The organism is Streptomyces sp. NPDC085946 (assembly GCF_044540485.1).
GTDB lineage: Bacteria > Actinomycetota > Actinomycetes > Streptomycetales > Streptomycetaceae > Streptomyces.
Genome location: NZ_JBITSF010000004.1, coordinates 168,012 through 223,454 on the forward strand (window position 1 = coordinate 168,012; position 55,443 = coordinate 223,454).

The 55,443-nt window shown below is 75.2% G+C and carries 52 protein-coding genes (2 of these 52 running past the window's edge); 19 read left to right on the forward strand and 33 right to left on the reverse strand.

The annotated features are described in order from the left end of the window. Positions 1-1,388 carry the 3' portion of a SpoIIE family protein phosphatase gene (locus tag ACIF8T_RS10820; RefSeq protein WP_400033399.1) on the forward strand. The gene continues 691 nt to the left of window position 1, outside the view, so only the last 1,388 of its 2,079 coding nucleotides appear in the window; its start codon lies beyond the left edge, outside the window; its stop codon occupies positions 1,386-1,388. Positions 1,389-1,400: 12 nt separating this feature from the next. Here ACIF8T_RS10820 and ACIF8T_RS10825 read toward each other — a convergent pair whose 3' ends face one another. Continuing rightward, positions 1,401-2,234 carry a putative protein N(5)-glutamine methyltransferase gene (locus ACIF8T_RS10825; protein ID WP_400033401.1) on the reverse strand — a complete coding sequence of 278 codons (834 nt, stop codon included), beginning with the start codon at positions 2,232-2,234 and terminating at the stop codon, positions 1,401-1,403. Positions 2,235-2,482: 248 nt separating this feature from the next. Between ACIF8T_RS10825 and ACIF8T_RS10830 the strand changes: the two genes are divergently transcribed. From ACIF8T_RS10830 to ACIF8T_RS10850, 5 genes are all read left to right on the forward strand, one after another. After that, a complete protein-coding gene (locus tag ACIF8T_RS10830) occupies positions 2,483-3,088 on the forward strand; it encodes a sulfite oxidase-like oxidoreductase (RefSeq protein WP_400033403.1) in 606 nt (201 codons plus the stop codon). 4 nt (positions 3,089-3,092) lie between these two features. Continuing rightward, entirely contained in the window at positions 3,093-3,866 is a 774-nt protein-coding gene (locus ACIF8T_RS10835; RefSeq protein WP_400033915.1) for a ferredoxin reductase, read from the forward strand. Positions 3,867-4,536: 670 nt separating this feature from the next. Continuing rightward, positions 4,537-5,505 (forward strand): acetylxylan esterase, encoded by a 969-nt coding sequence (locus ACIF8T_RS10840; protein WP_400033405.1) that lies wholly within the window; start codon positions 4,537-4,539, stop codon positions 5,503-5,505. Between the two features lie 112 nt (positions 5,506-5,617). Continuing rightward, positions 5,618-6,781, forward strand: coding sequence for a serine hydrolase domain-containing protein (locus ACIF8T_RS10845; protein WP_400033407.1), 1,164 nt, complete (start codon positions 5,618-5,620; stop codon positions 6,779-6,781). 129 nt (positions 6,782-6,910) lie between these two features. Continuing rightward, complete coding sequence (locus ACIF8T_RS10850; RefSeq protein ID WP_400033409.1) at positions 6,911-7,654, forward strand: GntR family transcriptional regulator; 744 nt, start codon at positions 6,911-6,913, stop codon at positions 7,652-7,654. Here the strand turns inward: ACIF8T_RS10850 and ACIF8T_RS10855 are convergent. The 3 genes from ACIF8T_RS10855 to ACIF8T_RS10865 are packed head-to-tail and all read right to left on the reverse strand — an operon-like array spanning position 7,624 to position 9,766. Continuing rightward, positions 7,624-8,415, reverse strand: a complete 792-nt coding sequence (locus ACIF8T_RS10855; RefSeq protein WP_400033411.1) for an acyl-CoA thioesterase — start codon at positions 8,413-8,415, stop codon at positions 7,624-7,626. The genes ACIF8T_RS10850 and ACIF8T_RS10855 overlap by 31 nt on opposite strands. 30 nt (positions 8,416-8,445) lie before the next feature. Then, positions 8,446-9,198 carry a class I SAM-dependent methyltransferase gene (locus ACIF8T_RS10860; protein WP_400033413.1) on the reverse strand — a complete coding sequence of 251 codons (753 nt, stop codon included), beginning with the start codon at positions 9,196-9,198 and terminating at the stop codon, positions 8,446-8,448. A gap of 4 nt (positions 9,199-9,202) precedes the next feature. Further along, positions 9,203-9,766 carry a PadR family transcriptional regulator gene (locus tag ACIF8T_RS10865; RefSeq protein WP_400033415.1) on the reverse strand — a complete coding sequence of 188 codons (564 nt, stop codon included), beginning with the start codon at positions 9,764-9,766 and terminating at the stop codon, positions 9,203-9,205. Between the two features lie 69 nt (positions 9,767-9,835). On the opposite strand from ACIF8T_RS10865, the gene ACIF8T_RS10870 reads away from it, so the two are divergent. The 3 genes from ACIF8T_RS10870 (at position 9,836) to ACIF8T_RS10880 (ending at position 13,201) form a co-directional block, all read left to right on the forward strand. Then, positions 9,836-10,234 (forward strand): nuclear transport factor 2 family protein, encoded by a 399-nt coding sequence (locus ACIF8T_RS10870; protein WP_400033417.1) that lies wholly within the window; start codon positions 9,836-9,838, stop codon positions 10,232-10,234. A 547-nt stretch (positions 10,235-10,781) separates the two neighbouring features. Then, entirely contained in the window at positions 10,782-11,924 is a 1,143-nt protein-coding gene (gene rho / locus ACIF8T_RS10875; protein WP_400033419.1) for a transcription termination factor Rho, read from the forward strand. Positions 11,925-12,025: 101 nt separating this feature from the next. Further along, on the forward strand, positions 12,026-13,201 hold the full coding sequence (locus ACIF8T_RS10880; RefSeq protein ID WP_400033421.1) for a D-alanyl-D-alanine carboxypeptidase family protein: 1,176 nt from the start codon (positions 12,026-12,028) through the stop codon (positions 13,199-13,201). Positions 13,202-13,408: 207 nt separating this feature from the next. Here ACIF8T_RS10880 and ACIF8T_RS10885 read toward each other — a convergent pair whose 3' ends face one another. From ACIF8T_RS10885 to ACIF8T_RS10930, 10 genes are all read right to left on the reverse strand, one after another. Continuing rightward, positions 13,409-14,728, reverse strand: a complete 1,320-nt coding sequence (locus ACIF8T_RS10885) for a hypothetical protein (protein WP_400033423.1) — start codon at positions 14,726-14,728, stop codon at positions 13,409-13,411. Positions 14,729-14,739: 11 nt separating this feature from the next. Beyond that, entirely contained in the window at positions 14,740-16,215 is a 1,476-nt protein-coding gene (gene aspA / locus ACIF8T_RS10890; protein WP_400033425.1) for an aspartate ammonia-lyase, read from the reverse strand. Next, a complete protein-coding gene (locus tag ACIF8T_RS10895; protein ID WP_400033917.1) occupies positions 16,212-17,255 on the reverse strand; it encodes an asparaginase in 1,044 nt (347 codons plus the stop codon). Before ACIF8T_RS10895 ends, aspA begins: the two co-directional genes overlap by 4 nt. A 50-nt stretch (positions 17,256-17,305) precedes the next feature. Next, positions 17,306-17,977 carry a FadR/GntR family transcriptional regulator gene (locus ACIF8T_RS10900; RefSeq protein WP_400033919.1) on the reverse strand — a complete coding sequence of 224 codons (672 nt, stop codon included), beginning with the start codon at positions 17,975-17,977 and terminating at the stop codon, positions 17,306-17,308. A 134-nt stretch (positions 17,978-18,111) separates the two neighbouring features. Beyond that, complete coding sequence (gene crcB, locus ACIF8T_RS10905) at positions 18,112-18,486, reverse strand: fluoride efflux transporter CrcB (RefSeq protein ID WP_400033427.1); 375 nt, start codon at positions 18,484-18,486, stop codon at positions 18,112-18,114. Continuing rightward, complete coding sequence (locus ACIF8T_RS10910; RefSeq protein ID WP_400033429.1) at positions 18,483-18,836, reverse strand: DUF190 domain-containing protein; 354 nt, start codon at positions 18,834-18,836, stop codon at positions 18,483-18,485. Before ACIF8T_RS10910 ends, crcB (ACIF8T_RS10905) begins: the two co-directional genes overlap by 4 nt. Next, positions 18,833-19,297, reverse strand: coding sequence for a fluoride efflux transporter CrcB (gene crcB, locus ACIF8T_RS10915; RefSeq protein WP_400033431.1), 465 nt, complete (start codon positions 19,295-19,297; stop codon positions 18,833-18,835). The genes ACIF8T_RS10910 and crcB (ACIF8T_RS10915) overlap by 4 nt, the downstream gene beginning before the upstream one ends. 386 nt (positions 19,298-19,683) lie before the next feature. Continuing rightward, a complete protein-coding gene (locus ACIF8T_RS10920) occupies positions 19,684-19,941 on the reverse strand; it encodes an ArsR/SmtB family transcription factor (protein WP_400033433.1) in 258 nt (85 codons plus the stop codon). Positions 19,942-20,133: 192 nt separating this feature from the next. Further along, complete coding sequence (locus tag ACIF8T_RS10925) at positions 20,134-21,693, reverse strand: arabinogalactan endo-beta-1,4-galactanase (protein WP_400033435.1); 1,560 nt, start codon at positions 21,691-21,693, stop codon at positions 20,134-20,136. A gap of 112 nt (positions 21,694-21,805) precedes the next feature. After that, positions 21,806-23,827, reverse strand: a complete 2,022-nt coding sequence (locus ACIF8T_RS10930; RefSeq protein ID WP_400033437.1) for a beta-galactosidase — start codon at positions 23,825-23,827, stop codon at positions 21,806-21,808. A gap of 253 nt (positions 23,828-24,080) precedes the next feature. Between ACIF8T_RS10930 and ACIF8T_RS10935 the strand changes: the two genes are divergently transcribed. From ACIF8T_RS10935 to ACIF8T_RS10955, 5 genes are all read left to right on the forward strand, one after another. Next, positions 24,081-25,400 carry an ABC transporter substrate-binding protein gene (locus tag ACIF8T_RS10935; protein WP_400033439.1) on the forward strand — a complete coding sequence of 440 codons (1,320 nt, stop codon included), beginning with the start codon at positions 24,081-24,083 and terminating at the stop codon, positions 25,398-25,400. Continuing rightward, on the forward strand, positions 25,397-26,374 hold the full coding sequence (locus tag ACIF8T_RS10940; protein WP_400033441.1) for a carbohydrate ABC transporter permease: 978 nt from the start codon (positions 25,397-25,399) through the stop codon (positions 26,372-26,374). The genes ACIF8T_RS10935 and ACIF8T_RS10940 overlap by 4 nt, the downstream gene beginning before the upstream one ends. After that, positions 26,371-27,276 (forward strand): carbohydrate ABC transporter permease, encoded by a 906-nt coding sequence (locus tag ACIF8T_RS10945; RefSeq protein WP_400033443.1) that lies wholly within the window; start codon positions 26,371-26,373, stop codon positions 27,274-27,276. The genes ACIF8T_RS10940 and ACIF8T_RS10945 overlap by 4 nt, the downstream gene beginning before the upstream one ends. After that, positions 27,273-28,304, forward strand: a complete 1,032-nt coding sequence (locus ACIF8T_RS10950; protein ID WP_400033445.1) for a LacI family DNA-binding transcriptional regulator — start codon at positions 27,273-27,275, stop codon at positions 28,302-28,304. Before ACIF8T_RS10945 ends, ACIF8T_RS10950 begins: the two co-directional genes overlap by 4 nt. Positions 28,305-28,404: 100 nt before the next feature. Further along, positions 28,405-28,842 carry a MarR family winged helix-turn-helix transcriptional regulator gene (locus tag ACIF8T_RS10955; protein WP_400033447.1) on the forward strand — a complete coding sequence of 146 codons (438 nt, stop codon included), beginning with the start codon at positions 28,405-28,407 and terminating at the stop codon, positions 28,840-28,842. Here the strand turns inward: ACIF8T_RS10955 and ACIF8T_RS10960 are convergent. Beyond that, positions 28,802-29,203: an SseB family protein gene (locus tag ACIF8T_RS10960; RefSeq protein ID WP_400033449.1), complete on the reverse strand. Its 402-nt coding sequence runs from the start codon at positions 29,201-29,203 to the stop codon at positions 28,802-28,804. The genes ACIF8T_RS10955 and ACIF8T_RS10960 overlap by 41 nt on opposite strands. 770 nt (positions 29,204-29,973) lie before the next feature. On the opposite strand from ACIF8T_RS10960, the gene ACIF8T_RS10965 reads away from it, so the two are divergent. Further along, positions 29,974-30,795 (forward strand): inositol monophosphatase family protein, encoded by an 822-nt coding sequence (locus tag ACIF8T_RS10965; RefSeq protein ID WP_400033451.1) that lies wholly within the window; start codon positions 29,974-29,976, stop codon positions 30,793-30,795. A gap of 326 nt (positions 30,796-31,121) precedes the next feature. Here ACIF8T_RS10965 and ACIF8T_RS10970 read toward each other — a convergent pair whose 3' ends face one another. The 7 genes from ACIF8T_RS10970 to ACIF8T_RS11000 form a co-directional block, all read right to left on the reverse strand. Then, a complete protein-coding gene (locus ACIF8T_RS10970) occupies positions 31,122-32,321 on the reverse strand; it encodes a CaiB/BaiF CoA transferase family protein (RefSeq protein WP_400033453.1) in 1,200 nt (399 codons plus the stop codon). Positions 32,322-32,665: 344 nt separating this feature from the next. Then, positions 32,666-33,913: a cytochrome P450 gene (locus ACIF8T_RS10975; RefSeq protein ID WP_400033455.1), complete on the reverse strand. Its 1,248-nt coding sequence runs from the start codon at positions 33,911-33,913 to the stop codon at positions 32,666-32,668. Between the two features lie 150 nt (positions 33,914-34,063). Further along, the gene (locus ACIF8T_RS10980; protein ID WP_400033457.1) at positions 34,064-34,384 is read right to left on the reverse strand and encodes a hypothetical protein; all 321 of its coding nucleotides are present in this window, start codon (positions 34,382-34,384) and stop codon (positions 34,064-34,066) included. Positions 34,385-34,437: 53 nt separating this feature from the next. Further along, positions 34,438-35,070, reverse strand: coding sequence for a hemerythrin domain-containing protein (locus ACIF8T_RS10985; protein WP_400033459.1), 633 nt, complete (start codon positions 35,068-35,070; stop codon positions 34,438-34,440). A gap of 108 nt (positions 35,071-35,178) precedes the next feature. Beyond that, positions 35,179-36,855: a RecQ family ATP-dependent DNA helicase gene (locus ACIF8T_RS10990; RefSeq protein ID WP_400033461.1), complete on the reverse strand. Its 1,677-nt coding sequence runs from the start codon at positions 36,853-36,855 to the stop codon at positions 35,179-35,181. Between the two features lie 364 nt (positions 36,856-37,219). Further along, complete coding sequence (locus ACIF8T_RS10995; protein ID WP_400033463.1) at positions 37,220-38,110, reverse strand: NAD(P)-dependent oxidoreductase; 891 nt, start codon at positions 38,108-38,110, stop codon at positions 37,220-37,222. 4 nt (positions 38,111-38,114) lie between these two features. Further along, positions 38,115-38,807: a hypothetical protein gene (locus ACIF8T_RS11000; RefSeq protein ID WP_400033465.1), complete on the reverse strand. Its 693-nt coding sequence runs from the start codon at positions 38,805-38,807 to the stop codon at positions 38,115-38,117. A gap of 96 nt (positions 38,808-38,903) precedes the next feature. Here ACIF8T_RS11000 and ACIF8T_RS11005 point away from each other — a divergent pair, with 96 nt between their 5' ends. Beyond that, complete coding sequence (locus ACIF8T_RS11005) at positions 38,904-39,854, forward strand: LysR family transcriptional regulator (RefSeq protein ID WP_400033467.1); 951 nt, start codon at positions 38,904-38,906, stop codon at positions 39,852-39,854. Positions 39,855-39,974: 120 nt separating this feature from the next. After that, a complete protein-coding gene (locus ACIF8T_RS11010) occupies positions 39,975-40,388 on the forward strand; it encodes an SRPBCC family protein (RefSeq protein ID WP_400033469.1) in 414 nt (137 codons plus the stop codon). A gap of 80 nt (positions 40,389-40,468) precedes the next feature. Here the strand turns inward: ACIF8T_RS11010 and ACIF8T_RS11015 are convergent, their stop codons facing one another. The 5 genes from ACIF8T_RS11015 to ACIF8T_RS11035 all read right to left on the reverse strand — a co-directional run bounded on the left by ACIF8T_RS11015 (position 40,469) and on the right by ACIF8T_RS11035 (position 46,731). Next, on the reverse strand, positions 40,469-42,586 hold the full coding sequence (locus tag ACIF8T_RS11015) for a SpoIIE family protein phosphatase (RefSeq protein WP_400033471.1): 2,118 nt from the start codon (positions 42,584-42,586) through the stop codon (positions 40,469-40,471). A gap of 343 nt (positions 42,587-42,929) precedes the next feature. After that, positions 42,930-43,385 (reverse strand): MaoC family dehydratase, encoded by a 456-nt coding sequence (locus ACIF8T_RS11020; RefSeq protein WP_400033473.1) that lies wholly within the window; start codon positions 43,383-43,385, stop codon positions 42,930-42,932. Further along, positions 43,382-44,899, reverse strand: a complete 1,518-nt coding sequence (locus tag ACIF8T_RS11025; RefSeq protein ID WP_400033475.1) for a long-chain fatty acid--CoA ligase — start codon at positions 44,897-44,899, stop codon at positions 43,382-43,384. The genes ACIF8T_RS11020 and ACIF8T_RS11025 overlap by 4 nt, the downstream gene beginning before the upstream one ends. A gap of 12 nt (positions 44,900-44,911) precedes the next feature. Then, positions 44,912-45,787: an amidohydrolase family protein gene (locus ACIF8T_RS11030; protein WP_400033921.1), complete on the reverse strand. Its 876-nt coding sequence runs from the start codon at positions 45,785-45,787 to the stop codon at positions 44,912-44,914. Positions 45,788-45,798: 11 nt separating this feature from the next. Next, positions 45,799-46,731: an SDR family NAD(P)-dependent oxidoreductase gene (locus ACIF8T_RS11035; RefSeq protein ID WP_400033477.1), complete on the reverse strand. Its 933-nt coding sequence runs from the start codon at positions 46,729-46,731 to the stop codon at positions 45,799-45,801. A gap of 224 nt (positions 46,732-46,955) precedes the next feature. On the opposite strand from ACIF8T_RS11035, the gene ACIF8T_RS11040 reads away from it, so the two are divergent. Further along, entirely contained in the window at positions 46,956-47,381 is a 426-nt protein-coding gene (locus ACIF8T_RS11040) for a MarR family winged helix-turn-helix transcriptional regulator (protein WP_400033479.1), read from the forward strand. Between the two features lie 851 nt (positions 47,382-48,232). Here ACIF8T_RS11040 and ACIF8T_RS11045 read toward each other — a convergent pair. Then, entirely contained in the window at positions 48,233-49,006 is a 774-nt protein-coding gene (locus ACIF8T_RS11045; protein ID WP_400033481.1) for an SDR family NAD(P)-dependent oxidoreductase, read from the reverse strand. Continuing rightward, on the reverse strand, positions 49,003-50,010 hold the full coding sequence (locus tag ACIF8T_RS11050) for an NADP-dependent oxidoreductase (RefSeq protein ID WP_400033483.1): 1,008 nt from the start codon (positions 50,008-50,010) through the stop codon (positions 49,003-49,005). Before ACIF8T_RS11050 ends, ACIF8T_RS11045 begins: the two co-directional genes overlap by 4 nt. 256 nt (positions 50,011-50,266) lie before the next feature. Between ACIF8T_RS11050 and ACIF8T_RS11055 the strand changes: the two genes are divergently transcribed. Further along, positions 50,267-51,646, forward strand: a complete 1,380-nt coding sequence (locus tag ACIF8T_RS11055; RefSeq protein ID WP_400033485.1) for an MFS transporter — start codon at positions 50,267-50,269, stop codon at positions 51,644-51,646. 43 nt (positions 51,647-51,689) lie between these two features. Here the strand turns inward: ACIF8T_RS11055 and ACIF8T_RS11060 are convergent, their stop codons facing one another. The 4 genes from ACIF8T_RS11060 to lnt form a co-directional block, all read right to left on the reverse strand. After that, entirely contained in the window at positions 51,690-53,642 is a 1,953-nt protein-coding gene (locus tag ACIF8T_RS11060) for a helix-turn-helix domain-containing protein (protein ID WP_400033487.1), read from the reverse strand. 76 nt (positions 53,643-53,718) lie between these two features. Beyond that, positions 53,719-54,519 (reverse strand): 3-hydroxybutyrate dehydrogenase, encoded by an 801-nt coding sequence (locus ACIF8T_RS11065; protein WP_400033489.1) that lies wholly within the window; start codon positions 54,517-54,519, stop codon positions 53,719-53,721. Positions 54,520-54,573: 54 nt separating this feature from the next. Beyond that, positions 54,574-55,053, reverse strand: coding sequence for an NUDIX hydrolase (locus ACIF8T_RS11070; RefSeq protein WP_400033491.1), 480 nt, complete (start codon positions 55,051-55,053; stop codon positions 54,574-54,576). Positions 55,054-55,120: 67 nt separating this feature from the next. Further along, positions 55,121-55,443 carry the end of an apolipoprotein N-acyltransferase gene (gene lnt, locus ACIF8T_RS11075; protein WP_400033493.1) on the reverse strand. 1,288 nt of this gene lie beyond the right edge of the window, so 323 of the gene's 1,611 nt are visible here — the last part of the coding sequence; the start codon falls outside the window, past its right edge; its stop codon occupies positions 55,121-55,123.

Below are 55,443 nucleotides of genomic sequence, written 5' to 3' on the forward strand. Positions count from 1 at the left end.
GGTCCGTCTCCCTGTACCGGCTGGAGGACCCCAACGGGGCCGTCCTGGGCCTGGCGGGCATGGCCCAGGACGTCACCGAGCAGTACCGGGCCGGCCTGGAGACCGAGGCCGCCCGGCGCCGCCTGGCCCTCATCGCCGACGCCTCCACCCGGATCGGCACCACCCTGGACCTGGACCACACCGCCTGGGAGCTCGCCGACGTGGCCGTGCCGGAACTGGCCGACGTGGCCGCCGTGGACCTGCTGGACGCGGTGGTCAAGGGCCACCGCAGCAGCCTCGGACCGGCCGAGTCCGCGGTGATCCGCGCCCTGGCCGTCCAGGGGCCGCACGCCCCCGACGCGGTGCTGGCGGCCGACCCGCCCGGCCACGTCGCGCTGTACGCCCCGGACCGCCTCGTCACCGAGTGCGTGCGCACCGCGCACCCCGTGATGCTGCCGCACGTCGCCGACGAGGACCTGCCCCGCATCGCCCGCTCCCCGGAGGCGGCGGAGCTGCTGCGCCGGGCGGGCGTCCACTCCTACCTGGCGGTGCCGCTGATCGCGCGCGGCGAGGTGCTCGGCGCCCTCGACCTGAAGCGCACCGGCAACCCGGTGCCGTTCGGCGAGGACGACCTGCTGCTGGCCCGGGAGCTGGCCGCCCGCGCGGCCGTGCAGATCGACAACGCGCGCTGGTACCAGAACGCCCGCGACACCGCGCTCACCCTCCAGCGCAGCCTGCTGCCCAGCCATCCGCCGATGACCGGCGGGCTGGAGGTGGCCTCCCGGTACCAGCCCGCCGGGGCCACCAGCGAGGTCGGCGGGGACTGGTTCGACGTGATCCCGCTGGACGGCGGCAAGACGGCGCTCGTGGTGGGCGACGTGATGGGCAGCGGCATCACCGCCGCCACCACCATGGGGCGGCTGCGCACCGCGACGAACACGCTGGCCTCCCTCGACCTGGACCCCGCCCTGCTCCTCGAACACCTCGACAAGATCACCATCGGGCTGGACGACGCCATCGCCACCTGCGTCTACGCCGTCCACGACCCCCGGCTGCGGCAGTGCCACATCGCCAACGCCGGGCACCTGCCGCCGGTCCGGATGCACGCGGGCCGCGCCCCGGAGCTGCTCGACCTGCCCACCGGGGTGCCGCTCGGCGTCGGCGGCGTCACCTTCTCGACGACCACCGTCGACCTGGAGCCCGGCGACCGGCTGGTGCTCTACACCGACGGTCTCGTCGAGACGCGGCGGCACCCGCTCGACGAACGGCTCGCCACCCTCCTGGACCTGCTCGGCGGCCCCGACCGTCCCCTGGAGGAGGTCTGCGACCTCCTGCTGCGCACCCTGCACGAGCCGGACAACTCCGACGACGTGGCCCTGCTGATCGCCCGGGTGACGGAGTCGGCCTGACGGCCCGCGCCCTCACGGCCGTACGCCGGTCACCACATGGGCGTACCCCTCCTCGGAGACGGCCAGACGCGTCGTCAGGCCGCCGCGCTCGAAGGCGTCGACGGCCGCCGGCGCCTGCTGCCGGCCGGTCTCCACCAGGACGCAGCCGCCCGGCGCCAGCCAGCGGGGCGCCTCCTCCGCGACCCGGCGCACGACGTCCAGGCCGTCCGCGCCGCCGTCGAGGGCGGTCAGCGGCTCGTGGTCCCGGGCCTCCGCCGGCAGCAGCCCGATCTCGCCGCTGGGTACGTAGGGCACGTTGGCGGCGAGGATGTCGACGCGGCCCCGCAGGGCGGCGGGCAGCGCCTCGAACAGGTCGCCCGTGTGCACCTGTCCGCCGGCCGCGGCGACGTTGCGGCGGGCGCAGCGCACGGCCACCGGGTCGATGTCCGCGGCGTGCAGCTCGACGGGGCCCAGTCCGGCGGCCAGCGCCGCCCCGACGGCACCCGAGCCGCAGCACAGGTCCACCACGACGGCCGCGCCGGGCGCCAGGGCGAGGGCCTGCTCGACGAGGAACTCGGTGCGGCGCCGGGGGACGAAGACCCCCGGCTCCACGGCGATGCGCAGGCCGCGGAACTCGGCCCAGCCGACGACGAGTTCGAGGGGCGCGCCCGCGGCCCGGCGCGCCACCAGGGCGGCGGCCTCGTCCGGGGTGCGCGCGGCGGTCAGGATCAGCTCGGCCTCGTCCTCCGCGAAGACGCAGCCGGCGGCGCGCAGCGCGGCCACCACGGAGTCGCGGGAGGACGGGGAAGGGGACGGCACCGGTGACGCCGACGAGGACGACGACGGGACGGAAGAGGAAGACGGCATGGAAGCCAGGAGCCTTTCGGAGGACGAAGGGCGCTCCCGCGGTCACCTACTGCCGGTGATCCGCGCTGCCTTGAGGTGAGAGCACCCGAGCCGGCACAGCGGTAATGGGTCTCACCTCCTCGGCTTCCGACGGCCGGGACCGTCCGCAGCCGGAGCGTCACACTACCCGATGGGCCGGGTCCGGGGGCCCGTTCGGCCGGACGACCCCGTACGGTTGGGGGGCACACACGTACGGAGGCACCACCCGCATGAACGTCACCCGAGGCTTCGCCGGGCGTCCGCGCGTCGACAACCCCGGGCTGCCGCCCGGCCAGTACGACGCGGGCGACGACTGGCCCGTCCTGTCCGCCGAGGTCACCCCCGACCTGTCGCCCGCCGACTGGACCTTCCGGATCGACGGGCTGGTGGCCGAGCCCCGCACCTGGACCTGGGACGAGGCGCACCGGCTGCCCTCCTCGGCGTACGAGGGCGCCATCCACTGCGTGACCGGCTGGTCGAAGTTCGGGGCCCGGTTCGCGGGCGTCTCCCTCGACGCCTTCCTGGACGCGGTGCGGCCCCACGGGTCCGCCACCCATGCCGTCGCCTACGCGCACACCGGCTACACCACGAACCTGCCGCTGGCGGACCTGACCGGCGGACGCGCCTGGATCGCCTGGGAGTACGACGGGCGCCCGCTCGCCGCCGAGCACGGCGGTCCCGCCCGGCTGATCGTGCCGCACCTGTACTTCTGGAAGAGCGCCAAGTGGATCGCGGGCCTGCGGCTCCTCGGCCACGACGAGCCGGGCTTCTGGGAGCAGAACGGCTACCACGCGCGGGGCAACCCGTGGGAGGAGCAGCGGTACTCCGGTGACTGAGAAGCTGTCCGACGAGCCGGCCGGAGGGTTCCCCTTCACTCCCCCGACGCGGTTCGCCGTGCCCGGGCGGATCGCCGTGAGCGAGCAGGCCGCCGCGGTGTGGCGGACCGCCACGCTCACGGCGATCCGCCGCGAGACGCCGCGTGCCGCGACCTTCCGGTTCGCCGTGCCCGACTGGCCGGGGCACCTGCCCGGCCAGCACCTGATGCTGCGGCTGACCGCCGCGGACGGCTACGTGGCCCAGCGCCACTACTCGATCGCGTCCGCGCCGGACGATTCCGGCCACGTCGAGCTCACCCTCGACCACGTCGAGGGCGGCGAGGTCTCGGGCTGGTTCCACACGGTGGCCCGGCCCGGTGACCGGGTGGAGCTGCGCGGTCCGCTGAGCGGCTTCTTCGCCTGGCCGGGCGACCGGCCCGCGCTGCTGGTCGGGGCCGGCTCCGGCGTCGTCCCGCTGATGTCGATGGTGCGGCACCACCGGGCGCGGGGCCTGTCCGTGCCGCTGCGGCTGCTGGTGTCGGCGCGCACCCCGGAGGACCTCCTCTACGCGCGGGAGTACGGCGCGGAGACCACCCCCGTGTTCACCCGGCGCGCGCCGGAGGGCGTGCCCGTGGGACGGATGACGGCCGCGCATGTGGCGCCGCTCCTGGCGGAGAGCGTGCCTGGTGGGTGGGAGGCCTATGTGTGCGGGTCCAACGCCTTCGCCGAGCACGCCTCCCGCCTGCTGGTGGCGGCCGGCCAGCCGGTGGACCGGATCCGTATCGAGCGCTTCGGCTGACGGCCGCGCCACCCGCCCGCGGGGTGGCGGCCGCGCCGTCTCCCCGCGGGCGGCCGGCGCTTCGCCGTGCCGCGGCCGGGCCCCTGCCCGCCGGCTCGGCACGGCGGCACGGGCCCGGCAAGCACGACGGGAGCACCGCCCGCCGCCCTCCACCCCCGGCCCACGGGCCCACGGGCCCACGGGCCCACCCTCACGAGGTACCGCCCCGCCTCCCGCGTCCCGCCGATCCGCGGGCGGGCACGCTCCGCCCGGCGCCCGCGCGGGCCGCGGCGGCGGGCGGTGTCCGCCGTGCGGGACACCTCTTCCGTGCGGGCGCGCGTAACCGTGGCGCGGCGCGGAGGACCCGGCGGCGGTCCACGGCGGCTTGCCCGGCCCTCCGGGCGGCGGCCCTTCCGACTCCGGCCCTTCCGGACGCCAGCCCTTCCGGACACCGGCCCTTCCGGACACCGACGGCCCGGTGACCCGACCACCTGCCCCCGTCAAGCCCTCCGGCAGCGCCTCCGCCCGTCGCCCCCGGCGCGCGGTGACACGTGTGTGACCAGCGGAGCAGCGCGCACCCGGGGCGTCGGGCCGGCGGACGGAGTGCGGCGGGACTCTGGCCAGTCCTCCGATCACCGACGTACGGTGTGATCGATCATCCGCACGGCTCTCCCCGCAAAGGCGGTCCCCGATGGCCCTGTTCGACCTGCCGCTCGACGAACTGCGCGAGTACCGCAGCGCCTCCACCGAACCGGAGGACTTCGACGCGTTCTGGTCCAAGACGCTCCAGGAGGCGCGCGAGCACGACCTGGACGCCCGTTTCGAGCCGGTCGACACGGGGCTGACCACGGTCGAGGTGTTCGACGTGACGTTCGCCGGTTTCGGGGGGCACCCGGTCAAGGGCTGGCTGACGCTGCCCGCCGGTGCGGACGCGCCGCTGCCGCTGGTCGTGGAGTTCGTCGGCTACGGAGGCGGGCGGGGCCTGCCGCACGAGCACCTGCTGTGGGCGTCCACCGGCCGGGCGCACTTCGTGATGGACACCCGCGGGCAGGGCAGCGCCTGGGGCGGCGGGGGCGGCACCCCCGACCCGGTGGGCGGCGGGCCCGCGTACCCGGGGTACATGACGCGCGGCCTGGAGGCACCCGAGCACTACTACTACCGGCGGGTGTTCACGGACGCGGTGCGCGCCGTCGAGGCGGCCCGGTCGCACCCGCTGACCGACCCGGCGCGCACGGTGGCCCTCGGCACCAGCCAGGGCGGCGGCATCACGATAGCGGTGGGCGGCCTGGTCCCGGACCTGGCGGCGGTGGCCCCGGACGTGCCGTTCCTGTGCGACTTCCCGCGCGCGACGACGACGACGGACCGCCACCCGTACCGGGAGATCGGCCTGTACCTGAGGACCCACCGGGGCCGTGCGCAGGAGGCGCGGCGCACGCTCTCCTACTTCGACGGCGTGCACTTCGCCGCCCGCGGCCGGGCGCCCGCGCTGTTCTCGGCGGCCCTGGAGGACCAGACCTGCCCGCCGTCGACGGTGTTCGCGGCGTTCAACGCCTGGGCGCACGACGACAAGGCGATCGAGGTGTACGAGTTCAACGACCACGAGGGCGGCGGCGCCCACCAGGAGGCGGCCAAGCTGCGCTGGATGCGGTCGTACGCCTGATCCGGCCGTGTTCCGCCGACAGGGTTCCCTCTTGGTCCGACCAGTCGGTACGTTCTGGGCGCCCGGGTGCGCGGCGACGCGGCCCGGGCTTCCGACGGTCGAGGGAGGGGCGATGCCCGAGCACGAGGTGGCGGTTCACGGCCACTGCGACCCGCGTTTCACGGCGGTGCGCACGGCGTTCGAGGAGAACTTCCGGGTGCGGGAGGAACTGGGGGCCGCCGTGACCGTCATGGTCGGCGGCGTGACGGTGGTGGACCTGTGGGGCGGCTGGGCCGACGCGGCCCGCACCCGCCCCTGGGAGCGGGACACCCTGGTCAACGTGTGGTCGACGTCCAAGGGGCCGGTGGCGCTGTGCGCACACCTCCTCGCCGACCGGGGCCTGCTCGACCTGGACGCGCCGGTGGCCGCGTACTGGCCGGAGTTCGCCGCGGCGGGCAAGGAGCGGGTGCTCGTACGGCACCTGCTGTCGCACCGCGCCGGGCTGGCCGGCCTGCGGGAGCCGCACTCGCTCGCGCAGCTGTACGACTGGGAGCTGACCACCCAGCGGCTCGCGGCGACACCGCCCTGGTGGGAGCCGGGGACGCGGTCGGGGTACCACGCGCTGACGTTCGGTCATCTCGTCGGCGAGGTGGTGCGGCGGGTCTCCGGGCTGCTGCCCGGGGCGTTCCTGGAGCGGGAGGTGACCGGGCCGCTCGGCGTCGACTTCACCGTCGGGCTGCCGGAGAAGGAGGCCGGACGGGTGGCCGAGCTGGTGCGGCCGCCCGTCGCCGCCGGTGAACAGGCGGCGGTGTTCGCCCAGTTGGAGCCCGCCGCGATCGCCGCGCTGGCCAACCCCTCGGTGGGCGCCGCCGAGGCGAACACACCCGGGTGGCGGGCCGCGGAGATACCGGCCGCCAACGGGCACGGCACCGCCCGGGCCGTCGCCGCGCTCTACGCGGTCTTCGCGGGCCGCGGCACGTACGACGGCCACCGGGTGCTCGGCGCGGAGGCGGCCGAGCGGGTGCGCGAGGGGCAGGGCAGGTGCCGGGACCTGGTGCTCGGGGCGGGGTTCGAGCACGAGACCGAGGTGGGGCTGGGTCTGTGGCTCAGCGGCGAGAACGGCTCGTACGGCCCCAACCCGCGCGCTTTCGGACACGACGGCTTCGGCGGCTCGTGCGGGCTCGCCGACCCGGAGGCGGGCGTGTCGCTGGGGTACGTCATGAACCGGATGGGCTCCCGCATCGCCGACGACCCGCGGAAGACGGCGCTGGTGGACGCCGTGTACGGCGCGCTGTGACACGGGCGGGGGCGGTGCTGTTTCGGCCGAACCCCCGGACCACCCTTCCCTAGTGGTTTAGACCAATGCTAGATCTGGTGGCGCACCGAGCCCGTACGGCTACCGCACGTGACCACCAGGAGGCGCGGCATGGCCCGCACCACCCCGCACGACCCCCCGCCGACCCAAGGAGGTCCGCTGTACCGGCGGATCGCGGCGCAGTTGCTCGGCGAGCTGCGCGACGGGGCGATACCGCCCGGTGAACGACTGCCGGGCGAGCGGCGGTTGGCCGGCCGCTTCGGGGTCAGCCGGGAGACCGTACGGCAGGCGCTGGAGCTGTTGCGCCGGGACGGGCTGGTCACCACCGACCGGCGCGGCAGCCACGCGACGCTGCCCGGGCTGCCGGTGGAGACCCCGGCCTGGCTCACCTTCCCGGTCGGCGCCCGGGCCGCGGACCCGGGTGCCGCGGCCCGGGCCACCGTGGCCTGGGAGGCTCCCCCGGCGGAGCACGCCAGGGCGCTGGGGCTGGCCCCGGACCGGCCCACGCTGGTGCACCGCTACCGGTGCGCGACCGCCGACGGGCGCGGACTGCGCACGGCGGTGACGTCGTTCTCCGCCGTGGCCCTCGCCGAGGTCGAGGAACTGGCCCGCTACCGCGACCGCGCCGACGGGCCGGCCCGCGCCCAGCTGCGGCGGGCCTACGACTGGATGCGCTCGGCGGGCCTGACCCTGCACCACCGCGACTGCATCACCCCGCTCCCCGGCACGCCGTCGGTCCGGGTCACCCGGCGGGTGCACGACCAGCACGGCCGGCCGCTGGAGATCACCGACCTGGTGGTGAGCGCCCAGCAGGAGGCGCTGGTCTACGAGTTCACCCTGCCGTCCGCCGGCTGACCGGGCGCGCCGCGGACGACCCTCGCCTGGCGCCCCAGGCCCAGCAGGGCACCTTCCGCCGACCACACCGCGCTGTCGTCGACCGCCCAGCCGCCACCGGCCTCCTCGGTGCGGATCCGGACCAGGGCCCAGCCTTCGGGGGCGTCGTCGAGGGCGCCGGTGAAGTGGACGGTGAGTTCCGCCGTGGGGACCGGGCGCGGGCTGCGCCAGCGGGCGAACAGGGCGGGCGGCAGCACGTCGGTGAGGGTGGTGACGGCCGCGGCGTCGAGCGCCCGCCCGTCCAGGAACCGCACCCAGGCGACGAGTTCGGCGCGGGGACCGCCCGCGAGCGGGAGGTCGGCCGTGGCGGGCCGGATCTCCAGCTGCCCGGCGAACGGGGCGAGCCACGGCGCGAGCCGCAGCGGCGCGCGGTCCTGCGGGCCGGGCACGTCCGGCGCGGGGCGCCCGGCGTGCGCGGGCCCCGGGCGGGCCGGGCCGAACAGCGCCGAGCCGAGCAGGACCGGCGCTCCGTTCTGGTGGCCGGTGAAGACGCAGGCCGCGGTGCGGCGCCCGGTCGACGGGGCGGTGCCGGAGACGTGCAGCGGGTCCGCGGTGACGGGGGCCAGGAAGTGGGTGGTGAGGGTGCGGACCGGGTGGGCGCCGCCGGCGAACCGGTCGCGGACGGCGGCCAGGGCCACGGCGGCGACGTGGCCGCCGTGCCCTCCCTCCCAGGACCGCCACGCGGGGTCGATCCGGGTCTCGGTGTCGGTGGTTACGGTCACGGGCCCACCCTAGCCGGGTGAGTTGGAAAATCAAACGGTACGGTCCGGGGAATCCGCCCGGTCCCGCCGCCGGGCCACGACCAGCCGCACCCGCGGGCTGCCGTCCGGGCGCCGCCCGAACTCGGGCAGCGCCCGGAGCTCCACCCGGAACCCGGCCCGCTCCAGCTCGCGGCGCACCTCCCCGAGCCGGAACGTGCGGTAGTACATGACGAACGGCGGCCGCCACAGCGCGTTGCGCACCCGCATCACCGCGTCGAAGCCCAGCAGCGCCCAGTACCCGGGGGAGCTCGGACGGGGCGGGGCGACCAGCGGGAAGGCGAACCGGCCGCCGGGCCTGAGGACGGCGTGGACCTGCGCGAACAGGCCCGGCAGCTCCCGGGGCAGGAAGTGCCCGAACGCCCCGAAGCTGACCACCAGGTCGAAGGCGGGCCCGAACGGCAGGGCGCGGGCGTCGGCACGGACCCAGGAGACCGGCGGGCCCGCCGGGCGGGTGCGCCGCCGCGCCTCGGCGAGCATGCCCGCGCTGAAGTCGACCCCCGTGACCCGCTCCCGGCACACCCGGGCGAGCACCTCGACGCCGGCGCCCGTGCCGCAGCACAGGTCGAGCCCGGCGTCGACGGGCCCCGTGCGCTCCAGGGCCGCCGCCACCGCGTCGAGCACGGCGGGCGGCGTCCGGAAGGGGGTGTGGTCGAACTTGGGGGCGAGGAGGTCGTAGCCGCGCTGGACGGACGACAGCGCCTGGACGGCGAGTTCGCGCAGACTCGGGCCTTCAGGGCTGAACATCGGCTCAGCCTAGGGGAGCCCGCCGCTTCAGGACCGCCAGTACGCGCTCGCACCAGCGCACGTTCTCCTCCTCGAAGGCGATGCCCGCCATCAGCGTGAGGTACGGCCCGATACGGTCGGCCTCCTCCAGGTACCGCTCCTCGCTGCGGCCCGCCAGGAGCCGTTCCCGGACGCGCGCGTAGCGGGCGAGCTTGGCGCGGGCCCATGCCCCGCGCTCCTCGACGAGCGCCCGGGTCGCCTCGGGGTCGGTGCCGTCCATGGCCTGGATCTTGATCAGGAGTTCGTCGCGGATGGCGGTGGGGCGCCGGGGCGGCTCGGCGGCGAAGGCGCGCAGGTCCGCGCGCCCGGCCTCGGTGAGCGTGAACATCCGCTTGTCCGGCCGGCGTTCCTGCCGCACCACCCGGGCCTCGATCAGCCCGTCCCCCGCGAGGCGCTCCAGCTCGCGGTAGAGCTGCTGCGGTGTCGCGGCCCAGAAGTTGGCCAGCGAGACGTCGAACGCCTTGGACAGCTCGTAGCCCGAGGCCTCGCCTTCCAGGAGGGCGGCCAGGACGGCGTACTTCAGGGACATGTGGACATGCTAACGGCGGTTGACTACTCTACTCCGCACCTATTCAACAAGTTGACTACAGGGGTTGCGATGAAGGCATTCCGGGCGGCGGTCGAGGCGTCCGACCTCGACGCCGTGGAGGCGCTGCTGGCGGAGGACGTCGTCTTCACCAGCCCCGTCGTCTTCAAGCCGTACACCGGCAAGGCGATCACGGCGGCGATCCTGCGCGCCGTCGTGGAGGTCTTCGAGGACTTCCGCTACGAGCGGGAGATGAGCGGGGCGGACGGCCACGACCACGCGCTGGTCTTCACCGCGCGGGTCGGCGACCGCCGGATCACCGGCTGCGACTTCCTCCACGTCGGCGAGGACGGCCTGATCGACGACCTCATGGTCATGGTCCGCCCGCTGTCGGGCGCCCAGGCGCTGGCGGAGGCCATGGGGGCGCGGTTCGAGCAGATCGCACGGGACGCGCAGACGCGGTCCGCGTGAGCCGCGCCTCGTGCCCGCCCCCTCCCGCGTGACCACCGGGCAGCAGCCGTGCGCGCCCGCGGGGTGACGCCCGGTCAGGGACGCGCCGTCACGCGGGAGGGGCCGGCGCGGCGGGCGTCCGCCGCGGTGTGACGCGAGGGAGGCGGGGCAGGGCGGCCGTTCGGCGCCTCCCGCCTCCTCGGCGTTTCCATCCCGGTGTCCGGGTGCGGGAATGCGGCCGCCGGCGCTCGCGTTGACGCCCGTGCACCGCCTGCCCGCCCCGCACCGTCCGTCCTTCACGCCATCCGCACCGGGTGGTACAGTGCGACGAGCATGTCTGTGCGCCCCGTACCGGGTGCCGGTGCCGTTCCTCCTCTCCCTTCGCCGAGCCCGTCCGTCGCCGCGCGACCGGCGTGCCGGCTTCCCCGCACCACTCCGCGAGCAGGGGTTCCCCCTCGGATTCCGGTGCTGTTCCCGCCGCCCGGAGGCGCGTGTCCGCCCTCCCCGCGCGGCTTCTCCCCTTCCTTCGCATGCCTCGTGCCGCACGTCCTCGAAAGGACACCCACCCATGACCACCACACTCGAACAGCCCGCCGCCCGGCCCGTTTCCGCGGCCCGGATCGTCACCGGCCTCCTCGACCTCGACGCGAGCGGGAAGGGGCACCTGCGCGGCGCGAACTGCCTGCCCTCACCGGCCGACCCGCCGGTCGCCGCCGCGCTGGTCCGCCGGCTCGGTCTGCGCGCGGGCGACCTCGTCGAAGGCGTCCGGGGCGACCGGGGCGGCGTCGGCGACGTCGTACGGGTCAACGGCCGTACGCCCGGCGCACTGCGCGGACGGCGCCACTTCCGGGAGCTGACCCCCGTGCACCCGCACCAGCGGCTGCGCCTCGAACACCCGGCGGCCGGCCTGGCCGGGCGGGTCCTGGACCTGATGGCGCCGGTCGGCAAGGGCCAGCGCGGCCTGCTCGTGGCCCCGCCCAAGACCGGCAAGACCGTGCTCCTCCAGCAGGTCGCCGCCGCGATCGCCGGCAACCACCCCGAGTGCCGGCTGATGGTCGTGCTGCTCGACGAACGTCCCGAGGAGGTCACCGACATGCGGCGCTCGGTGCGGGGCGAGGTGTACGCCTCGACCTTCGACCGGGCGGCCGGGCAGCACATCGCGCTCGCCGAACTCGTGATCGAACGGGCCAAGCGGCTGGTCGAGGCGGGCGAGGACGTCGTGATCCTCCTCGACTCCCTGACCCGGCTGTGCCGGGCGCACAACAACGCGGCCGCGGCCGGTGGCCGCACGCTCAGCGGCGGCGTCGACGCGGCCGCGCTGGCCGGGCCCAAGCGGTTCTTCGGCGCCGCCCGCCGGACCGAGGAGGGCGGCTCCCTCACCGTCCTCGCCACGGCGCTGGTGGAGACCGGCTCCCGTGCCGACGACTTCTTCTTCGAGGAGCTCAAGGGCACCGGCAACATGGAGCTCCGCCTCGGCCGCGAACCGGCCTCCCGCCGCCTGTTCCCGGCCGTGGACCTCACCGCCTCCGGCACCCGCCGCGAGGAACTCCTGCTCTCCCCCGCCGAGTTGACGGCCGCACGCGGACTGCGCCGGGCCCTGCGGGACCGCGACGGGCACAGCGCCCTGGAGACGCTGCTGGAGCGGATGCGCGCCACCGCGGACAACGCGGCGTTCGTGCGGCGCGTCCAGCCGACGCTGCCCGCCGCCTGACGCCGCGTCCGGCGCCCGCCGCATCCCCCGTCCGGGTGCTCGCGCGGACCGTCCGGCCCGGCCAGCGCGGTGTTCGAAGGGCTCGTTCCTACGTTTGCGGTATGACGATCCGATTGACTTCCCGGGCGGCCGTGTCCACCTGCGCGCTCTGTGTCGCGGGCCTGCTGGCGCTCTCCCCCGCCGCCGCGGCCACCCGTTCGGGGGCGGATCCCGGCCCGCGCGGCGGCGGGCAGCGGGCCGGGGTGCCGCAGCCCTCACTGCTGTACCGCTCCGGCACGCAGGTCCGGCCGCGCGCCGGGGCACCCCGGGTCCCGGACGTGTCGGCCCTGTCCTGGCTGGTCGCCGACGCCCGCACCGGGGAGGTCCTGGCGGCGCACGACGCGCACCGCAGGCTGCCGCCCGCCAGCACCCTGAAGACCCTGTTCGCCCTGGCGGTGCTGCCGGTGCTGCCGGGCGGCGTCCGGCACACGGTCGACGAGCGGGAACTGCGGGAGGTCGGTTCCGGCAGCAGCCTCGTCGGGGTCGCCGAGGGCAACACGTACCGGGTCACCGACCTGTGGAACGGGGTGTTCCTCAACTCGGGCAACGACGCCGTGCACGTCCTGGCCGCGCTCAGCGGCGGCCGGCGGGCCGCGGCCCAGCGGATGGAGGCCAAGGCCCGGTCCCTCGGCGCCCGCGACACGCGCGTGCTGTCGCCGGACGGCTACGACGCCCCGGGGCAGGTGTCGTCGGCGTACGATCTGACGCTCTTCGGACGGGAAGGGCTGCGCAACCCCGACTTCGCCCGGTACTGCGCCACGGTCGAGGCCGACTTCCCGGGGCGCGGCGGCGACTGGTCCTACCCCATCCGCAACACCAACCGGCTGCTGACCGGCTCCGACGGGGTGCAGCGGTACCGGGGGCTGATCGGCATCAAGAACGGCTACACCAGCGAGGCGGGGCACACGCTCGTCGCGGCGGCGCGCCGGGACGGGCGCACGCTCGTGGTGACGGTGATGAACCCCCAGGACGGCGACGGCTTCGCCGTGTACGAGGAGGCGCGGTCACTGCTCGACTGGGGGTTCGCGTCCGCCGGGCGGGTCGACCCGGTCGGCTCGCTGGAGGCGCTGCGCGCCCGGCCCGTCGCGCACGAGGTCCCCGCGTCCGCGGCGGTGACGCCGCCCGGCGCCGGCTCCGGCTGGGCGCAGGCGGGGACGATCGCGGGCGCCGCCGCGCTGGGCGCCGGGGTGGTGACGCTGGCGCTGCGGCTCCTGGGCTGCCGCCTCGTCCAGGAGTGACGGGCGGGCGGCCGCGGCGGCGGGCCGGGGGGCCACGCGTACCCGCGGGCGCCGCGCACCCGTCGGCAGGGCACCGCGCACCGGGCGGCCGCCCTGCGGGTCCGCCGCGCCCTCACGCACAGCACCGGCGGGACCGCCTTCGCCCGGCCACCGGCGGCAGGGCGAGGAACGGCGCGGGCGCCGGCGCGTGAGCACGCCGGTGCCCGCTCACAGGAACCGGGAACTGCGCACCGGCCCGGACGTCTTCAGGGCGGCCCGGTCGCCGCGCAGCCAGGTGTCGCGCACCGCCGTCACGAAGGCGGCGACGTGCTCGTCGGGGTCGGCGGGCGTCTTCCCGTCACCCTCGTCCGGCGCGGGGTCGGCGGCCACGACGTCCGCGGCGATCTCCGCCTCCGGCCGCGGGTCGGGCTCCTCCCGCTCGATCCCGCCGTCGGCGCCCTGCCGCAGCCGCGCGCCCCAGGGCGCCACCACCGACTGGTGGAGCAGCGCGACGCTGTCCGGGGTGACGGCCGGCGGGTCGGTCCAGCAGCTCGCGTGCTCGTGGAGCACCTGGCCGGGCACGCGGTGGAACAGTCCCCCGAGGAGTTCGGGGCCGCCGTCCTCGCGGGCCAGGTCGTTCAGGTCGTACGCGACGACGACGGTGTCGTGCCGTCCGGGGGCGAAGGGCACGGCGGGCAGGCCGAGGACCTCGGCGGCGGCCAGGCCCAGGACGCGGCTGCCGCGGTCGGGCAGCAGGGACACCGTCTCCGGACGCGTCCCGGCCGCGTCGAGCACGGTCCGCAGGCGCAGCAGCCCCCGCAGGCAGCCGGCGTGGGTGTCCTGCAGCCACGCGTACCGGCCGGCCATGCCCGCGTCGTGGCCGAACGGGGAGAGCGAGCCGAGGACGGTGCCGCCCATGACGTACTGCCAGCCGCGCAGGTCGGTCCCGTCCAGCGGGGCGGCCCGCCGGGCGGCGTCGGCCCGCTGGAGCATCCGCTGCTGCCGGGCCCGCGGGGGCCGCCACATCGCGTCGTCCGGGTCGGGCAGCAGGGCGTGCTGGCGGCGGGCGAGGTCCAGGTCGCCGGCCATGAGCGCGTTGTGCACGAGCAGGTAGCGGTCGGGCCAGTCGGCGAAGCCGGCCTCGTGCGCGCCGAGCACGTCGGCGGCTTCGCGGTGGCGGCCCTCGTCCTCGTAGGCGGAGACCAGTTCCCGCAGCACCGCGGGGGTGTCCGGGGCCAGCCGCAGGGCCTCGCGCAGGGCGGGTACCGCCAGGTAGGACACGCCGCGCTCGACGCAGGCACAGCCGAAGTCGTAGAGGGCGCGGACCGTGCCGGGACGGGACGCCAGGGTCGTGGCGGCTTCCCGGAGGTCGGTGAAGCCGGCGGCGCCGGCGGCCCGGGCCACCACGAGGGCGACCTCCGCGAGGGGCAGGCCGTCGGTGCCGTGCCGGAGGTGACGCAGTGCCCCGGGGACGTCCCCCTCGTCCAGGCTCTGCCAGGCCGCGAGGAGTTCGGGGGACGTGGGGCGGCGGTTCTTGCGCGCGAACATGCGCAGGATCCTCACCCGTGCCCGGGTGCGTCCACAACCGGACAAGGAGCGGCCGGTCCCGGGGCGTCCGCGGGTCGGGCCGGGGCCCGGCGGCTGCCCGCGAGGGTCTCGGGGCGCAGCAGGCCGACGAGGGTGCCGGCGGGCAGCAGGCCCTTCTCCAGGACGAGTTCGGCGACGCCCCGGCCGGTGGCGAGGGCCTCCTGGGCGATGCCGGTGGCGGCCGTGTACCCGATGTGCGGGTTGAGGGCGGTGACCAGGCCGATGGAGTTCTCGACGGTGGCGCGCAGCGTCTCGGCGTTGGCGGTGATGCCGTCGACGCAGCGCTCGGCCAGCGTCAGGCAGGCGTTGCGCAGGTGCGTGATCGACCGGGACAGGGAGTGCAGGATGACCGGCTCGAAGGCGTTGAGCTGGAGCTGTCCGGCCTCGGCGGCCATGGTGATGGTGACGTCGTTGCCGATCACCTCGAAGGCGACCTGGTTGACGACCTCGGGGATCACCGGGTTGACCTTGCCGGGCATGATCGACGAACCGGCCTGCACCGGCGGCAGGTTGATCTCGCCGAGGCCCGCGCGGGGCCCGGAGGACAGCAGGCGCAGGTCGTTGCACGTCTTGGACAGCTTGACGGCGATCCGCTTGAGCACGCCGGACACCTGGACGAACGCGCCGCAGTCCTGGGTGGCCTCGACCAGGTCGGCGGCGGTCACCAGGGGCAGGCCGGTGATCCCGGCGAGGTGGCGGCGGGCCGCTTCGGCGTAGCCGGCGGGGGCGTTGAGGCCGGTGCCGATCGCGGTCGCGCCGAGGTTGATCTCGTGGACGAGTGCGGCGGCCTCGGCGAGCCGGCTGCGGTCCTCGCCGATCATCACCGCGTACGCGGAGAACTCCTGCCCGAGCGTCATCGGCACGGCGTCCTGGAGCTGGGTGCGGCCCATCTTCAGCACGTCGCGGAACTCGGCGGCCTTGCGGGCGAAGGCGTCCTGGAGGACGGCCATGGCCCGGAGCAGGCCGCGCACCGCGAACACCGTGGCGACCTTCACGGCGGTCGGGTAGACGTCGTTGGTGGACTGGCCGAGGTTGACGTGCTCGTTGGGGTGCAGGTGGTGGTGGTCGCCCTTGGCGTGGCCGAGCAGTTCCAGGGCCCGGTTGGCGACGACCTCGTTGGCGTTCATGTTGGTGGAGGTCCCGGCGCCGCCCTGGACGACGTCCACGACGAACTGGTCGTGCAGCTTCCCGGCGCGGATCTCGCGGCAGGCCGCGACGACGGCGGCGGCCTTCTCCGGGTCCAGCAGGCCGAGTTCCTCGTTGGCGAGGGCGGCGGCCTCCTTGACGGCGGCGAGGGCCTCGATCAGGTGCGGGTGGGCGGAGATCGGGGTGCCGGTGATGGGGAAGTTCTCCGTGGCGCGCAGGGTGTGGATGCCCCAGTACGCCTCGGCGGGGACCTCGCGGTCGCCGAGCAGGTCGTGCTCGGCGCGGGTGGCTGCGGCGGTCATGCGGTGCGGGCCTCCTCCCGGACGGCGGCCGGGGCGAGCCGGACCGCCGGGTCCAGGGCGGGGACCGGGCGGACGCCGCCGACGGGCACGCCGCCGCCGAGCACCGGCTCCCCCGCGAAGGCGGTGAGCGCCGTCGGGTCGACCCCGGCGTGGGCGAGGGCGGCCGCGGCCACCGGGACGCGGGCCCTGTTCGCGCCGTCGGCGATCTTCACGGCGACGGCCCGGCCGTCGGGCAGCGCGGCGACCTGGACGCCCTCGAAGCCGTCCTTGGCGAGCAGCCCGGGCACGGCCCGCATCAGCGCGGCGACGTCCCGGCCGGCTCCGGAGGCCATCTCGGCGTGCGCGCGCACCGCGTCGGCCACCCGGGCCTCGGGGGTGCCGGGCGCGGCCGTGGTGATGCGGGCGGCGGCGCGGGCCAGGCCGTGCAGGGAGACGGAGAACAGGGGTGCCCCGCAGCCGTCGACGGTGACCCGGGCGACGCGCTGCCCGGTGAGGTCCTCGACGGTCTCGGCGACGGCCCGCTGGAGCGGGTGGGCGGGGTCGAGGTAGTCGTCCAGGGACCAGCCGTTGACCCGGCAGGTGACGAGCATGGCCGCGTGCTTGCCGGAGCAGTTCTGGGCGAGGCGGGAGGCCGGGCGGCCCGCGCGCACCCAGGCGTCGCGGACGGCCGGGTCGAACGGCAGGTCCGGGACGTTGCGCAGGTGGTCCTCGGTGAGCCCGGCGCGCTCCAGGATGCGCCGGGTGCCGGCGAGGTGGCGGTCCTCGCCGGAGTGGCTGGCGGCGGCCAGCGACAGCAGCTCGCCGTCGAGCGGCAGCCCGGCGCGCACCAGGGCGACGGCCTGGAGGGGCTTGAGCGCGGAGCGGGGGTAGAAGGCGGCCTCGGGGTCGCCGAGCGCGAGCCGGACCTCGCCGTCGGCGCCGAGGACGACGACGGAGCCGTAGTGGACGCCTTCCACCACGCCGCCGCGCACGAGGTGGGCGACGGGGGCGTGGCGGGGTGCGCGGACCGGGGGTGCGGCCGCGGGGGAGCTGCTGTTCATGTCTGCCTGGTGGTCGTGGGTCGGCGCGGTCCGGCGGCCGGCGGCGTGCGTCACGCGCCGGCTCCGGCGGTGGGGTCCGTGCGCGCGGGGCGCACGATGTCGGTGAGGGTCGTCTCGACGCGGTCGATGTGGTGGGCCATGGCCCGCTCCGCGTCGTCGGCGGACCCGTCGATCAGGGCCTCGACGATCGCCCGGTGCTCGCGGTCGGACTGCTCGCGGCGCCCGCCCAGCTCGTTGAGGAAGGCGGACTGGCGGGCCAGCGCGTCCCGGATCTCCTCGATGACCCGCCGGAAGACCGGGTTCTGGGCGGCTTCGGCCAGGGCCAGGTGGAAGAGGGTGTCCATCGCGACCCACGCGGTGGTGTCCGTCTCCCGTTCCATGCGGTCGAGCAGCCGGGCCAGGTGGTCGAGGTTCTCCGGGGTGCGGCGCCGGGCGGCGTACCCGGCGACCGGGATCTCGACGTGCCGGCGCACTTCCAGCAGGTCGCTGGCGGCGTAGTCGCCGAAGGTGGGGTCCCCGACGGCGTGCGCGACGACGAAGGTGCCCTTGCCGGTCCGGGACACGGTCAGGCCCATGGTCTGCAGCGCCCGCAGCGCCTCGCGCAGCACCGGCCGGGAGACCTCCAGGGTGCGGCAGAGCTCGGCCTCGGAGGGCAGCTTGGCGCCGATGGCGTACTCGCCGCGCTCGATGGCGCCGCGGAGGTGGGTGAGCACCGCTTCCATCGCGCTGACGCGCCGCGGGACCGGCCCACCTGTCTGGCTGTCTGACAGGTTCACGGAGTGATCCTGCGGCGTGTCAGGGGTGACTGTCAAGGTGGCACCTGTCGGGCCGGGACGCGCGGGCCGGGTGGTGCCCGTCAGGCCAGGAACGCGCGGGCCAGCAGCACGCCCGCGGACGCCGCCCCGAGGCCGGCCGCCACACTCGCCGCCACGTTCAGGACGGCGTAGCGGTGGGCCCCGGTCTCCGCCAGGCGGAGGGTCTCGTAGGAGAAGGTCGAGTACGTCGTCAGGGCGCCGCAGAGGCCGGTGCCCAGCAGCAGGCGCAGGTGCGAGCCGGCGGCGCCCGCGACCGCCGCGCCGGTCAGCAGGCCCAGGGCGAGGCAGCCGGCGACGTTGACGGTGAAGGTGCCCCAGGGGAACACCGAGTCGTGCCGCGCCTGAACCGCGCGGTCGGTGAGGTAGCGCAGCGGGGCGCCGACCATGGCGCCCGCGACGACGAGCAGCCAGGTCACGGCGCCTCCTCGCGGCGGGCGGCGCCGTACCGGACGACCTCGCAGGCGTCGAGGACGACGAGCCCTTCGCCGACCAGGGCGTCGAGCTCGGGCAGGAAGGCCCGTACGCGCTCCTCGGTGTCCACGATGACGACCGCCACCGGGAGGTCCTCGCTCAGCGAGAGCAGGCGCGCGGTGTGGACGAGGGAGGAGGCGCCGAACCCCTCCACCCCGCGGAACACGCTGGCTCCCGCGAGGCCCGCGGCGCGGGCCCGGTGGACGATCTCCGCGTACAGGGGCCGGTGCCGCCAGGTGTCCCGCTCGCCGACGAAGACGGTGGCGCGCAGCCCGCTGCCGGCCGTGCGGGTCACGGTCGCCTCCCGCGCAGGGCGCGGCGGGTCGCCGCGGCGGCGAGCCACACCGCCGTGAGCGCGGCGAGGGGCGTCGCGGCGAGGCAGGCCAGCGCCGTGCCGACGCGGCCGTGGTCGACGAGCCGCTGGACGTCGACGGCGTACGTGGAGAACGTGGTGAACCCGCCGAGGACGCCGGTGCCGAAGAAGGGGCGGACCAGGCGGTGGGCGGGGCGGAACTCCGTGACGACCACCAGGAACACGCCGATCACGGCGCACCCGGCGACGTTGACCCAGAAGGTCGTCCAGGGGAAGGCGTCCGTGCCGCCGGGCCACGCCAGGGAGGCCGCGTAGCGGGCGGCGGCCCCCGCTCCCCCGCCGAGCGCGACCACCGCGACGACGGGTGCCTGGCCGCGCCGGGCGGACCGCCGCCCGGGGGCGCGGGACGGGAGGCGGAGTCCCTCCGCTTCCGGGGCTGTCATGTCGTGCGTCTCCTGCTCGCCGGGGCCCTGAGGCGGTGGTCCCGCGGGGCGGGTGCGGCGGGCCCGGCCGCCGGGCCGCGCGGTGATCGCGGCCGGTCAACAGGGTAACCACCGGCACGGCGGCGGGTCACGTCGTGGCGGGCGCGCCCTCGCACACCGCCACGCCGCGCTCCCGCGGGCCACCGGGCACGAGGGGGTCCGGCGGTCTCCCGCGCGCCGGTGTCCCCGCGGGGCCGGGGCGGCGGGTGAGGCGGTGCGGGCGGGGGCAGCGGCCGAAGGCGGTCCGGCGCCTCGGGTCCGGACCGGCCGGCGCAGGGACGCCGGCCGGAGCCGCACCCGCCCCCGGCCTGCCGTACCGGGCGGGACGCGGACCTCGGGTCCGCCCCCTACCAGCCTTTCTCGAACATGCGGGCGACGTCGGCGACGCGCATCTCGTCGCGCCGGTAGGTCGGGCGTCCTCCGGCCGTGCCGGTGCGCAGCAGGCCGGCGGCCGCGAGCACCCGGAGGTGGGTGGCGGCGACCGCGCGGGGCAGGCCGAAGCGGGCGGCGACGGCCTCCGCGGTGACCCCCCGCTCGGCGCGGCCCGGATCCTTCAGCCAGTCCAGGATGTCCGCACGCGTGCGACGGACGGGGTTCCTCAGCATCTCGCCCCCTCGGCCCGGGCTTCCTCTACGGCGTGTTCCCACTGTGCCGTGGCGAATGCGGCCCGGGCCGGAACTCGCGGCCCCTTGTCCGGTACCGAACGGCCTTGTGCGGCACGGCAGTTCGGCCCCGGCGGCCGGTGACGGGGGCGGGCCCGGCCGCAGGGGTGCGGCCGGGCCCCGGAAGGGCCGGGTTCAGCGGTGGCCGAACCACGACATCGACGACAGCGCCCGGTCGTCGTAGCCGAACAGCGCCTGGTTCTCCCAGCCGTTGCCGGAGGCGGCGTCCGCCGGGTCCCAGCCGTTGCCGGGGACCGCGGTCCAGGTGGCCTCCCAGTAGAAGACGCCGAGGCCGCGGCCGCCCGGAACGGCCTCCACGATGCTCGCCACGTCGTTCATCCACCGGGTCTGCCCGGCCACGGACGCCGGGTAGCCGGCCACCAGTTCGCCGGTGGTGTCGATGATGTCCTCGTGGGCGTCCTCGCTGCCCAGCCGGAACGGGTAGGCCGTCTCGGCGACGAACACCGGCTTGGCGTAGCGGGCGGCGGCGTCGTCGAGGGTGGTCTGGAAGTCGGCCAGCGTGCCGTGCCAGTAGCCGTAGTACGACAGGCCGATCACGTCGAACCTCACGCCCTGGGAGACGGCGTTGTCGAACCACCAGCGGGTGCCGGCCAGGTCACCGCCCTTGGCGAGGTGCAGGGCGACGGGGGTGGCGGGGTCGACCGCCTTGACGGCGTCGTATCCGCTGTTGAGCAGTCCGGCCAGCTGCGGCCAGTTGGCGGTCGAGCCCTCGTCCCACAGCATGCCGCCGTTGATCTCGTTGCCGACCTGGACCATGTCGGCGGCGGTGCCCTGCGCCTTGAGCGCGCCGAGGACGTCGTACGTGTGCTGGTAGACGTCCGTCTTCAGCCGGCTGTAGGTGTGCCCGGCCCAGGCGGCGGGCTTGGACTGGGCGCCCGGGTCGGCCCAGGTGTCCGAGTAGTGGAAGTCGACGAGCAGCTTCATGCCCTGCGCCTTGACGCGCTTGGCCGTCGCCAGGACGCGCGCCTTGTTGTTGTAGCCGTCGGCGGGGTCGACCCAGACCTTCAGGCGCGCGTAGTTCATGCCGGCCTTCCTCAGGACGGCGACCGGGTCCGCGACGGTGCCGGACGCGGTCCGGTAGACACCGCCCCTGGCCTCGCTCTTGGCGAGGGAGGAGATGTCGGCGCCCTTGACGGACAGGCCGGAGGTGCCGGACGTGAAGGTCAGGTCGTCCACGTTGATCCAGTTGCCGGCGTTCGCGTCGCTGTTGACGCTGATCGTGCACTGGTTGCCCGTCACCCTGACCGGCACGACGATCCTGATCCACCCACTGGCCGAGACCGGCAGGTCGGTGCGCTGCTCGGGGCCGCCGCAGTTCTTCAGGGCTATGTAGGCGGCGTTCTGCCCGCCGCCGGAGCGGACCCAGGCGGTGAGCCGGTAGTTCCCGTCGGCCAGTCCGGACAGGTACTGGTAGGTCTCCACCTTGTAGGCGGAGGACGCCCAGTGGCTGAGGCGGTAGGTGCCGCTGCGGCCGCCGGACTCCACGAAGGAGGCGCCGGCCGAGCCGTACTCCGACCAGCCGCTCGGGGTGGCGGCGCCCGAGCCGTCGGCCTCGAAGCCGCCGTTGGTGAGGGTGCTCGCGGCCTGGGCGGTCTGGGCGGGCAGGGCGGTGAGGGCGAGGCCCGCGGCGAGCGGCAGCAGCAGGGCCCTGAGGGTGCGTCTGGGATGGAACATCGTCGTCCGTCGTCCCTTCGACGTGAGAGGGGGATGGGGGTGGCCCCCGCCGTGCGGCGAGGGCCCCCCTCCGCCCGCGGCTCGCGGCTCGCACGGGCGGAGGGGAGTCGGCTCAGCCGTCGAGCCGCACGACCCGGACGGCCCCGGCCGGGACCACGAGGGGGCCCGCGGCCCGCTCGCCGGTGAGCAGCTCGGTGCCGGGCGCGTCCAGCGGCACCTTGGCGTCGGCGTCGGTGTGGTTGATCGCGAACAGGTAGCTGCCCGTCCCGCCGGTGCGGCGGACGACCTCGACGTCGCGGGGCAGGTCGGCGCGCGGCGCGAGCCGGGCGTCCTCGGCCGCCCGGCCGAGCAGGGCCTCCAGGCCGTCGGCGCCCAGGCGGGTGGAGACGTACCAGGCGGTGCCCGCGCCGAGGCGGTGCCGGGTGACGGCCGGGCGGCCGGCGGTCAGGCCGTCGGCGTACGTCCAGACGGTCTCGGCGCCGCGCGGCACCACGAACTCCGTCCACACGTCGCCGCTCAGCTCGGAGCCGTCCGGGCCGGTCAGGCGGACCCGCTCGCCCTGGAGCAGCGGCGAGAACTCCTCGACCGTGAGGCCGAGGACGTCGCGCAGCGCGCCCGGGTAGGCGCCCTCGTGGACGGCGTCGTGCTCGTCGACGATGCCGGAGAAGTACGAGACGACGAGGGTGCCGCCGTTCTCGACGTACCGCCGGAGGTTGTCCCCGGCCGCCCGCGTCATCAGGTACAGGGCGGGCACGACGACGAGGGGGTACCCCGACAGGTCGGCTTCCGGGTGGGCGAAGTCGACGGTGAGGTGGCGGTCGTAGAGGGCCGCGTAGAAGCTGTCGGCGCGCTCGCGGGCGTCGTGGTCCTCGCTGGGGCGCCACGCGAGGTTCTGCGCCCACCAGGAGTGCCAGTCCCACAGCACGGCGACGTCGGCCTCCGTGCGGGTGCCGCGGATGCCGGCCAGCGACTCCAGGGAGGCGCCCAGCTCGACGACCTCCCGCCAGACCCGGGTGTCGGTGCCGCCGTGCGGGAGCATCGAGGAGTGGAACTTCTCGGCGCCGCGCCGGGACTGGCGCCACTGGAAGAACATGGCGCCCTCGGAGCCGCGCGCCACGTGGGCCAGGGAGTTGCGGGCCATCTGGCCGGGCGCCTTGGCGGGGTTGCGGGGCTGCCAGTTGACGCCCGAGGTGGAGTGTTCCAGGAGCAGCCAGGGGGCGCCGCCCGCGACGGAACGGGTGAGGTCGGCGGCCATCGCCAGGTTGACGTGGGTGCGGCGGCCGTCGGTGATCAGGTAGTGGTCGTTGGTGACGAGGTCGACCTCGCGGCCCCAGGCCCAGTAGTCCACGGAGTCGCACTGGCTGAGCGCGGTCATGAAGTTGGTGGTGACCGGGACGCCGGGTGAGAGCCGGTGCAGGATGTCCCGCTCCGCGCAGAAGTTCTCGCGCATGGTGGCGTCGGCGAAGCGCCGGTAGTCCAGCGCCTGGCCCGGGTTGCCGACCGTGGGCGTCAGGCGCGGCGGGTCGATCTCCTCCAGGGAGGCGTAGCGCTGGCCCCAGAAGGCGGTGCCCCACGCCTCGTTGACCGCGTCGACCGTGCCGTACGTGGTCGCCAGCCAGCGGCGGAAGTGGGCGGCGCAGGAGTCGCAGTAGCAGGCGGAGACGGGGACGCCGTACTCGTTGTGCACGTGCCACAGGGCCAGGGCCGGGTGGTCGCCGTAGCGCTCGGCCAGCCGCGTGGTGACGGCCGCGGCGGCCGCGCGGTAGTCGGGGTTGCTGTGGCAGATGGCGCCGCGCGAGCCGAACGCGTGGCGCACGCCCTCGGCGGTCACCGGCAGCGCCTCGGGGTGGGCGCGGTAGAACCAGGCGGGCGGGGCCACCGTGGGCGTGCCCAGGTCGACGCGGATGCCGTTCTCGTGCAGCAGGCCGAGGACCCGGTCCAGCCAGCCGAAGTCGTACTCCCCGGGAGCGGGTTCCAGCAGGGCCCAGGAGAAGATCCCGACGCTCACCATGGTGACGCCGGCCTCCCGCATCAGCCGGACGTCCTCCTGCCAGACGCTTTCCGGCCACTGCTCGGGGTTGTAGTCCCCACCGAAGGCGAGCCCGGCCAGGCCCTTGGGGGTGGTCTCCGGCATGGAATGTCTCCCGGTGATCGATCAATTGGGAACGTGCACACACAGCGAGGCGGTGCGGAGCCCAACATAACCGCACAGCAACAACCATTGACAAGTGTCTGGGATGTTTCTCTACTGTGAACGCTCACAGAAGCATGGCAGGGCCTCGCGACGGGCGGGGACCCGGTCAGCCGGCACCTGCGCGGCAGGTTCGGCCGGCAACTGCAGGGCAGGTTCCCGCAGCAGGCGGGGGCCCAGGTCAGGGGAGAACTCCATGCCGTACACGAAGCGCCGTCGCCTCGTGACTTCCGCCGTCGCCGTCGCGCTCGGCGCCACCACCCTCGCCGCCTGCGGCTCGGACTCCGGGGACGGCGGGACCGGGTCCGGCCCGGTCTCGCTGACGTACTGGACCTGGGCGCCCGGCATGGACAAGGTCGTGGACCTGTGGAACAAGGGCCCGGGCAAGAAGGAGCGGATCACCGTCACGGTGAAGAAGCAGGCGTCCGGCGACACGCTGGTCACCAAGATCCTCACCGCGCACAAGGCGGGCAAGGCCCCCGACCTGGTGCAGGCCGAGTACCAGGCGCTGCCGACGCTGGTCAGCAACGACGCGCTCGCGGACATCTCGGACACCGTGGGCGACGCGGAGGACGAGTTCGCCGAGGGCGTCTGGCAGCAGACCACCCTGGGCACGGACGCGGTCTACGCGGTGCCGCAGGACATCGGGCCGATGATGTTCTACTACCGCGAGGACCTCTTCGAGAAGTACGGCCTGGACGTCCCGGCCACCTGGGAGGAGTTCGCCGAGACCGCCCGCGAGCTGAAGAAGAAGGCCCCGGACAAGGACCTCACCACCTTCTCCGCCGGGGACTCCGGTCTCTTCGCGGGTCTGGCCCAGCAGGCCGGCGCGAAGTGGTGGACCACCGAGGGCCAGAAGTGGAAGGTCGGCATCGACGACGCGGCGACGCGGAAGGTCGCCGATTTCTGGGGCGGCCTCGTCAAGGAGGGCGCCATCGACGACCAGCCGATGTACACCCCGGCCTGGAACAAGGCGCTCAACACCGGCAAGCAGATCGCCTGGGTCAGCGCCGTGTGGGCACCGGGCACGCTGACCACGGCCGCTCCCGACACCAAGGGCAAGTGGGCCATGGCCCCGCTCCCCCAGTGGTCGGCGGACGAGAACCGCACCGGCAGCTGGGGCGGCTCCTCCACCGCCGTCACCACGGACAGCAAGCACCGGGACGCCGCCGCGAAGTTCGCCGCCTGGCTGAACACCGACCGGGAGGCCCTCAACGCCCTCGCCAGGGAGGGCGGCATCTACCCGGCCGCCACCGGCGCCCAGACCAGCGGCGCCTTCCAGGAGCCCCCGGCCTACTTCTCCAACCAGGCGGACTTCTACACGCAGGCCGCCGAGATAGCGGAGACCACGGCCCCCTCCGCCTGGGGCCCCAACGTCAACGTCGCCTACACGTCCTTCAAGGACGCCTTCGGCGCCGCCACCAAGAACAAGTCGGACTTCGGTGCCGCGCTGAAGAAGATGCACGACGACACGGTCGCCGACCTGGAGAAGCAGGGCTTCGAGGTCGCTCGGTGAAGACGGCAGCACGCCGGAGGGCGTACGGGGCCGAGGAGGCCCCGTACGCCCTCCCCTCCCGCACCGGCGCACGCGCAACGGGACGCGGCGCCCCCTACCTCTTCCTCCTCCCCGCGACGGTCCTGTTCGCCCTCTTCTTCGCGCTGCCGATCGGCTACGCGGTCTGGCTCAGCTTCCGCAAGGTGAAGGTGTCCGGCCTCGGCCTGGGCTCCGGCGCCCGCACCGAGGTCTGGGCCGGCCTGGAGAACTACACCGCCGCCCTCTCCGACAGCGAACTGCTGCGGGGCGCGCTGCGCGTGCTGGGCTACGGCTGCATCGTCGTCCCCGTCATGCTGGGCCTGGCGCTGCTCTTCGCGCTGATGCTCGACTCGGACAAGGTGCGCCTCGCGCCGTTCACCCGGCTCGCGATCTTCCTGCCGTACGCCGTCCCCGGCGTGGTGGCGGCCCTGCTGTGGGGCTTCCTCTACCTGCCGGACGTCAGCCCCTTCTACTTCGTGCTCGACCGGCTGGGCCTGCCGCAGCCCGACCTGCTGGACGGCGGTCCGCTCTACCTCGCCCTGTCGAACATCGCGGTGTGGGGCGGCACCGGCTTCAACATGATCGTCATCTACACCTCGCTGCGGGCCATCCCGGCCGAGGTGTACGAGGCGGCCAGGCTGGACGGCGCCACCCCGCTGCAGATCGCGCTGCGCATCAAGATCCCGATGGTGGCGCCCTCGCTGGTGCTGACCTTCTTCTTCTCGATCATCGCCACGCTCCAGGTGTTCAACGAGCCGACCACCCTCAAGCCGCTCACCAACTCCGTGTCCACGACCTGGAGTCCGCTGATGAAGGTGTACCAGGACGCCTTCGGCAAGGGCGACATCCACGCGGCGGCCGCCCAGGCGACGATCATCGCCCTGGTCACGCTGCTGCTGTCCTTCGGCTTCCTGCGAGCCTCCAACCGTCGTCAGAAGCAGGAGGCGGCACGATGAGTTCTCTCGCCCTGCGCAAGGCCGGACCGGCCGCGGGCACCACGCCGGGCACCGCTCAGGGACCCCCGCTGCGCCGCCGCATCGCGCTGGTCCCGACCGTCACCCTGCTGCTCGGCGCGGTGTACTGCCTGCTGCCCGTGGCCTGGGTGATCATCGCGGCCACCAAGTCCGGCCGCGAGCTGTTCTCCACCTTCACGTTCCTGCCGGGCACCGGCTTCACGCAGAACCTCTCCGACCTCAGCGCCTACCGCGACGGCGTCTACTGGCAGTGGATGGGCAACTCGGCGCTGTACGCCGGTCTGGGCGCACTGCTGTCGACGTGCGTGTCGGCGTTCAGCGGCTACGCGCTGGCGACCTACCGCTTCCCGGGCCGCGAGACGATGTTCAACGTGCTGCTCGCGGGCGTGCTGATGCCGCCGGTGATCCTCGCCGTCCCGCAGTACCTGCTGCTGGCGAAGGCCGACCTGACCGACTCCCACCTCGCCGTCCTGCTGCCGCAGATCCTCTCCCCGTACGGCGTCTACCTCTCGCGGATCTACGCCGCGGCGGCCGTGCCCGCCGACGTGGTCGAGGCCGGGCGGATGGACGGGGCGGGCGAGTGGCGGATCTTCACACGGATCGCGCTGCCGATGATGATCCCCGGCATGGTGACGGTGTTCCTCTTCCAGTTCGTGGCGATCTGGAACAACTTCCTGCTGCCGTACATCATGCTCAGCGACGACGAGAAGTTCCCGATCACGCTCGGCCTGTACACGCTCCTGGAGCAGGGCGCCAACACCCCGGCGCTGTACACGCTGGTGGTCACGGGCGCGTTCCTGGCGGTGCTGCCGCTGGTCGTCCTCTTCCTGGTCATCCAGCGCTTCTGGAGCCTGGACCTGCTCTCCGGAGCCGTAAAGTCATGACCATGAGCAACACGGGGGGCCGGCGCAAGCCGCCGACGATCCACGACGTGGCGCGCGAGGCGGGGGTCTCGCGCGGCACCGTCTCGCGCGTGCTCAACGGCGGGCACTACGTCAGTCCGGCCGCCCAGGAGGCGGTCAACGCGGCCATCCGCAGGACGGGGTACGTCGTCAACCGGCACGCGCGCTCGCTGATCACCGGCCGCTCCGACTCGGTCGGCTTCCTGCTCACCGAGCCGCAGGAGAGGTTCTTCGAGGACCCCAACTTCAACGTCCTGCTGCGGGGGTGCACGCAGGCGCTGGCCGCGCACGACGTCCCGCTGCTGCTGATGCTGGCGGGCACGGAGGACGAACGGCGGCGCATCACCCGGTACATCACCGCCGGGCACGTCGACGGGGTGCTGCTGGTCTCCAGCCACTCCGGTGACCCGGTCGCCGAGCAGCTCCGCGAGGCGGGCGTGCCGCTGGTGGCGTGCGGCAAGCCGATCGGGCTGGGCTCCAAGGTGAGCTACGTGGCCGCCGACGACCGCGACGGCGCCCGCGACATGGTCCGCCACCTGCTGTCCCTCGGGCGGCGCCGGGTGGGCATGGTGACGGGCCCGCTGGACACCCCGGGCGGTGTCGAGCGCCTCGCCGGCTACCAGGAGGTCCTCGCCGAGGCGGGCGTGGCCCTCGACGAACGGCTGGTCGTCTCCGGCGACTACAGCCGGGCCAGCGGGGAGGCGGGTGCCGAGCAACTGCTGGCGCAGGTCCCCGGCATGGACGCCGTGTTCGTCGCCTCCGACCTGATGGCCCAGGGCGTGCTGGCCGCCCTGCACCGGGCGGGCCGCCGGGTCCCCGAGGACGTCGCGGTCGGCGGCTTCGACGACTCCCCCGCCGCGCTCGCCTCCAGTCCGGAGCTGACCACCATCCGGCAGCCGTGGGACCGGATCAGCGCCGAGATGGTGCGGGTGCTGCTCGCGCAGATCGGCGGGGAGGACCCGGCGGCGGTGATCCTGCCGACGGAGCTGGTGAAGAGGGAGTCGACCTAGAGGGCCCCTCCGGCACGGGTCCGTCAGGAGCGGGCGGCCGGATGTCGGCCTGCGGTAGTTGCACGTTCATCGAACGGTCGGCCGGTGTTACCGTTCGGGTATGGGAGCGAAGACGGCCGGTGCGCGGCTCGAGGAACGGTGGCGGGAGATCCTCTCGGTGCACGCGCGGACGCTGTGCGAGATCGACCGCGCGCTGCACCCGCACGGTCTGGGCGCCTCCGACTTCGAGGTACTGGACCTGCTCGCGACCGCGGCACCCGAGGAGGGCGACCAGTGCCGCGTGCAGAACCTGGCCGGCCGGGTCCACCTCAGCCAGAGCGCGCTGTCCCGGCTCATCGCCCGGCTGGAGAAGGACGGGCTGGTCACGCGCTCGGTCTGCGCGGAGGACCGGCGCGGTGTCTGGGTGACCCTCACCCGCAAGGGGCGCGACCTGCACACGGAGGTGCTGCCGCTGCAGCGCGCCGCGCTGGCCCGCGCGCTGGGCGAGGACGCCGGCGCTACGGACGCGCCAGCAGGGTGCGTACCCCCTCCGAGGTGAGCGTCAGGCGGTGGGCCGAGCTGCCGTCGATGGTGAGCGACAGGTCGTCGGCCGGCCAGTGCGCGGCGAGGGCGCCGAGCGGCACGAGGCGGTAGCGCGAGACGAACGGCAGCAGCCCGGCCATCTCCAGTTCCGAGGTGAACACGGGCACCACCGGCTCGCCGTCCGGCTGTTCCAGCACCGGCAGCGTCACCGTGCCCGGGTCCGTCGCGTCCTCCTCGCTCGTGTCCTCGGGCACCGGTACGAGGACCTCGCTGTCGGCCAGCGCGTCCAGGGCCGCCGTGTCCTCGGCGTTCTCGACGAGCACGTCGAGCGCGCGCTGGGCGGGCGTGGGCCTGTGGTTGTTGGCGGGTGTCTCCATGGCAGATCCCCTGGTAGCGGCGGGTCGTCCGGACCGCCCGGGACATGATCGCTCCCGAACGCGTCCAGCCACGCGTACCCGGCCGGTCCCGGGGCAATCCTGCGGGAACCAGGAGATTGCGGTGGACAGCCGGAGGAACCGGGACCGGCGGGGCGCGGGAAGGGGCGGGCCGAGCAGCCGGCGGGCCACCGGGTCCGTACGCGCCCCGGCGGTCCGTCCCGGTCCCGCCGGGGCGTTCGGGACACCCGGGGCACCCGTGCGCAGGGCGCGCGTGTCACGGCTCCGCGTCAGGACGCCGCCGGCGAACAGGGCGGCCCCGCGTCCCCCGTCCTCCCGCGCGGCATCGGCGCGGCGCCGGCTCCTGGGCCGAGGGCCCGCACACCGCCTCCCGCGGCCCGCCGGACGCACCCGCCGGACGGCCGGGCCCGCTCCGCGGCTCCGTCCGCCCGCACCACGACCGGTCTGCTCGCGGCGGGCGCACCCACGGCGCGGCCCGGCGTGCGCCTCGGCGTCTCCGCAGGCCGTGGGCCGTGGGCCGTGGGCACGAGGCACGCCCCGCCGGGCGGATGTGCGGCGGGTTCGAGGGAGCATCGGCGGCCCCGGGGGGTGAGTGCGGGCGCGGTCGTGGTTACCCGGGGTCCGGTGCCCGTGCGCACCACCGCGTCGTCCCCCGGGGAGGTACCCGCCCGCCGCGGTCCCGTGCGGCGCCGGAAGGCGTCAGGGTGCCCCGGGGACCGGGGCACCGGCCCGACGCACCGACAGGAGTCGCCGTGCCCCACCGGAACCTGCTCGCCGCCCTGGCCGCCGCCGCGCGGGAGGCCGGCGCCGCCCTGACCGCCGTGCCGCGGCCCGCGCCGGCGGACACCCCCGGGCAGCTCGCCGAGGAGCTGATCGCGCTGGAGGAGCCGGCCGCCGAGGTGCTGCGGCACCGCCTGGCGGAGATCCGGCCGGGGGTGCCGTGGGTGGAAGGGCTCGACGACGACGTCGTGCCCGTCTCCCGGGGCGGCGAGGTGTGGATCGTGGACGTCGTCGACGGGGCGGTGCAGTACGTGCAGGGGCTGCCGCAGTTCTGCGTGAGCCTGACCCTGGTCCGCGACGGCGAGCCGGTCGCGGCCGTCCTGCACGCGCCGCTGCTGGGCGGCACCTACCTGGCCGCGCGCGGCCACGGCGCCACCCTGGACGGCCGGCCCGTCACGCCCTCCGGCAAGACCGACCCGGCCGCCGCCCTCGTGGCGACGGGCCACCCGCCGTTCGCCGCCCGGCAGCCCGGGGCCGCCGAGGCGGCGGGCCGGTCGCTGACCGCCGTCCTGCCCCACGTGGGCGCCGTGCGCAGCCTCGGACCCGCCTCGTGGCAGATCGCCGACACGGCGGCCGGACGCCTCGACGCCTTCTGGCAATTCGGCCGGGACGGCACCGGCCTGCTGCCCGGCGCGCTGATCGCCCGCGAGGCGGGCGCGCTGGTCACCGACGCCCGGGGGCGGCACTGGACGGCCGGCTCCGACAGCGTCCTCGTCGCGGCGCCCGGGCTGCACGGCCGGATGCTGGAGCTGCTCGCCGGGATCGGCCTCGACGGGGCGACGCGGCGGGGGTGACGGCGGGGCGCGGCGCGGGGTGCCGGGGCGGAGGCCCTGCCGGCGGACCGTGGCCGACGGCGGCTGCCGACGGGGACGGGCAGGCGGCCGCCGCTGCCGGCGGACAGGCGGCTGTCGGCGGACAGCGGTCCCGGTCGACTGGCGGCGGGCAGCGGTCCCGGTCGACTGGCGACTGTCGGCGGACAGCCGACAGCGGCAACGGCAACGGCAACGGCAACGGCAACGGCAACGAACAGCCATCGGCGGGCAGTTGTCGGCGGGCAGGCTGCCGTAGGACCGCAGGGCAGGCGGGTGCGCCCGGTGGCCGGGCGGCGCCCCCGCGTGGATCAGATCACGCGGTCGGACCGCAGGCGGGCGATGTCGGCCGCGTCGTAGCCCAGTTCGGCCAGGACGGTCTCGGTGTGCTCGCCGACCGCGGGGACCGGGTCCATGCGCGCGGTGGTGCCGGCCAGGTCGGCGGGCGGCAGGAGCGCGGAGACCACGGCTCCGCCGGGGATCCGCACGTCCCGCCAGCGGTCGCGCGCGCCGAGCACGGGATGGGCCAGGAAGTCCTCGACGTCGTTGACCCCGGCGTTGGCGATGCCCGCCCCGTCCAGCAGCTTCGTCGCCTCGTCGCCGGTCAGCTCGGCGAAGCGGGCGGCGACGACGGCGTTCAGCTCGTCGCGGTGGGCCACCCGGTCGGAGCCGGTGGCGAAGCGCGGGTCGTCGACCAGGTCGGGGCGGCGCAGGAACCGCTCGCACAGGGCGGCCCACTCCCGTTCGTTCTGGATGGAGAACAGCACGTCCTTGCCGTCGGCCGTGGGGTAGGCGCCGTAGGGGGCGATGGTGGCGTGCTGCGTGCCGATGCGCGGGGGCTGGCTGCCGCCGTAGCGGGTGTAGTAGGCGGGCTGGCCCATCCACTCGGCCAGCGCCTCGAACAGCGACACCTCGACGGCCCGTACGGTGCCGGTGGTCGCCCGGGTGAACAGGGCGGTCAGGACGCCCGAGTAGGCGTACATGCCGGCGGCGATGTCGGCGACCGAGATGCCCACCCGCGCGGGGCCGTGCTCGTTGCCGGTCAGGGACACCAGGCCGGTCTGGCACTGCACCAGCAGGTCGTACGCCTTGCGGTCGGCCCACGGCCCGGTCGTGCCGTAGCCGGAGATGGTGCACGGGATCAGGGACGGGAAGCGCTCGCGCAGGTCCTGCGGCCCCAGGCCCATGCGGACCGCCGCGCCGGGGGCCAGGTTCTGCACGAACACGTCGGCGTCGGCGAGCAGTCGGTCGAGGATCCGCCGCCCCGGCCCGGTCTTCAGGTCGAGCGTCACGGACTCCTTCGACCGGTTGAGCCACACGAAGTAGCTGGACTCGCCGTGCACCGTGGTGTCGTACCGGCGGGCGAAGTCGCCGCCGCCCGGCCGCTCCACCTTGATCACCCGCGCGCCGAGGTCGGCGAGCTGCCGGGTGGCGTACGGGGCGGCCGCCGCCTGTTCGACGCTGACGACGGTGATCCCGGACAGCGGCAGGTCTGCGGGGTGTGCGGTCATGCGGCGGCCTCCGGGAGCGTGGGCGGCCCCGCCTCGCGGGCACCGGCCCGGGCGGCCGGGTGGGGCGGAGCGTGCCAGGGCGTTACGTGATCGCTCCCATGCTCGCCGGGCGGGGCGGCCGGGGGAAGGGGCGGGGCGTCGAGGGGATCATGGCGCTCGTCACGGGGGCCGGGGGCGCCGCACGTGCCCGGGCCTGTCGCGGGGCCGCGGCGGACGCCGGACGGGAGGGGGGCACCCGGGTCCGTCACGTCGGCCGCGGTGACCCGGGCGGGCGCTCGCCGCCGCGGTGCGGGCGGCCGTCCGGCGGCGCCGGGCGGCCGGTCCCCGTGCAGCGGGTGCGCCCGTCAGGCGGCCGGTAGGCGTACGTCCGTGACGGCGACGCCGCTGCGCGGCCGGGCCGGGATGCGGCGCAGCGAGATCCTCAGGTCCTGGTCGGGGACGGTGTACTCCAGGCGGGCCAGGCGCTGGGCGAGGGATTCCAGCAGTCCGACGGTGACGCCCTCGCCCGGGCAGCGGTGCCCGGTGCCGGGGTCGCCGCCGCCCTGCGGGATCAGTTCGTCCCGCTCGGCCGGCCGTTCCAGGAACCGCTGCGGGCGGAAGGCGTACGGGTCGCCCCACAGCTTCTCGTCGTGGTTCTGCCCGTACACGTCCAGCAGCACCATGCTCCCGGCCGGGACGTGCCGGCCGTGCCAGACCAGGTCGGTGACGGCCCGGCCGCCCAGGAACGGGGCGAACGGGTAGAAGCGGCGGACCTCGTGGGTGAAGGCCGCGGCGTACGCGGCGCCGCCGTCGCGCAGCCGCTCCCGGTTCTCCGGCCACCGGTGCAGGGCGTGCGCCGAGAAGGCGACGAACCAGCAGACGGCGACGGTGGGACGGATGACGTTGAGCAGTTCCACCGCGGCCGTCCTGGGCTCCAGCGGCTCGCCGGTGGCGTGCGGGTGGTGCGCGACCCGGTCGAGGACGGAGTCCGCGGGCGCCTTGATCACACCGGAGCGGACGTCCCGCACCAGTTCGGCCAGCCGGGCCTCCTGCCGGCTGCGGGCGCGCCGGGCCCGCAGGTGGCGCGGCCCGGGTGCGGCGAACCCGTCGACCATCGCCACCAGGTCCCGGGCGAGCGGCTCGGCCTCGTCGTCGCGCAGGGGGACGCCGGCCCAGCGGCAGACCCCGCGGGTGAGCACCACGCTCGCCTCGTCGAAGAGCACGACGCGGTCCCGCCCGGCCCAGCCGGCGGCCGCCTCGTCCCAGGCCGCGGTGACGTGCTCGACGACACCGGCGATGCGGTCGGCGTGCAGCAGGGGCAGGAACAGGGCCTTGCGCGCGCGGTGCGCGTCCCCGTCGAGGGTGTGGACCGCCCCGTGGCCGAACAGGGTGCTCCGCACCGGGCCGGGGATGGCGCCGTGGCGGTGCACGTGCCGCTCGTCGTAGAACCACCGCACCGCCTCCGGCCCGCGCACGGCCAGTGCCGGCCGGCCCATGAGCCGGGTGCGCAGGACGGGCTCCGCCTGCTTCCGCATGCGGTTGGGCAGCCAGGCGTATCCCTCGGCCAGCAGGGGCAGGGTGTGGTCGGTGAGGGTGCGGTGAGAGGTGTTCATGACGGCCGGGTGCCCGGGGGGTCTGCGGGGACACCTGGGATCAGCCGAACGGACCGGGGCGGACCGGTCCGCCGCGGAACCGGCTCGCTACGGCCGGGGATCGGTGTGCCACGGTCGGGGATCGGTGCGCTACGGCCAGGGATCGGTGCGCTACGGCCGGGGGTCGGTGCGCTGCCAGCCTCGGCCGGTGCCCCGGCGGGCGTCCGCGCCGCCGCGCCGTCCCGCCGCGGCGGCGCAGCGGGGGCACACGCGGCGCACCTGGTCGGCCGCGCCGCCGGACTCGGGCAGGATGTCGGCCCATTCGACGCCCGCGAACCGGGACAGCTGCGACCGGTGGAGGGACAGGCCGCACGCGGTCTGGTTCATGCCCTGCTCCCAGGCGTGCGCCTCCCCGGCGGGCAGCCACCGTCCGTCGTCCTCGTCCCACCAGCGGCCGGAGGCCGCCACCGCATAGCGCTGTTTCCTTGCCACGGTCCCCGGGTGCCCCCGGGGACCGCGGCCATGCGGGACGGGCCGCGCCCGGCTCAGCGCTTCCCCTGCTCCTCGGCCTTGCGCACTTCCTGGGCCAGCTCGTCCTTCTTCATCGTGGACCGGCCCTCGACGCCGAGCTCGCGGGCCTTGTCGTACAGCTCCGCCCGGGTCACGCCGGTGCCGTCCTGCCCGCCCGGCCCGTCCTGCCGGTCCCCGGTGCCCGTCCCGTCCCCGACGGCGCCGAGGGGCTGTCCCACCAGGGCCCGGGCCCGCCGGGTGGCGAACTGCCGCCCCAGTTCGCGCAGCCGGTCGGCGTCGACGGCGTCGCGCAGCGCGGGGAGGATCTCGTTCTCCTCCTCCTCGACGTGGTGCAGGACGGCGTCGATCCACTCCTGCAGGGCGCGGTCGAACTCCTCGCTCTCCCAGTCCATCTCCAGCAGGTGCTTGCCGAGGCTCTCGGCCTCGTGGTGCTCCTCGGCGGCGTGCTCGGCGCCTTCCTTCTCGCCGGCCTCGCGGGCCACGACCGGGTAGACCCGGTCCTCCTCGGCCTCGCTGTGCGCCTCCAGCATGGCCACGGCCAGGGGGAGCGCCAGCGGCCGGGAGCTCTTGTCCGTCCGCATCATGTCGAACAGGCGCTTCAGCTCCCGGTGGTCGGTGGTGACCAGGGTGATCAGGTCGTCAGCCATGGACAGTGCCTCTCCTCTCTCACGCCCGGACGGGCCGGCCCCGTGTCCGGGCCCACCGGGTTTCCGGGACGGACCGGCTGATGCACGCCCGTCGGGCGCTCCACCGGATCAGGTGTCCGGCCGGCCGCCGTCCGGCTCCCCCACCACCTCGACGAGGTCGTCGCGGGCGGCCAGCGCCTCCAGGGAGAGGGTGTGGTAGCCGGCCCGGTCGAACAGGACGGTGATCCGGTCCCCCTCCTCGCTGAGCACCGTGCCGTCCCCCCACCGGGCGTGCCGGACGCGGGCGCCGACCGGGTAGGCGGCCGCCGCGGGGTGGGCGGGCCGCTCCGCGGGCCGGCCGTCCGCGGCCTGCTCGTCGCACACGTCGCAGCCGCCGCACGGCGGTTCGTACCCCTCGCCGAAGTAGCCGAGCAGGAAGCGGCGCCGGCAGCCGGTGGTCTCGGCGTACGCCCGGGCCATGTCGACCCGGGACCGGTCGGTCTCGCGGTGTGCCTCGGCCGCCTCCCCGGCGCGCTCCGCGGCGGCCCCGGGCGGGGTGCCGGGGTCCGGCTGGACCTCGCCCTCGTCCCCGGTGTCGACCGTGCCGGCCTCCTGGAGCAGGTTCACGGCGGCGGTGACCCGGTTGCGGGACAGGCCGGTCTCCCGCCGCAGGTCGTCCAGGTCGGCGGGGTCGTCGGCGTGCTCGTGGACGGCCTCGGCCACCTGCTCCAGGGCGTCGCGGCCCAGCGTGCGCCCCGCGAAGTACGCCTGCAGGCCGGTGTCCTGCGGGCGGTAGTGCAGCACCGCCAGCGCGGGCTCGCCGTCCCTGCCGCAGCGGCCGATCTCCTGGTAGTAGGCGTCCAGGGAGCCCGGCAGCGCGGTGTGCAGGACGAACCGTACGTCCTCCTTGTCGATGCCCATGCCGAACGCCGAGGTCGCCACCACCACGTCCGTCTCGCCGGCGAGGAACGCGTCGTGGACGCGGGCGCGTTCGGCGGCGCGCAGCCCGGCGTGGTACGCCTCGGCGGTCAGGCCCAGTGCGGCCAGTTCCCCGGCGTAGCGTTCGCTGTCCTTGCGGGTCGCCGCGTAGACGATGCCCGGCTTGGGTTCGGCGGCCGCCCGCTCCACCACGGCGCGGCGCCGGTCGTCGTCGTCCTGGAAGCGGCGGACCTCCAGCCGGATGTTGGGGCGGTCGAAGCCGGCCACGGTCAGCCGCGGGCGGTCCATGCCGAGCCGCTCCACGATCTCCTGGCGCACGGGCGGGGCCGCGGTCGCGGTCAGCGCGAGCAGCGGCGGCCGGCCGATGCGCCGGGCCGCCTGCTCCAGGCGCAGGTAGTCGGGGCGGAAGTCGTGTCCCCAGGAGGACACGCACTGCGCCTCGTCCACCACGAACAGCGCGGGGTCCGTCGCCGCCAGCCGCTCCACGACCTCGTCCTTGGCCAGCTGCTCCGGCGAGAGGTACACGAAGCGCGCCTCGCCCGTGCGCACCGCCTCCCAGGCGGACTCGGCCTGGGCGGCGGTCAGGTCGGAGTTCACGGCGACGGCGCCCGGTGCCCGGTCGCCGTCCGGCAGGCCGGCGATCTGGTCCCGCTGGAGGGCGAGCAGCGGGGAGACGACCACGACCGGTCCGCCCAGCAGCAGGCCCGAGACCTGGTAGACGGCGGACTTGCCGGACCCGGTGGGCATGACCACCAGGGTGTCGCGGCCCGCCAGCACCGACTCCATCGCCGTGAGCTGCTCGGGCAGGAGGGTGTCCCAGCCGAACACCTCGGCGGCGGTCCGGCGCAGTTCTCTCGCGCTCGTCATGTCAGCGTCCGTGGTCGTCGTGGACCGCGCGGCCCCTGGTCGTACGCCTGGTGCTCCGCCGGCCGCGGCGGCACCGGTGCCTGCCGCCTCCCCGGGGTTCCCGCCCCGCCCCCGCGGAAACCGGGGTGTCGGCCGGTGGCTCCGCCGGGCGGGCAGGACCTTCCGCGGCGGCGGACCGCACGCCGCGGACCGGACCCGCCGTGGAGCGCGGCCCGCACGGCCCCGGCCGCCGCCGTCCCAGGCCCTCTCCTGCCGCCCGTCTCAGACACCCTCCGGCCGCCGCCGTCTCAGGCACCCCCGGCCGCCGCCGTCTCAGGCACCCCCCGGCCGCCGCCGTCTCAGGCACCCCCCGGCCGCCGCCGTCTCAGGCACCCCCCGGCTCGTCGAAGCTGGCGAAGTACGCGGCGGCCATGTCCTCCGCGGCGTGGCCCTGGGCGGCGGCCCGTGCCAGGCGTTCGGCCGCGGCGGCCGCCACGTCCAGGCGGACGCCGCCGTCCCGCCCGGCCTCCACGATGAGACGGGCGTCCTTGGCGGCGGTGTCCACGGCGAACTGGGCGGGCGACAGCCGGCCGTCGAGGATCAGCCCGGCCTTGGCCCGCAGGTAGCCCATGTCGAGCGGGCCGCCCGCGATGAGGTCGAAGAAGCCGGCCGGGTCCACGTCCAGTGCCTTCGCCAGGGCCAGGACCTCGCCGGTGGCGGCGGTGGCGGCGAGCACCCAGCTGTTGGCGACCAGCTTCAGGCGGGTGGCGCTGCCCGCCGCGCCGTCCTCGCCGGTCCACACCGTGCGGGTGCCGACCGCGTCGAAGACCGGGGCCACCCGCTCCCGGCCCCGCACCGGCCCGGCCGCGAGGACGGTGAGCTGCCCGGCCTCGGCGGGCTGCCGGGTGCCGAGCACCGGGGCGTCGTAGAAGACCAGGTCCCGTTCGCGGGCGAAGGCCGCCAGGTCGCCGAGGGCCGCGACGCCCGCGGTGGTCGACTGCGCCCAGACGGTGCCCGGGCGCAGGGCGTCGGCCGCCCGGCGCATGACGTCGAGGGCGGCGGGGCCGTCGTGGAGCATGGTCAGCACGACGTCGGCGTCCCGGACCGCCTCGGCGGGGGTGTCCGCGACGTGCACGCCGTCCGCGGCCAGCGGCTCGGCCTTGGCGCGGGTGCGGTTCCAGGCACGGACGGCGTGCCCGGCCCGGGCCAGGTTGCGGGCCATCGCCGCGCCCATGATGCCGGTGCCCAGGACGCTCACGGTGCGGGTGTCGGTCATGACGTCAACTCCCTCGTATCAGTGGGGTGGTGGTGCGGTGCGGTGCTTGCGGTGCCGGTGCGCCCCGGTGCGTGTACCCGATGCGCCCGGTGTGCTCGGTTGGCCCGGTGTACCGGGGCGGCGGGCACGGCGGCCTGTCCGGAGGCGGCGGGTCAGGCCGCGGCCTCCCGGGAGGCGGCGCGGACCAGACCGTCCAGCCACGCCTGGTGCCCGTGGGCATCGGGTCCGGCCGCCGCGCGGCCGGCTCCGCGGCCGGCCGGCCGAGCCGGGTCTCCTGGGTGAGGACGCGGACCCGGCCGCCGGGCAGGTCCTCGACCAGCCGGGCGTGCGGCACGTCGAGCCGCTCCTCGGGCCCGCCGTCCTGCACGGCGGTCCAGGACAGCCGCCCGGGAACGCCCGGGGCCGGGGCCTGGTACGCGACGACCCGGGCGCCCAGCGGCGGGAAGCCGAACGTGGCGAACCGGAAGACCGTGCCGTCCTCCGGCCGCGGGCCGCCGCCCCGCGGGAAGGAGATGTCGGCGACGTCGTCGTAGGACGACTCCCAGGTCGAGGTGTCGGTCAGGTGGCGCCGGACGCGGGCGGCGTCGAGGCCCCGGACGACGACCTCGTTCGACACGAAGTTGTCGCCGGTGCCGGGCAGGTACTTCTCGGGCCGGTCGATCGCGTTCCGCACGGTGGTGCGGGGGTGCTTGTCCATGGCCGCGACGTCAGCCCCGGCCCTCATCGGAATACCAATAGGACCGCCGATCCTTGCCATCGTCCCTCCGATCGGTGCAGTGGGTACGATACGGGCATGGAGAACCGGACGCCCGACGTGACCGGCACGGCGGCCGGAGCAGGCCGGCAGCTCCCCCCGCACGCCGACCTCAATCTGCTGCGCACCTTCCTGGCCGTCTACCGCACCGGCACCCTCACCGCCGCGGCCCCGTCGCTCGGCCTCTCCCAGCCGACGGTGACCGCCCAGATCCGCACGCTGGAGCAGCAGACCGGCCGCGAGCTGTTCACCCGGCTGCCGCGCGGGGTGGAACCCACCCCGCAGGCCCACGAACTCGCCGCACGGGTCGCGGGCCCCCTGGACGCGCTGGCCGCGCTGGAGAACGGCCCCGCCGCCGGGCACGCCGCGCCGGTGCACCTCGCCGGCCCCTCGGAGCTGCTGTGCGTCCGCGTGCTGCCCGCCCTGGCCCCGCTGGTCACCGACGGGCTCGTGCTGCGGGTCGCGCAGGGCCTGCCCGAGCCGCTGCTGGAGGAGATGCGCGCCGGGCGGCACGACCTGGTGATCGCCACCCGCCGCCCGCGCGGCCGCGCCCTGGACCCGGTGCCGCTCGCGGACGAGGAGTACGTACTGGTCGCGGCCCCCGCCTGGGCGTCCGGGCCCGGTCGCCGGCCGTCGGGCGACCCGTGTTCCGCGCTGCGCGGCGTCCCCCTGGTCGCCTGCGCCGAGGACCTGCCGATCGTCCGCCGGTACTGGCGCACGGTCTTCGGCCGGCAGCTCACCGCCCGGCCCGCCCTGACCGTGCCGAACCTGTACGCGGTCCTGTCGGCGGTCACCGCGGGCGCCGGCTGCAGCGTCCTGCCCCGCTCCCTGTGCCAGGAGCACCTGGACAGCGGCCGCCTGGTCCTGCTGCACGATCCGCAGGAGCCCCCGCTCACCACCCTGTTCCTGGTCCAGCGCCCCGGCGCGGAGGCCAACCCGGCCGTCCTCAGGGTCCGCGAGCGGCTCCGGCAGGCGGCGCGGGGCTGGTAGGCGGGGGCGCGGAGGCCGGAGGGCGCGCCCGGCGCGGCGGCGCCGGTTCGCCGGTCCGGCGGCGGGGTACCCGGGGCGGGCCTTCAGGTGTACGACCGCGAGCGGAGGAACGGTGTCGCGATGACCGAATACGAGCGCTCCCGCACCATGCCCGCCCCGCCCGAGCACGTCTTCGACCAGGCCGCCCACATCGACCAGATGGACACCTGGCTCCCGGACGACCTGCACGTGGACGCCGGGGACCTGCCCGCCGTCACGGTGCACGAGGACCGCACCGACGCGGACACCTCCGCCGTGTTCCGCGCGCAGCGCGAGCAGATGCGGCTCGAATGGGGCACCCGCGACCAAGGGGGCTACGCGGGCTGGCTCCAGGTGGCGGGGATCGGCAGCGGGGCCAGCGAGGTGACCGTGCACCTGTCGTTCTTCGACGACGGCCACGACCCGGGCGAGCGGGCCGTGCGCGAGGCACTGGACTCCAGTCTCGAGCGGCTGGAGGAGCAGGTGCGGCTGCGCGTCGACAACGCGGCGGGCTGACGGACCGGACGCGGAGGGCCCCCGCCGCACGGCGGGGGCCCTCCGCGTGAGCACCGGTGCCCGCGCCGTCCCCGGCCCCCTCAGCCGCCCGGGTGGTGCAGCACGAGGAGGGCGATGTCGTCGGCGCGCTGCGCGGCGGTCGTCACCTTCCTCAGCAGGTCGTCGATGAGCACGTCCAGGTCCCGGTCGTCGGCGTGGGTGAGGTGCCGGGCGAGGCGGTCGATGGAGTCGTCGAGGTCGACGCCCGGTGTCTCGATGAGACCGTCGGTGTAGAGGGCGAGCAGCAGGCCCGGGGAGAGCGGGAGTTCGGTCAGGGGGAAGTCGGCGTCGGGGTCGATGCCCAGCAGCGGGCCGGGCGGGACGTCGACGGGCCGGGCGTCGAGTCCGGGCAGGCGCATCACCGGGGGCGGGTGCCCGGCGCTGGCCAGGGTGACGTGGCCGCCGGCGAAGTCGAAGTGCGCGTACAGGCAACTGGTGAACAGGTCGGTGCCGAGGTCGACGAGGAGCCGGTTGGTCCGGGAGAGCACCTGGTCGGGCGGGGGGCCGAGGGCCGCGTGCGCGTGGACGGCGGTGCGGACCTGGCCCATCAGGGCGGCCGCGGCGGCGTTGTGGCCCTGGACGTCGCCGATGAGGGCCGCCGCGGCGGTGCCGCCGAGCCGGATCAGGTCGTAGAAGTCGCCGCCGATGTCCATGCCCCGGGTGGCGGGCAGGTAGCGGGCGGCGACGCGCAGGCCGGTGACCGGAGGCAGGGTGCGCGGGAGCAGTGCAGCTTGGAGGCCGTGGGCGAGTTCGTGCTTGGTGTCGTACAGGCGGGCCCGGTCCAGGGCCTGGGCGATGAGTCCGGCGAGCGAGGTCAGGACGGCGCGTTCCTCGGCCGGGAACGGGTGGGGCTCGTCGTAGGACAGGACGCAGATGCCGACGGGGCGGCCGGAGATGACGAGCGGCAGGAAGGCCCAGGCCTGCTTGCCGCTGACCTGCGGGACCTCCGGGTAGATGCGCCGCATCTCCTCCGCGTCGGCGAAGAACGCGGGGATGCCGCTGCTCATGGCACGTCCGGCCGGGGTGAAGCCGGTGTCGAGGGACAGTCCGTCGAGGCGGTCGATGCTCCGCCGGGTGTAGCCGCGGTGGCCGGTGATCCGCAGCCGGCCGGCCTCGGCGGAGGACAGGACGAGGCCCTGCGCTCCGAAGGCGGGCATGATCTGGTCCGCGACGAGGTCGATGACGTCCTGGACGCCGACGACCTCGGTCAGCGCAGCGGCCAGATGGGTGAGCTGGTACAGCTGCCCGGCGCGGGCGGGCGTGGCGCTGCGCGCGGACCGGTGGGGCGCGGGCACGGGCGGCGGATCCGCGCCGGTGCGGACGATGCGGACGCTGATGCCGCTGGCGTCCGGGTAGAGGTGGAAGTCCAGCCACTCGTTGGGCGGGCGGCACGCGGTGAAGGCGACGGGCTCGCGGCTGAGCACGGCGGCGCGGTAGCGGTCCTCGTAGGTGGGGTCGTCCAGCCAGCGCAGCGACTGCCACGGCAGGGTGCCCAGCAGCCGGTCGGCGTCGCTGCCGAGCATCTCGCAGGCACCGGAGCTGACGAACGTGAACCGTCCCTCCAGGTCCAGCGCGCAGCTCCCGCCGGGCAGCCGCTCGATGAAGTCGCGGGTGGCCCGCTCCTCGTCGATCGACGGCCGGCCGGCCCCGGCGGACAGGACCCGGAGCCGTCCGCTGCCGGTCCGGGGGGTCCCGCGTTCGGCGGCCTCGTCCAGCAGCCGGGCCAGCCGCCGGCAGCTGGACCCGATGTTGTTCCGCTCCCGCCCGGTCATGTACGGCGGCCGGGTGGCCGGCCACATCAGCAGCAGGGCGCCCCACCGCCGGACTCCGGTGACCGGCGCGGCGACCAGCGCCAGCGGGTACGGGAGCGCCATCGCGGTGCGCGGGTAGGAGTGGGACATCTCCTCCTGGCTGCCGACCCACACCATGCGGTCGTCGCGCAGCGCGTCGGCCACCGGCGCCGGCGAGCCGACCGGGACCCGGACCCACGGTGCGGCGAGCGCGGCCGGCGCCCCGCAGAGCGCGACCAGGCGCAGCAGCTGCCCGTCCGGGGAGAGCAGGTACAGGGCGCCGATCGACGCGCCGGTGCGCCGGACCGTCTCCGTGAAAGCGGCGTCCAGCTCATCGCCGCCGTCGGCAGGATCACCTGTGCCGGTCACCGGGCACCTCCCGCGTCGCCGGGGAGGACGGCGGGCCGCCCGTCGCTCCCCTCGGGTGCGTGCGCCGCACGCACCCGACCTCGCCCATATGAGGACGTTACGCCCAGGCGTCGGCGTCGGCACACCATGGGGAACGGGTGATCGCCCGGCGCGCGGGGACCGGGCGGTGCGCGTCGCCGGCCGCACGCGGGCCGGTCACGCCGGGCGCCCGGTCGGGGCGGGCGCGGACCGGGCCGTGCCCCCGCCGGCCGGCGCGGGGCGGGCGCCGGGTCCGGCCGTGCGGACCCCGCCCCCGAAGGCGCCGCCCCGCGAGCCGGCTTCGCCCCCGCCCTTCAGGCGCCCCTCAGGCGTAGAAGCGGGACAGACTCTGCAGCACCGCGGCGGGCTTGGTGCCGCCCTCGATCTCGATGACGCCGTCGACGGTGATCTGCACGCCGCCCGGCACGTCCTCCACCGACGCCAGATCGGCCGTCAGCCTCAGGCGCGAGCCCGCTCTCACCGGGGCGGGGAAGCGCACCTTGTTCAGGCCGTAGTTGACCTTCGTCGTGACGCCCCGTACGTCCAGCAGCGCGGTGAACAGCGGGATGAACAGCGACAGGGTGAGGTAACCGTGCGCGATCGGGGCGCCGAAGGGGCCCGTGGCCGCCTTCTCCGGGTCGACGTGGATCCACTGGTGGTCCCCCGTCGCGTCGGCGAAGGTGTCGATCCGCTCCTGGGTGACCTCGATCCAGTCGCTGCTGCCCAGTGCGCGGCCGGCGAGCTCCCTGAGTTCGCCGAGGCCGTCGACGGTGATGCTCATGCGGTGTCCTCCGGTGGGGTGGGCGTGCCGAATCGCGAGCGGACCCGGGCCTTGAGGAGCTTTCCGGAGGCGGTGCGCGGCAGCTCGTCCGCGAGCACCACCGATTTGGGGATCTTGTACGGCGCGAGCCGCCCGGCCAGGAAGCGGAGCACCTCGCCGGGGTCGGGCGCGCCGCCCGCGCGCGGCACGACGACCGCGCGCGGCACCTCGCCCCACTTCTCGTCGGCCACGCCGATGACCGCGCACTCGGCGATGTCCGGGTGGGTGAGGAGCAGGTCCTCGATCTCGGCGGGGTAGACGTTCTCCCCACCCGAGATGATCATGTCCTTGATGCGGTCGACGATGTAGACGTAGCCGTCCTCGTCGACCCGGGCGGCGTCGCCGCTGCGGAACCAGCCGTCGGTGAAGGCCGCGGCGGTCTCCTCGGGCAGCCCCCAGTAACCGGCCATGACGTGCGGTCCGCGCACCACCACCTCGCCGGTCTCGCCGGCGTCGACGGGCGTGAGGTCCGGGCGGACGACCCGTACGTCGCTGAAGAAGTGCGGCACGCCCGCCGAGCCGGCCTTGCCGACGGCGTGCTCCGCGTCCAGGAACAGCGTGCCGGGGGACGCCTCGGTCATGCCGTAGCCCTGCTGGAAGGTGAGCCCGCGCCGGTGGTACGCCCTGATCAGCGCAGTCGGTACGGGCGAACCGCCGCAGGTCAGGATGCGCAGACTGGACAGGTCGGCGGCGGCCCACCCCGGCTGCCGGGCCATCCGGTCGAACATGGTCGGCACCCCGAACATGAAGGTGATCCGGTGCCGCTGGATCAGGTCCAGGGTGTCGGCCGGGTCGAAGGCCTCGACCAGGACGCAGGTGCCGCCCTTGAGCAGCACCGGCAGGACGAGCATGTTCAGTCCGGCGGTGTGGAACATCGGGGCGCAGACCAGGGCGCGTTCGTCGGCGATCAGGTCGTGGTCGACCAGGACGTTGACGGCGTTCCAGGTGAGGTTGCCGTGGGTGAGCATCGCGCCCTTGGGGCGGCCGGTCGTCCCCGAGGTGTACATGATGATGCAGGTGTCGTCGGCGCCGACCGGCTCGTCGATCGGCCCGCCGTCCGCCGCGCCGAGCATCTCCTCGTACCGGGGCCCGGTCTCGACGCGGACGCCGGTGCCGCCCGGCAGGCCCGCGACCAGCCCGGCGTGCGCGGGGCCGTGGACGAGGGCCTGGGCGCCGGAGTCGGCGAGCTGGTGGGCGATCTCCGGTGCGGCGAGGCGGGTGTTGAGCGGGACGAACACCGCGCCGAGGGTGCCCGCCGCGAACAGGGTCTCCAGGAAGGCGGGGTGGTTCGGGCCGAGGTAGGCGATCCGGTCGCCGCGCCGCACCCCGCGGGCGCGCAGCGCGTGGGCGAGCCGGAGCGTGCGGTCGTGGAGGGCGGCGTACGTCAGGGTCGTGCCGTCGTGGATCAGGGCGGTGCGGTGCGGGGTCTTGCGGGCCCGGCGCGCGGGCCACGACCCCACTCCCTGGTTGCGCATCGTCGCGCCCCCTTACGGTGTCGTCAGCCCGAGCAGGCGGGCGGCGTTCTCCTTGAGGATCTTCGGCCTGACCTCGTCCTTGACCGGCAGCTTCGCGAAGTCGGCGAGCCACCGGTCCGGGGTCAGCACGGGGTAGTCGGAGCCGAAGAGGACCTTGTCCTTCAGCAGCGTGTTGGCGTACTGCACCAGTTGCGGCGGGAAGTACTTCGGCGACCAGCCCGACAGGTCGATGTGCACGCCCGGCTTGTGGGTGGCCACCGCGAGGGCCTCGTCCTGCCAGGGGAAGGACGGGTGCGCCAGGATGATCTTCAGGTGCGGGAAGTCGGCGGCGACGTCGTCGACGTGCAGCGGGTTGGAGTACTTGAGCCGGATCCCGCCCCCGCCCGGCACCCCGGCGCCGATGCCGGTCTGCCCGGTGTGGAAGAGCGCGACGGTGCCGGTCTCCTCGATGACCTCGTACAACCCGTAGGCCACGGAGCGGTCGTCGGGGAAGAAGCCCTGGATGCTGGGGTGGAACTTGAAGCCCTTCACCCCGTGCTCCGCCACCAGGCGGCGGGCCTGCCGCACCCCCGCCCTGCCGCGGAAGGGGTCGATGGAGGCGAAGGGGACGAGGACGTCGGGGTGGGCGGCGGCCGCCTCGGCGACCTCCTCGTTCGGCACCGGCCGCGTACCGGTGGCGGACTCGGCGTCCACGGTGAAGACCACGGCCGCCATGTTCCGCTCGCGGTAGTAGGCGGCCGTCTCCTCCAGCGTCGGCTTCCGCTTGCCCTCGACCTTGAAGTAGGCGCTGGAGGCGTCGTGGAGGGTGTCGTCCAGGGAGGCGTGTCCCTTCGAGGAGACCTCCGCGTGGGCGTGCACGTCGATGGCGGCCAGTGCTCCGACGTCCATGGTGCGGGTCATCACGCCCCCGGGACCTTCGGCGCGGGGACGCCGACCGTCTGCGGCTCGGCGCCGACCGAGGTGTGCCAGGCGGCGGCCAGCGCCTCGGGGCTCCAGCCGCCGTCCGCGTAGGCCGTCCTGATCTCCTGCGGGTGCGACCACAGCGCCACCTTGTCGCCGCCGATCCCGATGCACTGCCCGGTCACGTCCCGGGCCGCCCCGGACGCCAGGAACGGGACCAGTGCCGCGCAGTCCTCCGGGGTGCCGAAGCCCTCGCCCTTGCGCAGGAGGTCCGGCAGCGGCTCGCCGCCGCGCATCGCCTCGACGTACGGGGCGAAGGCGGGGATCGTCTCCGTCATCGCCGTCGCGGCGACCGGCACGATCGCGTTGACCGTGATGCCCGCCCGGCGCAGCTCCATCGACCACGTCCGCGCCATCGCGGCGATGCCGGCCTTGGCGGCGGCGTAGTTGGTCTGCCCGAAGTTGCCGCGCTGCCCGGCCGGGGAACCCACCAGGATCAGCGAACCGCCCTCGCCCTGCTCGCGCATGCGCACGGCGGCGGCGCGGGCGCAGGTGAAGGTGCCCTTCAGATGGGTGGTGACCACCGCGTCGAAGTCGTCGTCGGTCATCTTCCACAGCACCCTGTCGCGCAGGATGCCCGCGTTGGTGACCAGGACGTCCAGCCGGCCGAACTCCTCGACGGCACGGGCCACCAGCCGGTCGGCGGCCTCGGCCGTGCCGACCGCGACGGCCTCGGCGACGGCGGTGCCGCCCGCCTCGGTGAGGGACTGCGCGGCCTGCCCGGCCACCGCCTCGTCGACGTCGTTGACGACCACCGACGCGCCGTGCGCGGCGAGGGCACGGGCGTAGGCGAGGCCGAGGCCCCGGCCGGAGCCGGTGACGACGGCGACCTTGCCGGACAGGTCGAGGGAGGGATCGAGGGAGGAGGACACGGGTGAATCCCTTCGCGTAGAGCGCCTGCGGGGACGACGGCGCCTCGGTCGCGAGGTCGATGCTAGGAACCAATAATTGTCATCGTCAATAGTTTCTGCCGCGCATGATGCGTCATACTGGGATCTCCACGCGACCCGCCCCGTGCGGCCAACCCGAGGAGCTCACCATCGCCAGTCGGCACGACGCAGTGAACGCGGCCCCGATCGACGCGGACGAACCGTGGATGCGCGGGCTCCACGCGGACACGGGCTACCTGCTGTACCGCCTCGGGCTGCGCTCCGGACAGCTGTTCAACACGTTCCTGCAGGGCTCGGGCTTGCGTCTGCGCCACTACGCGGTGCTGCGTTTCCTCGCCGCCTCGGAGGGCGCGCTGCAGCGCGAGCTCAGCGCGCGGCTCGGCTACGACCCGAGTGCCATCGTCGGCCTGGTCGACGACCTGGAGAAGCTGGGCTTCGCCGAGCGCCGCCCCTCCCCCGACGACCGCCGCAGCCGGATCGTCGTCCTGACCGAGGCCGGCCGGGCCTTCCTGCGCGACACCGACACGGCGGGCCTCCAGGTGACGAACGAACTCCTGGCCCCGCTCGGCCCCGCCGACCGGGAGACGCTGCACGGCCTCCTGCTGCGCCTGGCCGGCGAGGGCCTCGGCTGACACGACGGCGGGCCGCCGCCGGGCTCTCCGCCGAGCCCTCCTCCGGCGGGCCCTCCTCCGGTGAGCGCGCGAAAGCCACCTCCGGAGCGACGGATCGACGGATCGACTGGCCGGTGTTCCCGGCCGCCGGCCCGGTGGCGTCCGTCCTGCCCGGCACCGCGGGAACCACCCCGCTCCCTCCGGGACGCTGCCCGGCGCCCCGGCTCCGGCCTCCCCGGCCACCCGGTCGAGCTCGGAGCCACCGCCGCCGTCGACCGAGCGGGCAGCCGCCGGCCGCGGCGGAGCGGATCGATCCGGTGCCGGACGCACCGTCCCGGCGGCCGTCCTGGTGCCGCGCGGAAGCGCACCCGATCGCTCCGGCACCCGATCACCCCGGCACCCGATCGCTCCGGCACCCGTGCCGGAGTCACCCACCTAGGGCTCGTGGCCTTCCGGACGCATAGCGTCGGACGGCTCCGGCCGGCCGGGATGCCGCACCCCGGGCCCTTCCCCGAGACGCACGTACGCCCGCGCTCCGTGGATGCGCACGGACGGCGCGGGATCGGCCTGCGGCGACGGACGCGGCACGGCCGGCCCCGGTGGTGCCGGGGCGCGTGGGCTTCCGGCTGCCGTGCGCGGGGTCGCGGACGACCGTCCGCACCGGCGGCGGCACCGTCCCCCGCACCGGTTCCCGCCGGCGGCGCGGCCCCGCACCGCACGGCGCGCCCGTCAGCGTCCCGCACTCCCCCGGCGTCCGGGTCCGCCTCGGGCAACCTCGCCCGCCCGGCGGGCCTCCCCGCCCCCGGAGGCCGCTCGGGGGCAGTCCGGCGGCGGATGCGGAGCGGCCGCCGCGGACTGCCCGTTCGCCCTTCTCAGACGCCGGCGGTCGCGCCCGGCCCGGGCACGTTGCGGAAGCGGAACGGCTCCGGGTCACGCCCGGCCTGGACGAACCAGCACTCCCCGGTGCCGTCGCCGGTGACGATCCGCAGGACGGTGTCCGCCACGGCCTCGGCCGGGATGACCGGCATCCCCTGCGCCGCGAGCATGTCGCGCAGCGGGTCGATGATCCGCGACTCGGCGAAGCCGGGGCAGACGGCGTTGAAGCGCACGTTGTCCGGCGCGAGGGCCGGGCCCAGGGACCGTGCGAGTCCCACGACCGCGTGCTTGTTGGCCGCGTACAGCGGATCCAGCGGTACCGCCGCCAGGCCCGCCAGGGACGCGGTCGCCACGATCGCGCCTCCGCCGCGGGCCCGCAGCGCCGGCAGCACGGCGTGGGTGCCGAACACCACGCCGTCGAGGTTGGCGCCCATCGCACGGCGGTAGCGCGCGAGGTCGAAGTCCTCGCCGACGCCGCACCCGGTCGCCACCCCGGCGTTGAGGAACGCGAGGTCGACGCCTCCGCACCGCCGCACGGCGAAGTCCACCAGCGCGCGGTTGGCGTCGAGGTCGGAGACGTCGCAGGCCCGGAAGTGGCCGCCGGTCTCCTCGGCCACCTCGCGGCCGCCCCGCGCGTCGAGGTCGGCGACCACGACCTGCGCCCCGGCCGCCGCCAGGGCCAGCGCCGTGGCCCGGCCCAGTCCACTGGCCCCGCCGGTGACGATCGCCACCTTGTCCTGGAGCGCGGCCGCGCTCGCGGCGGCCGTCACGCCAGCTCCAGGACGAGCTTGCCGACGTTCTCGCCGCGGAAGAGCATCTGCAGCGTCTCGGGGAAGTCGTCCACGGTCCCGCGCACCACGTGCTCCTTGACCTTGATGCGGCCGTCGGCGATCCAGGCGGAGATGTCCTGCGCGGCCTGCGCGTAGCGCTTGGCGTAGTCGAAGACGACGAACCCCTCCATCCGGGCGCGGCGCACCAGCAGGGACAGGTAGTTCGAGGGGCCCTTGACCGGGGTGTCGTTGTTGTACTGGCTGATCGCGCCGCAGACCACCACCCGCGCGTGCATCGCGAGCCGGGTCAGGGCGGCGTCGAGGATGTCGCCTCCCACGTTGTCGAAGTAGACGTCGATGCCGTCGGGGGCGTGCCGGCGCAACGCCTTCCTGACGTCCTCGGCGCGGTAGTCGATCGCCGCGTCGAAGCCCAGCTCGTCGGTGAGCAGCGCGCACTTCCCGGGGCCTCCGGCGATGCCCACGACCCGGCAGCCCCTGGCCTTCGCGATCTGCCCCGCGATGGTGCCGACCGCGCCGGCCGCGCCCGAGACGACGACCGTCTCGCCGTCCTTCAGCGCCCCGACGTCCAGCAGGCCGAAGTAGGCGGTCATGCCGGGCATGCCCAGCGCGCCGAGGTACGTCGAGGGCGGGGCGAGGGAGGTGTCGATCTTCAGGGCGCCCCTGCCGTCGGAGACCACGTACTCCTGGACGCCGAACGTGCCGACCACGTGGTCGCCCGGCTGGAAGTCGGGGTGCCGGGACGCGGTGACCTCGATGACCGAGCCGGCGCGCATGACCTCGCCGATGCCCACCGGCGGCAGGTAGGAGGGACGGTCGTCCAGCCAGCCCCGCATCGCCGGGTCCAGGGAGATGACGCGTGTCCGGCCCGCGAACCGGCCGGGCCCCGGCTCGTCGACGGGCCCCTCGCAGTGCTCCCAGTCATCGGCTCGGACCTCGCCCACCGGGCGGGCTGCCAGACGGATCTGGCGGTTGGTCGCGGACATCGCGCCTCCTGTCGTTACGGCTCCACCCGACCATACCGACCAGTAGGTACGTCAGCGGGCGTGATGTTCGCCACAAGCCGTCCGCCCTGTCTCCTCCTGCCTCGCTCCGTCAGCGTGTCCACGCCGCCACCCCATGGTGGCCGCACGCACACCAGGGCCCAGAACTATGGTGTCCCACCACATACGCCGGTGACCTGCACATTCCTACGGTATGGCGACACGCAAACGTCCCCGTCACACCCAGGAAGTGGTGCCGATGTCCACCCCCGCGACCGCTCCTCCCCCGCCGAACAACCTCAAGCGCATCGTCGCCGCCTCCCTCATCGGCACCACCATCGAGTGGTACGACTTCTTCCTCTACGGCTCCGCCGCCGCCCTGGTCTTCAACAAGCTGTTCTTCCCGGAGTCCGACCCCCTGGTCGGCACCCTGCTGTCCTTCCTGACGTACGCCGTCGGCTTCGCGGCCCGGCCGCTGGGCGCGCTGGTCTTCGGGCACTACGGCGACCGGCTCGGGCGCAAGAAGCTGCTGGTGCTGAGCCTGCTGCTGATGGGCGGGGCGACCTTCGCCATCGGGCTGCTGCCCACGCACGCCACCATCGGGACCGCCGCTCCGGTCCTGCTGACCGTGCTGCGGCTGGTCCAGGGCTTCGCGCTCGGCGGCGAGTGGGGCGGCGCCGTGCTGCTGGTGTCGGAGCACGGGGACGCGCGACGGCGCGGGTTCTGGGCCTCGTGGCCGCAGACCGGGGCGCCGGCGGGGCAGTTGCTGGCGACCGGGGTGCTGTCGCTGCTGACCGCGCTGCTGTCGGACGCGGCCTTCACCGGCTGGGGCTGGCGGATCCCGTTCCTGCTCTCCGGCGTGCTGGTGATCGTCGGTCTGTGGATCCGGCTCTCCGTCGACGAGTCACCGGTCTTCAAGCAGGCCCTGGCCCGGGCCGAGGCCCGCACGGACGACGTGGAGCGGCTGCCGCTCGTCTCCGTCCTGCGGCACCACTGGCGCGACGTGCTCGTCGCGATGGGCGCGCGCATGGCGGAGAACATCAGCTACTACGTGATCACCGCGTTCATCCTCGTCTACGCCACCACCTCGGCCGGGGTCTCCAAGCAGACCGCGCTCAACGCGGTGCTGATCGCCTCGGCCGTGCACTTCGCCGTGATCCCGGCCTGGGGCGCGCTGTCGGACCGGATCGGCCGCCGTCCCGTGTACCTGCTGGGTGCCGTCGGCATCGGCCTGTGGATGTTCCCGTTCTTCTCGCTGATCGACACCGGGGGCTTCGGCGCGCTGCTCCTCGCCGTGACCGTGGGCCTGATCCTGCACGGCGCGATGTACGCGCCCCAGGCCGCCTTCTTCTCCGAGATGTTCGCGACCCGGATGCGCTACTCCGGCGCCTCCATCGGCGCCCAGTTCGCCTCCGTCGCGGCGGGCGCGCCCGCGCCGCTGATCGCCACCGCGCTGCTGCACGACTACGGCAGCTCCACCCCGATCGCGCTGTACGTCATCGCGGCCGCCCTGCTGACGATCGTCGCCGTCGCGGCCGCCGCGGAGACCCGTCACCGGGACCTGTCCGACGTCTCCCCCGACGCCCCCGCGGGCTCCCCGGAGACGGCGACGCGGGAGGCGGACGCCCGCGCCGTCTGATCCCCGGCCCCGCGACCCCCGTGCGCCGCCCGGCGTACGGGGGTCAGCGCCGCTCCGGGGCCGACAGCCGGTGCAGGCGCAGCGCCAGCTGGATCTCCAGCGCGCGGGACGGGCTCTGCCAGTCGTCGCCGAGCAGCCGGCCGACGCGTTCCAGGCGCTGGGCGACCGTGTTGACGTGGACGTGCAAATCGTCCTTGGTGCGGGCGGGGCTCATGCCGCAGGCGAAGTAGGCGTCCAGGGTGCGCAGCAGTTCGGTGCCGCGCCGTGCGTCGTACGCCACCACCCGGCCGATGGTGCGGTCGACGAAGCCCGCGACGTCCCGCTCCCCGGCCAGCAGCAGGCCGAGGAAGCCGAAGTCCTCGGCGGCGGCGCCGTCCCCGCGGCGGCCCAGCAGCCGCAGCGCGTCGAGGCAGCGCCGGCCCTCCGCGTAGGCCGTCGCCACGGCGTCGGGGCGGGCGGTGAGGTCCGCGAGCGGGGCGGACGCGCCGACGGTGACCGGCTCGTGGACGGCCGTGCCCAGCTGGCGGGCGGTGCGGCGGGCCACGTCGGTGGCGGTGTCGTCGGGACCGAGCGGCAGCAGCAGGACGGTGCCGCCGTCGCGTGCGGCGGCGAGCCCGTGCCGGGTCGCCGCGAGGTGCGAGGCCGCGGCCCACAGGCGTCTGCGGGCGTCCGCCTCCTGGTCGGCGTCGGCGGCGGCGCCCTCCAGGCGGGCGGCGAGGACCACGTGGGTGGCGTCGAGGTCGGCGTGCAGCCGGGCGGCGCGTTCGCGCAGCAGGCGCGGATCGCGGTCGCGGGCGTCGAGCAGGTCGTCCAGCAGCTCGCCGCGCACGCGCTGCTCGGCCTCGGCGGCGGAGCGCCGGGCGAGGAGCAGCAGGGAGGTGACCATCGCGGCCCGTTCCAGGGTGCGCTGGTCGACGGGGTCGAGCCCGGGGTGGCCGTGCAGCACGAGCGCGCCGAGCAGCTCGCCGCCGGCCGTGACGGCGGCGATCCAGTCGTCCCCGTGCCGCACCGCGTGCCCGTCCGCGCGGGACGCCTGCAGGGCGCCGCCCGGCGCGGCGGAGGCCTCGGCGAACTCGACGGTGCCGTCCAGGACCTCGGAGACCGCGGCGGCCACGTCGTGGACCCCGCCGCCGCGCAGGACGAGCTCGGCGAGGCGGTCGTGGACGTCGGAGGCCCTCTCGATGACGGCGCTGCGGTCCTGGATGATCTCGTTGGCCCGCTCCAGCCCGGCGAGGGCCGCGCGGGTCTCGGCGAGCAGGTTGGCGGTGTCGATGGCGGCCGCCGCGAGGGCGGCGAACGAGCCGAGCAGGGCGATCTGCTCCCGTCCGAAGACCCGGGCCCGGCGGTCGGCCGCGTACAGCACGCCGATGACGTGGTGCCCCAGCATCAGGGGCACGCCGAGGATGGCCACCAGCCCCTCGTCCCGCACGCCCGCGTCGATGGCGAGGGTGTGCTGGAAGCGGTCGTCCTTGAAGTAGTCGTCGGTGACGTACGGCCGGGCGGTCTGGGCGACGAGGCCGCCGAGCCCCTCCCCCATGCCGAGCCGCAGCTGCTGGAAGCGGGCCGCGACCGACCCCTCGGTGACCCGCATGTAGGTGTCGCCGCGCTCCGGGTCGTTGAGGCTGAGGTAGGCGACGTCCGTGCCGAGCAGCGAACGGGCGCGCTGCACGATGGCCTGGAGGACCGCGTCCAGGTCGCGCAGTCCGGCCAGGTCGTGGGCGGTCTCGAACAGCGCGGACAGCTCGGCCTCGCGGCGCCGGCGCCCCTCCAGCTCCGACCGCACGCGCAGCGCGAGCAGCTTGGCGTGTTCGAGGGCGGCGATCCGCCCGGGCGGCTGTCCCTCGGCGCGGGCGACCAGCACCGGCTGCTCGTAGGCGTCGGCGGACGCCCCTGTGGCCAGCAGCTCCAGGAACGGCGTCTCACCGCTTCCGGGCACGGCCCCCGCGCCCGGCCCTTCGGCGGTGCGCTCGGCGGACTGCACTTGATCACGCGACATGGTCACAGGATCCCGCACGGCACGGCCGTCCCGTCAGCCCTGTGGACGACCCGGCCGGCCTCGCCCACGGAGGCGGTCAGTGGGCGGTCCAGCCGCCGTCGAGGACGAGTGAGGCCCCGGTGACGAAGGACGCCTGCGGGCTGCACAGGTACGCCACCGCCTCGGCGACCTCCTCCGGTTCGATGAGCCGCTTGACGGCGCTGTCCCGCAGCAGCACCTCGGACAGCACCCGCTCCTCGGGGATGCCGTGCGCCTGGGCCTGGTCGGCGATCTGCTTCTCGACCAGGGGGGTGCGCACGTAGGCCGGGTTCACACAGTTGGAGGTCACGCCGTGGGCGGCGCCTTCGAGGGCGGCGGTCTTGGACAGGCCCTCCAGTCCGTGCTTGGCCGCCACATAGGCCGACTTGTAGGCCGAGGCGCGCAGACCGTGGACGGAGGACACGTTGACGATGCGGCCCCACCCCTGCCCGTACATGTGGGGCAGGGCGCCGCGGATGAGCCGGAAGGGCGCCTCCAGCATCACCGTGAGCACGGTGTGGAAGACGTCCGGCGGGAACTCCTCGAGGGGGCGGACCAGCTGCAGCCCCGCGTTGTTGACCAGCACGTCGGTGCCCGCGGCGGCGTGTTCGGCGGCGTCGAGGTCGGTGAGGTCGAGGACGTGCGGTTCGACCGTGCCGGTGAGGTCGCGGGACCGCTCGACGAGCGCCTCCAGGCCCGCGGCGTCCCGGTCGACGGCTCTGACCTTGGCTCCGGCGGCCGCGAGCCGCAGCGCGCAGGCGCGGCCGATGCCGCCGGCGGCGCCGGTGACGAGGGCGGTGCGGCCGTCGAGGCCGAGCGGGGTGGCGTGGGGAGCCGGGAGGGCACGGGGCACGGTCATGCCTCGACCCTAGGCAGCGCCCCCACCCCACCCCATGTGGTCACACCCCATAGTTCACTCGGAACCCGTGGTGTCGAACCATGTGGGTGCGTCGGACAGGGCCTGCTTGATCCGGAACACCCCGGCCTCGTTGAGGTCGGGCAGGGCGTCCACCGCGAACCAGCCCACCTCCAGCGACTCGTCGTCGTTGACCCGCGCCTCGCCGCCGACCGCCCGGCAGCGGATGGTGATGTCCATGTACTGGCAGGTGTCGCCGTTGTCGTAGGTGACCGGCTTCAGCGCCTGCACGACCACGATCCGCTCGGCGACGCACCGTACGCCGGTCTCCTCCTCGACCTCCCGCACGGCGCAGGCCGCGGGCTGCTCCCCGGGGTCCGGGATGCCTCCGATGACCGACCACCTGCGCGTGTCGGTCCGGCGGTTCAGCAGCACTCTGCCCTCGTCGTCGAAGACGACCGCGGTGACTCCGGGGAGCCAGAGCAGCTGGTGGCCGGCGGACGCGCGCAGGGTGCGGATGAAGTCAGGGGTAGCCATGGGCCGACCCTAACGGGCCGGCCGGGCCGCCCCGCCGCGCCGCGAGGGGCGTGCGACCGGTGTACGGCTACACGTCACCGGCGCGTCGCCCGCGCATCCCGGCGCCGACCGCCCAGCCGAGCCCGCCCGCGGCGACCAGCACGAGGGCGGTCTCCGGCAGCACGCCGAGCCGCGTGGCGGGCGTCCGCGAGGAGCGCAGCGGCACCTCCTGGACGAGGGTGTCGGCCGTGAACATGCCGGTCCGCCGGGTGATCGTCCCGTCGGGCAGGATGATCGCGCTGACGCCGCTGGTCACCGGCACCGTGACGGTGCGGCTGTGCTCGACCGCGCGGACCCGGGACATGGCGAGCTGCTGGTAGGTCATCTCGCTGCGGTCGAAGGTCGCGTTGT

Excerpts from the sequence above, each read along its gene's own strand:
- rho (WP_400033419.1), top strand. The coding sequence starts at position 10,782 with ATGACCACCACACTCGAACAGCCCGCCGCCCGGCCCGTTTCCGCGGCC.
- ACIF8T_RS10870 (WP_400033417.1), top strand. The coding sequence starts at position 9,836 with ATGAAGGCATTCCGGGCGGCGGTCGAGGCGTCCGACCTCGACGCCGTG.
- ACIF8T_RS10830 (WP_400033403.1), top strand. The coding sequence starts at position 2,483 with ATGAACGTCACCCGAGGCTTCGCCGGGCGTCCGCGCGTCGACAACCCC.
- ACIF8T_RS11000 (WP_400033465.1), bottom strand. The coding sequence starts at position 38,807 with ATGGACAAGCACCCCCGCACCACCGTGCGGAACGCGATCGACCGGCCC.
- ACIF8T_RS10825 (WP_400033401.1), bottom strand. The coding sequence starts at position 2,234 with ATGCCGTCTTCCTCTTCCGTCCCGTCGTCGTCCTCGTCGGCGTCACCG.
- ACIF8T_RS10840 (WP_400033405.1), top strand. The coding sequence starts at position 4,537 with ATGGCCCTGTTCGACCTGCCGCTCGACGAACTGCGCGAGTACCGCAGC.
- ACIF8T_RS10895 (WP_400033917.1), bottom strand. The coding sequence starts at position 17,255 with ATGAACAGCAGCTCCCCCGCGGCCGCACCCCCGGTCCGCGCACCCCGC.
- ACIF8T_RS11025 (WP_400033475.1), bottom strand. The coding sequence starts at position 44,899 with ATGCGCAACCAGGGAGTGGGGTCGTGGCCCGCGCGCCGGGCCCGCAAG.
- ACIF8T_RS11010 (WP_400033469.1), top strand. The coding sequence starts at position 39,975 with ATGACCGAATACGAGCGCTCCCGCACCATGCCCGCCCCGCCCGAGCAC.
- ACIF8T_RS10955 (WP_400033447.1), top strand. The coding sequence starts at position 28,405 with ATGGGAGCGAAGACGGCCGGTGCGCGGCTCGAGGAACGGTGGCGGGAG.
- ACIF8T_RS10930 (WP_400033437.1), bottom strand. The coding sequence starts at position 23,827 with ATGCCGGAGACCACCCCCAAGGGCCTGGCCGGGCTCGCCTTCGGTGGG.
- ACIF8T_RS11050 (WP_400033483.1), bottom strand. The coding sequence starts at position 50,010 with ATGTCCGCGACCAACCGCCAGATCCGTCTGGCAGCCCGCCCGGTGGGC.
- ACIF8T_RS10925 (WP_400033435.1), bottom strand. The coding sequence starts at position 21,693 with ATGTTCCATCCCAGACGCACCCTCAGGGCCCTGCTGCTGCCGCTCGCC.
- ACIF8T_RS10845 (WP_400033407.1), top strand. The coding sequence starts at position 5,618 with ATGCCCGAGCACGAGGTGGCGGTTCACGGCCACTGCGACCCGCGTTTC.
- ACIF8T_RS10880 (WP_400033421.1), top strand. The coding sequence starts at position 12,026 with ATGACGATCCGATTGACTTCCCGGGCGGCCGTGTCCACCTGCGCGCTC.
- ACIF8T_RS11005 (WP_400033467.1), top strand. The coding sequence starts at position 38,904 with ATGGAGAACCGGACGCCCGACGTGACCGGCACGGCGGCCGGAGCAGGC.
- ACIF8T_RS10935 (WP_400033439.1), top strand. The coding sequence starts at position 24,081 with ATGCCGTACACGAAGCGCCGTCGCCTCGTGACTTCCGCCGTCGCCGTC.
- ACIF8T_RS10950 (WP_400033445.1), top strand. The coding sequence starts at position 27,273 with ATGACCATGAGCAACACGGGGGGCCGGCGCAAGCCGCCGACGATCCAC.
- ACIF8T_RS11065 (WP_400033489.1), bottom strand. The coding sequence starts at position 54,519 with ATGACCGTGCCCCGTGCCCTCCCGGCTCCCCACGCCACCCCGCTCGGC.
- ACIF8T_RS10945 (WP_400033443.1), top strand. The coding sequence starts at position 26,371 with ATGAGTTCTCTCGCCCTGCGCAAGGCCGGACCGGCCGCGGGCACCACG.
- ACIF8T_RS10850 (WP_400033409.1), top strand. The coding sequence starts at position 6,911 with ATGGCCCGCACCACCCCGCACGACCCCCCGCCGACCCAAGGAGGTCCG.
- ACIF8T_RS10900 (WP_400033919.1), bottom strand. The coding sequence starts at position 17,977 with ATGGAAGCGGTGCTCACCCACCTCCGCGGCGCCATCGAGCGCGGCGAG.
- ACIF8T_RS10885 (WP_400033423.1), bottom strand. The coding sequence starts at position 14,728 with ATGTTCGCGCGCAAGAACCGCCGCCCCACGTCCCCCGAACTCCTCGCG.
- ACIF8T_RS10985 (WP_400033459.1), bottom strand. The coding sequence starts at position 35,070 with ATGGCTGACGACCTGATCACCCTGGTCACCACCGACCACCGGGAGCTG.
- ACIF8T_RS11060 (WP_400033487.1), bottom strand. The coding sequence starts at position 53,642 with ATGTCGCGTGATCAAGTGCAGTCCGCCGAGCGCACCGCCGAAGGGCCG.
- ACIF8T_RS11020 (WP_400033473.1), bottom strand. The coding sequence starts at position 43,385 with ATGAGCATCACCGTCGACGGCCTCGGCGAACTCAGGGAGCTCGCCGGC.
- ACIF8T_RS10975 (WP_400033455.1), bottom strand. The coding sequence starts at position 33,913 with ATGAACACCTCTCACCGCACCCTCACCGACCACACCCTGCCCCTGCTG.
- ACIF8T_RS10865 (WP_400033415.1), bottom strand. The coding sequence starts at position 9,766 with ATGTCCCTGAAGTACGCCGTCCTGGCCGCCCTCCTGGAAGGCGAGGCC.
- aspA (WP_400033425.1), bottom strand. The coding sequence starts at position 16,215 with ATGACCGCCGCAGCCACCCGCGCCGAGCACGACCTGCTCGGCGACCGC.
- crcB (WP_400033431.1), bottom strand. The coding sequence starts at position 19,297 with ATGACAGCCCCGGAAGCGGAGGGACTCCGCCTCCCGTCCCGCGCCCCC.
- ACIF8T_RS10960 (WP_400033449.1), bottom strand. The coding sequence starts at position 29,203 with ATGGAGACACCCGCCAACAACCACAGGCCCACGCCCGCCCAGCGCGCG.
- ACIF8T_RS10860 (WP_400033413.1), bottom strand. The coding sequence starts at position 9,198 with ATGTTCAGCCCTGAAGGCCCGAGTCTGCGCGAACTCGCCGTCCAGGCG.
- ACIF8T_RS11040 (WP_400033479.1), top strand. The coding sequence starts at position 46,956 with ATGCGCGGGCTCCACGCGGACACGGGCTACCTGCTGTACCGCCTCGGG.
- ACIF8T_RS10995 (WP_400033463.1), bottom strand. The coding sequence starts at position 38,110 with ATGACCGACACCCGCACCGTGAGCGTCCTGGGCACCGGCATCATGGGC.
- ACIF8T_RS11070 (WP_400033491.1), bottom strand. The coding sequence starts at position 55,053 with ATGGCTACCCCTGACTTCATCCGCACCCTGCGCGCGTCCGCCGGCCAC.
- ACIF8T_RS10970 (WP_400033453.1), bottom strand. The coding sequence starts at position 32,321 with ATGACCGCACACCCCGCAGACCTGCCGCTGTCCGGGATCACCGTCGTC.
- ACIF8T_RS11055 (WP_400033485.1), top strand. The coding sequence starts at position 50,267 with ATGTCCACCCCCGCGACCGCTCCTCCCCCGCCGAACAACCTCAAGCGC.
- ACIF8T_RS10990 (WP_400033461.1), bottom strand. The coding sequence starts at position 36,855 with ATGACGAGCGCGAGAGAACTGCGCCGGACCGCCGCCGAGGTGTTCGGC.
- ACIF8T_RS11030 (WP_400033921.1), bottom strand. The coding sequence starts at position 45,787 with ATGGACGTCGGAGCACTGGCCGCCATCGACGTGCACGCCCACGCGGAG.
- ACIF8T_RS10920 (WP_400033433.1), bottom strand. The coding sequence starts at position 19,941 with ATGCTGAGGAACCCCGTCCGTCGCACGCGTGCGGACATCCTGGACTGG.